We start from the raw sequence: 55,239 nt of genomic DNA, 5'->3' as shown, positions 1-55,239 counted from the left end.
GAATCATGTATGGCCACTTTGCGGGCGCTGGAGTGTCTGGTGGCGTTGGTCGACGAGGGCTCGGTGACCAAGGCCGCGGGTGTACTGCATATGTCGCAGCCGGCGCTGTCCCATCAGATCGCGTCGTTGGAGAGGGAGTTGGGTACCCCTGTGGTGGAGCGGCTGGCCCGGGGCATCCGGGTCCACACCGATCCGACGGTCGTCCTGCGCACCCTCAGCCCGCGAACCGCTGCCCAGCTGGCAGGAGCCGGTATGGGGGGTGACCATCGTGCCGGTGTCCGCGCTGGCGGGACGGCCCTCGGCCGTGGCACGCCGTCTGGAACCGAGGGTGCACCGCGACATTCTCGCCATCACGATGGTTCCCTCCGACGCTCTGGTGCGCAGGTTCGTCGCCGACCTGCGGCGGAGAGGGCTGCCCAAGGTGAACACCGAAGCGCGGGAGCGGCCCGGGGATGGCGCTGCGGAAGAGTGAGTTCCGCCGCCGGTCAACCGGTGAACAAGCTGATCCATGTGCCTGCCGACCGGGGACCGGAGCATAGCGGTCTGCCCTGCCGTCATAGCGGCAGTGCCTACAGTGCTGGGTGCAATTCCTGCGCCGCTGGAGATAAAGGCACTCAGTTGCTCGCGAAGCTGCGTCCGGTGCCAGAGGCTGGGGTGATGACAGAGTCTGTTCAGGAACCAGGGGAGTCGACGCCGTTCGGCGAAGAGCGCGATCCTGCCCGGGTGGTGGCGTTCAGCGACGCCGTGATCGCCATCGCCATCACGCTGCTCGTCCTGGAGATCCGCCCGCCGCACGACACCCGACACCTGCTGCACGGCCTTGCCGCGCTCTGGCCGTCCTATCTGGCCTACGGCGTCACCTTCATGCTGATCGGGCAGGTGTGGGCCAACCACCACATCATGTTCGATCACATCCGCAGCGCGGACCGGGTGGTGCTGTTCCTCAACACCATGCTGCTGATGGACGTCGCGTTCCTGCCCTTCGCCGCTTCCGTGCTGGCCGAAGCGTTCCGCGACGGACACGGGCAGCGCACCGCCGTCGTCCTGCACGGCATCGCGTTCGAACTCGCGGCCGTACTGTTCAACGTCATCTGGTGGTACGCCGGTCATGACCGGCGGCTCCTCACCACCACCATCGATGCGGCCGGTGTGACGGCCATCGGCCGGCGTTTCCAGCTCGCCCTGGTCTGGATCGGCCTTGGAACCCTGCTCGGTGGTCTGGTTCCCATACTCGGCGTGGCTGTGATCGCCGCCTTCATTCCCTATTACTGGCTGCCCATCGCGGGCGAGCTCGCCAGGGCGAAGCGTCGGAGTGCCCGCAGGGATCGGACGTGACCGCCTGAAGTGTCATCCGGCCACGCCGTCGCGGGTGATGCCGACTACGGCCTCCTGCAGCGGTCTGCCGGTGAAGGCGAGGTTCGCGATCAGCAGGGAGACCGTGAAGCCGATGCCGGCGAGGGGCGCCACTACCGGCGCCCGGCCTCGGTCGTGGCATCCAGCATGCTCGGCCATCGACATGGTCGGCAGCGTCGACCCGGCCGTCGATCACGTCAGGAGGCCAGAGGGTGCCGCCGTCACCATCGTCGAGTACGGCGACTACGAGTGCCCGTACCGCAGTGACGCCGGCCCCATCACCCGCGACCTGCTGCTCTCGCGGCCCGACGTGCGCTACGTCTGGCGACACCTGCCGCTGAGCGACATCCACCCTCACGCACGCCCGGCGGCGGAGGCAACGGAAGCAGCCGCGGCCCGAGAGCCTTCTGGCCCGTACGCACGCTGCTGCAGTGCCAGGACCGGCTCGAGCTGAGCGACCTGCTCGGCTACCTGGGTTGAGCCGGCCGCGCGGGGCGCCGGGCCGAGGCCCCGCGCGAGCACCGAGCCGGCGCCCGAGCGTCTCAGGCCGGTCGGCGACGAGAGTCCGCAGTGCCGAGCCGATACCCCGTGATGCGGCGCCGGACAGACAGGCGGGCACCGACCGCCTGAGCGCGCTCGGGGTGAGCGGCTGCGCTCGCTGATGGTCTTTGACGGGAGGAGGCTTGAAACCGGCCTGAAGCCAGTCAGGTCACCTGGGCGCGGCGCGACCCCGACCACGGCTCTAATCTAACTAGTTAGATTGCCTTGACAGGTTAGGTGGGGCGTGGTCGGCTATGGGTAACCAGTCAATCTCTTGAGAAGGGTTAGTGACATGGTCTTCGCCGTCCACCACCGCACGGCCACCGTCAACGGTCTCGAGGTCTTCTACCGGGAGGCCGGCGACCCCACGGCACCTGCCCTCGTCCTCCTCCACGGCTTCCCGACCAGCTCGCACATGTTCCGCCACCTGATCCCGGCGCTGGCCGACCGCTACCACGTGATCGCCCCCGACCACATCGGCTTCGGCCAGTCCGCGATGCCCGCCCTGCAGGACTTCCCGTACACCTTCGACGCCCTCACCGAGGTCACCTCCGCTCTGCTCCAGCAGCTGGGCGTCGAGCGCTTCGCGATGTACGTGCAGGACTACGGCGCCCCCATCGGCTGGCGTCTGGCCCTCCAGGACCCGGAGAGCGTCACCGCGATCATCACCCAGAACGGCAACGCCTACGAGGAGGGCTTCGTCAAGCCCTTCTGGGACGCCGTCTTCGCCTACACCGGCAACCCGGGTCCGGAGACCGAGGCACCCATGCGCGGCGCCCTGACCCTGGAGAGCACCCGCTGGCAGTACCTGAACGGCGTGGCGGACCCCAGCCTGGTCAGCCCCGACAACTGGATCCACGACCAGGCGCTGCTGGACCGCCCCGGCAACGCCGAGATCCAGCTCAAGCTCTTCCGGGACTACCCCACCAACGTGGACCTCTACCCGCAGGTCCACCAGTACTTCCGCGACTCCCGGGTCCCGCTGCTCGCGGTCTGGGGAGCCGGCGACGAGATCTTCGGCCCCGACGGCGCCGAGGCGTTCCGCCAGGACCTGCCCGACGCCGAGATCCACCTGCTCGAGTCCGGCCACTTCGCCCTGGAGAGCCACCTCCAGACCATCACCGGTCACATCCGCGACTTCCTCGCCCGCGTCCCCGCCTGACGCCGTGCGCATCGTTCAGAACTCCTGCGGCGACGGGGGAGTCCGGGCTCTCACCGGCAACAGCAAGATCGCCTGGACCTTTTTCTGCCAGCCCGAGGCCCACGCTTCCCGCTGTTCCTGCACCCCCTGACCGCCACCAACAACGACCTCACCGGGAGCGCCGGCGCCCCCGCACTCCGCACTCCGCACTCCGCACCGAAGGGAATCCGCCATGGGACTGTCCTGGCAACAAGGACCTCTCGCCGCAGGCTCGATCGGCCACTTCCTCACCCCCGAGCCGCTCCCCGAGCGTCTCCTGTTCGCCGAGCCGCTGCGCCGTCGCATGCGCGTGCAGTTCAACGACGCCTGGATCGCCGACAGTGAGAACGTGATCCTCTTTCACGAACCGGGCCGCTATCCCGTGGCCTATTTCCCCCGCGAAGACGTCGCCGAGCAGGCACTGGTCCCCAGCGGCAAGGTCACACGGCACAAGGACCTCGGCGACACCGCCTGGTACGCCGTGCACGCAGGAGAGCGCACCACCGAACGCGCCGCCTGGGAGTTCACCGCCCCGCCCGTGTATGCCGCCGAACTCCAGGGCCGTATCGCCTTCGCCTGGCGGGCGATGGACGCCTTCTACGAGGAGGACGAACGCATCCTGGGACACGCCGCGGACCCGTACCACCGCATCGACATCCGCAACACCTCGCGCACTCTGGAAGTCCGCCTCGACGACAGCGTGATCGCCCGCTCCGAGCACCCCATGGTGCTCTTCGAATCCGGATTCGCCCCGCGCTGGTACGTTCCGCGCGCCGACGTCGACGAGACCAAGCTGAGCCCGGTCGAAGGCCAGACCTTCTGCCCCTACAAGGGCCTGTGCGACTACTACGACATCGGCGACGCGAGTCGCGCCGCCTGGTCGTACCGCAACGCCTACCGGGAGGTCGACCGGATCAGCGACCTGGTGTCCTTCGAACCGGACCAGGTCGAGGTCTACCTCGACGGCACGCGCCTGCACCTCGAGCCCGGTCAGAACGTCGTCCCCCACGGCGTCGACCGCGGCCTGGATGCCTCCGAGGCCAAGGGCCGCTGACCGTCACGAGCGAGATGCTGCTGCACCGACGGGGGTACGGACCCGTACCGGCAGTCATGGCGCGGGGACGCCGCAGGGTGGCATCGGCACGCCGCCGACCAGTGTCCCGGGCCGGCTGGGATGCCGATGCTGTCCGTGACGAGATGTGATTCCGTCGCCGAGCACATCTACGGCGCAGCGGGGGTGCTGGTCGTCGACGTGATCGGTGGGGCGACGGCGACTGCGACGGCCCTGATGGCCGGCCGGGGCTCGTGTCAACAGGTTCGTGCTCAGCTTCATCTCAGGAAGCACGAGGGGAGAGGGCAGCCCTGTCTTCCTGCTCCTCACGCTCCCGCAACTGAGCGTCCGTTCGCGTTCCTTCGGCGCCGTCGCGCTCGGCGTTGCCCTGGACGCAACCTCGGTACCCACCGCTCCCGCTGACGCCGGCACCAGCATCTTCAGGACCACCGACGGCCATCTCCTCGGCCTCATCTTGCCGTGGGCGACCTGCTCGGCGACGTCGCGGCGGCGCTCGTCAGGAGCGTCGTGGGCCACCGGGAATCACGCCGCGACGAGTTCCTGCTCGCGGTCCGGCGTCCTGGCCTCGGGCCTCTTGTTCGGCAGCGAGAGCCGGAAGACCTTGCGCCACGCGGAGAACACCTGCTTGGGCAGCGGCCCGGTGACGTACTCCAGCTCGTACTTTTCGAACAGCGCGCGCACCTTCACCGCGACCTCGGCGTACCGGTTGCTCGGCAGGTCCGGGAACAGGTGGTGCTCGATCTGGTGCGAGAGGTTGCCGGTCATGAAGTGCATGGCCTTGCTGCCGCTGATGTTGGCCGAGCCCATCATCTGGCGCAGGTACCACTGGCCGCGTGTCTCGCCCTTGATCGACCGGCGCTCGAAGACCTGGACGCCTTCGGGGAAGTGCCCGCACATGATCACCGAGTGGGACCAGATGTTGCGGACCAGGTTCGCGGTGAACGTGGCGGCGAGCGTGGGGAGGAACGACGGGCCCGACAGCAGCGGATGGATCACGTAGTCCTTGAGCACCTGCTTGCGGATCTTGCGGCCCACGGCCCTGGCCCGCGCGCGGAACTCCGGGTTCTTGCGGCGGCGCTTGTGCAGGTTCTTGCCGAGCTCCAGGTCGTACGCTGCGATGCCGTACTCGAAGAAGCAGGCGTTGATGAAGTTCCACAGCGGCTGGCCGAGGTGGAACGGGTGCCACTTCTGGTCCTCGTCGACGCGCATGATGCCGTAGCCGAGGTCGTTGTCCTTGCCGATCACGTTGGTGTACGTGTGGTGCAGCTCGTTGTGCGAGTGCTTCCACTGATCGGACGGCGAGACGTGGTCCCACTCCCAGGTGGTGGAGTGGATCTTCGGGTCACGCATCCAGTCCCACTGGCCGTGCAGGACGTTGTGGCCGATCTCCATGTTGTCCATGATCTTCGCCACGGACAGCCCGGCGGTGCCGAGCACCCACGCGGGCGGGAAGATCGAGAACAGCAGCACGCCCCTGCTGACCAGCTCGAGCTTGCGCTGTGCCGAGATGACCCTGCGGATGTAGGCGGCGTCCTTCTCGCCACGGCCGGCGATCACCTCGTCGCGGATCGCGTCCAGTTCGCGGCCGAGATCCTCGATCTGCTTCGCGGTCAGGTGGGCGGTGGGGTCGATGGCGGTCAAGGTGCTCCTACCGTTCGATGTCGCAGGGGCCCGCCGCGGCGGACACACAGGTCTGGATGAGGACGCCCGGCTCGGCCTCGGTGATCTCGCCGGTGCGCAGGTCGCGGACGGCTCCCGCCTTGAGCGGCGTGACGCAGCCGAAGCAGATGCCCATGCGGCACCCGGAGGGCATGAGCACGCCGGCCTCCTCGCCGATGTCCAGCAACGGCGTGGCGCCGTTCGCTTCGACGGTCTTGCCGGTGGCGCTGAACGTGACCTCTCCGCCGTCGCCGGTGGCGATGACGCTGGGGCGGAAGCGTTCGGTGTGCAGGCGCTCAGGGACGCCGTGCGCGCTCCAGTGCTTTTCGGCGGCGTCGAGGAGGCCCGCGGGCCCGCAGGCCCAGGTCTCGCGCTCGGCCCAGTCGGGCACGAGTTCATCGAGACGGGCGATGTCGAGCATGCCGTCCGTGTCGGTGTGCACCTCGGTGAGCCGCAGCTTCTTGTCCGCGACCAGGTCGTGCAGTTCCTTGCGGAAGATCACGTCCTGCGGCTGCGGCGCGCAATGGACCATGACGACGTCGTCGAACTCGGTGTCGCGCAGCATGCCCATCACCGGCGTGATGCCGCTGCCGGCCGTCAGGTAGAGCACCTTGGCGGGCTTGGCCTGTGGCAGCACGAAGTCACCGGTCGCCTGGTCGAGCTGGATGAGCGTGCCCGGTTTCGCTCTGCGGACCAGGTGGTTGCTGACCTTGCCGTCCGGGATCGCCTTCACGGTGATCGTGACGCGGCCGTCCGGGCGGTTTGCCGGCGAGGTGACGGAGTAGGCACGCCACAGGCGCACCCCGTCGACGTCGACCCCGATCCGCACGTACTGACCGGCCGTGTGGCCGCGCCAGCCCCGTCCCGGCCTGATCACGATGGTCGCGGCGTCACCCGTCTCGGGGTGCACGGCCTCGATGCGCCCCCGCAGGTCGGCGCCCGCACGCAGCGGGCTGACCAGGTCGAGGTAGTCCGACGGCAGCAGCGGCGTCGTGACCATCTCCAGCAGTTTCCACGCCCTGCTGCGGAGGGCAGTACTCGTCATGGCCCCAGCTTGCTGTGCGCAAAGGCGTAAAGTCCTGACCGCAGGATGTGAATTTGGACGGTCCGATTGTTCGCAGGGAATAAAATCGTGAGCCATGCCATGCGAAGGGTCAGTGAACTGGCCCTTGACGAGACAACGGTCACCGCACTTCGGGCCGCGCTGAGGGCCACCGCCGACGAGGTCGTCCAGGCGATCATCGACGAGGTCCCTCCCTACGCCAACGCCCTGTCGGGTCACATGGGCGCCACCATCCGCCGAGCCGTCCGCACCGCCCTGGGACACTATCTCGACCTTGCGAGCGGCAACGCCACAGGCGGCGACGCCGGTGACGCGGCCTACGAGCTGGGCCGCGGTGAAGTGCGCGACGGCCGCTCGATGGACGCCCTGCTCAGCGCCTACCGCGTCGGTGCCCGCGTGGCCTGGCGATGCCTGGCAGCGGGTGCCGTACCCGCAGGTCTGCCCGCCGCCGAGGTCGCCAAGTTCGCCGAGCTGACCTTCGCCTACATCGACGAACTCTCCGCCGCGAGCGCCGCGGGCCACGCCGACGAACTGGCCGCCCGGGGCCGGGCCCACGAGCGCCACCTGGAACACCTGGCCCGCGACCTGCTCGCCGGCGCGAGCCCGGACGCGCTGCTGGCCTCCGCTCAACGGGCCGGCTGGCAGCCTCCCGTTTCGCTGACCGCGGTCCTGCTGCCCGCCGCCCAGGCCCGGCCCGCCTATCGCGTGCTCGACCCGAGCACCCTCGTCCTCGACGATCTGCCGGACGCCACCGGTGTGCTGCTGGTCCCCGACGCCGACCGATCACATCTCTTGCGGCAGCTGACCGACCGCACCGCCGTGGCCGGCCCGGCCCGGCCATGGACGCGTGCCTCCGCCTCGTACGCACGAGCCGTACGCGCGCGCTCCCTCTCCTCCGATATTCGCGATACGGAGGACCACCTGCCCGAGCTGGTGCTGAGCGCCGACACGGACGCGTTCGCAGACCTGCGCGCCCGAGCCCTCGCACCCCTGCGGACCTTGTCCGCCGCAAGCGCACGGCGCCTGGAGGAGACACTGCGGGAGTGGCTGCTGCACCAGGGGAGGCGGGAGGAGGTGGCGGCGGCGTTGTTCGTCCATCCCCAGACCGTCCGGTACCGGATGTCGCAGCTGCGGGAGCTGTTCCCGGATCTCTCCTCGCCACACCGGGTCCTTGAACTGACGCTGGCGCTCGGTCTTCGGGGCAGCTGACGCGTACTTGGCTTGGCGTTCACCGACTTCGGCTCGTCAGGGTGAACGCTCTTGGAGTGCCTGGTAGGACCGGTGTGGCGGCTGCGTCCATGGTGTGTGAGGTACGCGGATGAGGGGTCTGACCCCAGCGTGACACCGGTGCCGGGAGATGGGGCGGATGCAGGCGGCTGACCAGGTCGGTCAGGGCGTGGGCGAGGTAGGTGACGTCATAGGCGCGGCGTCCCTCACGATGAGGATCTCCGGGCCGCCCGGCCTGCATCAACTGCACGAAAATATCGCGCAGTTGGGCGCGCGGTAACGAGCGTTGCGTCGTCGGCGGATCTCAGGCGCACGGCATCCAGCGGTGCGACCCAGGAGGTGCGGCCGGACCCCGGCGCGGCCAGCGGGAGGCCGGCCAGCTGGCGCCGCAGGCGCGTCGGCTCCCGCCAACCGCCGTTCAAAGCCGCGTACAGCGTTCCGTGCCCGCGCCGGTGCTCGACCGCCGGCGGCCGCTCGACCAGGGCTTCGCTGCCCCATCCGCGCCCAGTACCGCGTCAGTGACCGAAGAGCGCAAACGCCGAGCTCAGTAGCTGTCGTAGGTGGGCTTGCCGTTTGGCCGGTAGACGCCGACGATGGTGCCGCTCTTCGTCGTCGAGACGCTCACGGGCTCCAGCGCGGTGGGGATCGCTCCGTCGGCGAACAGCCGTTTGCCGGTACCGATGATCACCGGGTGGATGGTCAGCCGGTACTCGTCGACGAGGCCGTGCCGCATGAGGGTCTGGGCGAGGTCGCCGCTGCCGACGACGTTGATGTTGCCGCCGTCGGACGCCTTCAGCGTGCGAACCGCATCGGCGATGTCGCCTTCAAGCAGCGTGGAGTTGCGCCAGTCGACGGACGCCAAGGTCCGAGACGCCACGTACTTGTGCATGCTGTTCATCCGGTCGGTGAACGGGTTGCCGGGATCGGCGGTCGGCCAGTACGCCGCGAAGATCTGGTAGGTCTTGCGGCCCAGCAGCATCGCGTCGGAGTCCTCGTACCAGCCGGCGATGGCCGTGCCGACCTCGTCGTCGGCCACCGGTTTCTGCCAGCCGCCGTGCTCGAAGCCGCTCTCAGCGTCTTCATCCGGACCGCCCGGCGCCTGCATGACGCCGTCCAGCGTGAGGAACGTGCAAACGATGATCTTGCGCATGGTGCGCTCCCTTCGTCGACGGGTAGACGGCACCACCGCCGCAAACTCATCGTCGGAGCTTTCGCGGCACGGCGCCAACGAGAAACGTCATGTGGATCGGCCCGGATGTGAGGTGTGCCGATGAGGGAGACGATCGGACACGTCAGCCGGGCAGCAGCGTGAGGACATCCGACGGACACGGTGTGGTGGACCACGCCGGGGCCCGCGGCAGCGGGGACTGAGAGTCCTTGAGCTGCTCGCTCTCCCAGTCCGCGCCGCCATACGTGCGGAAGCCCTGTTCGGGCCCGATGCTATGGCGCTCAGGCCGGCCCGGCTCGCATCGGCCGCCGCGTCACTGTTCGGCTGGGGGTTCCTTTGGGCCCCGGGCGCGGCCCGTCTCGGCGGCCTTCGTCAACAGCCGCACCACAGCGCCGAGCACCACGAGGTCGAGAAGCATCTGAACGCTTACAAGCAGACGAGCGGTGTCGGTTTCCGGCGTGATGTCGCCGAATCCCACAGTGGAGAACACAGTAATGGTGAAGTAGAGCGCTTTGGTGTGGTCAAGCGGCTCGCTGAAGGCGGACGGCGAGGCGATGGCCAGGTAGGTGCTCGCGAAGATGACGAGGAACAGTGGGATCACGCTGGCCAAGGCTTCAACCGCGCGCAGACCCGGCAGCTCGGACCTTGAGACCCTTCCGGCCTTGTGCAGCAGGAGCAACACGAACAGCAGCAGCCCGATGGTCAGGCGTGTGGCGGCGCTCCCTGTGAAGTGGCTGCCGATGGGAAGAACGTAGTAGACAGCCGTCAGCACGATCCATGTCAGGGCGATCGACACCGCGGCGAGCAGGATCGCCCGCCGTCGAGTATCACGCTCCAATTCGAGCACGCGCCGCGGGCTCACGGCGCCTGCTCTCGCGTTCCCCGGACCGGCATCGCCTACCGCCTGCGGTGAGCGGGCTCGCCGGCGACCGGGCGCAGCCAGTCGTACTCGCCGCCCCGGTGCGCAAGAGCGTCGATAAACACCGAGCGCGAGCCGCGCCAGTGATCGGTGGCATAGCGCGCCACGTCGTCCTCCGCTTTTCGTGCGGTCGTGTCATCCGGGCAGCGGATCACCAGACCGGCTCCGTGCTCACCGGCCTGATTAAGCAACTCCCGGACCCGCTCGGCCCCGGCCCCCACCCCCGTGTTGTGGGCGCGCACTGCTGCGGCTCCGGCCTTGGCACCTCTGAAGGCCGAGGTCAGGCCATGGAATCCGAGCATGACGGATACCGACATGTTCATCATGGCGGCCAGCACGCCGCTGGCTGTGACGAACCGGGATTGGACGAGCTGGAACGCGCCGCGCCCATTGCGGGTCACGATGAACGCTCCGGCCTGACCTTGGAGGGCCGTGCGTCGAAACGCCCGGCCCAGGTGCACGACCGAACGCTCGGCGGCGCCGCTGGTCGGAAGAAGCGCCAGGACGATCCATGCATCGTCCGCCCCCAAGGAGGCGGTCTTGCCAGGAGGCGGCGAGGCCGAGCCCGCCTCGGAAGCGCCGCGAGCCTGATCGTCCTGTTCGGAACCGCCGCCAGACCCACCCGAGGGCTCGGAGGGATACTTCACGGTGATCCTTTGCCGGGTTCGATATGCCTTGACTGCTCTGGGTGGCTCGCAAGCATATCCGGGGCCGCTCGGAATGGGCGTGACATGCGTGTCCAGGAACCCCGTGGTTCACCGGATGGGCCCGGCAGCAGCCCTGATGGCCCGCCGCCCCGTGGCGGTCATGAACGTTGGCCTTGCGCGTGCACGAAGGGAGTCCGGATTCTGGTCGCGGAACGGGAATGTGCCCCTGGACCTGGAAGGATCTTGAATTCCGGAGTCAGGAACCCAGGTCCAGGAGCGCTTTCCAGGTGAAGACCGCAACGTCGCGTCCGAGGCTGTCCGTAACCACCGACGGCAAGGGCGTGGTCGGGCACGCCGGCGCCCGGCTGCTGGTTGACCTGGCCAAGGCCACAGGCCTGACCGGCGCGTTCGGTGAAGCGCCCGCGCCGTCGCGTCGACGCGGCGGTGGGCACGATCCCGGTCGGGTCGCCGTGGACCTGACGGTGATGCTGGCCGATGGTGGCGAGTCGATCTCGGATCTGGCGCTGCTGAGGGATCAAAGCGAGCTGTTCGGGCCGGTCCCACGCAGCGATCGCGCGGTGGGCGGCGGGCCAGTCCGGGTCGAACTTGAGCTCCCGACGGCGGGCGTGTTCGGCCAACTCGGCTGGGACGTCGAACAGTTCGCTGCGGACGGTGGCGGGTTCGGCCTGGTGAGCTTGCCGTCCAGAGCGAGGAGTTGTAGCCAGGAGAGTAGGTCCGAGGCCAGGGCGAGCAGGGTGCACCAGGCCTGGTTGAGGGCGAACTTGAACGAGGGCAGCCGGGCGAGGGTCAAAGATTTCGATCTTCGAATGCCGGACTCGATGTGGGCGTGAGCCCTGTGCCGGTCATCGGGCCACTGCAGCTGGCGGCCCGCGGTATTGGTGGCGATGGCCTGGTAGCGGAAGCCGGTGGCGATCTCGGAGGGCTTGAGGTCGCGCGCGCACGTGGGGTGGACGGGCTCGCGGCGCACGGTCACCCGCAGGCCCGGCGGCCATTCGCCGAGGTCGAGCAGGTCGGTGATCTCGACCAGGGCGGCGTCTTCGCGCGGCTCGCCCTTCGCGTCGAGCGCGGGCGTCCACGTGCTCTTGGGGACCTTATCGGCTTCGGTCCCGATCACACGGCTGTCGTCGTCAGCGGTGACGGATCGGTCGAGCGATGGGATCTCAACTCGGGAGAACAGCTCCCGGGGCTCCAGGAGGAGCCCAACTCCGCCTGGGACACCAGGCCATCGTGTCCCCGGCCCGCCACAGTGTGGTGATCGCTCGTCCGAAAGGCCTCGAGCTCCTGCACTTTGAGGGCAGGTCAGGCCGGCACCAGAGCCGTTCGGTACCGCTGCACCAAGAGGAGTTCCTGGTGACGAGCGGGGGAGAGGTATTCGCCACTCACGACAGGCGTCGACTGGCCATTCGTGGCCTCGACGACGGCCGGTTCGTCAGAGAGGTGCCGTGCCCGCCCGGGGCTGGCGGCCAGTTCGATCAGCACGAACGGTTCGGTAGTGGCCATGGCCACTACCGATGCCGTCCTGGATTTGTTCACCGGCGTGCTGCAAATACGCCCCCGCTCCGTTCGCGTACCCTGCGTACCAGCTCGTCCGCGGCCTGTGGCCACTGCGCGTAGTGGAAGTCGAAGCCTGCCTGGGTCAGCCGGCCCGGGACGACGCGGCGTCTCTTCAGCAGCAGTTCGGTGTCGGAGCGCAGGGCGAGGGCGCCGAGCTCGGCCATCCACTTGGTCGCAGGCAGACCCACCGGCACACCCCATGTGGAGCGCAGGGTACGCATGAAGGCGCGCTGCGGCAGGGGGTGGGGGGCTGCCAGGTTCACCGGCCCTGCGATGTCCTCCCGGTCGATCAGGAACTCCACCGCGCGCACGAAGTCGTGTTCGTGGATCCACGACAGGTACTGCGCCCCACCGGCGATGGCCCGGCCCGCGCCGCCGGGCCGCCGAGATCCAGGCGGGCCAGTCCCAGCAAGACGGCGAAGATCCCGCCGGGGTCCGGGCTCATCACCATGGCCGAGCGCAGAGCGACCTTGCGCGTGGCCGGAGTTGCGGCCTGTTGCTGAGCCTGCTCCCAGGCCCTGGCGATCTCGACGCCGTACGCCCAGTAGCCGGGCACGCCCGGTTCGCTGCCGCCGATGACGCCGGTGGTCTCGTCGTTGGGGGCGTCGAAGCGGTGCGCGTACATCGTGGCGGTGCTCATCTGCAGTCAGATGCGGGGTGGTTGGGCAGCGCCCGCGATTGCGGCACCCACGACCCGGGTGTCCCGGCCTGCGGGGCGGCCCCCTGCGTTGCCGGCCGGGAGGCGTCGGGGTGCGCCCACCGCGGGGCGCCTCGCGATGGGGACTTCCGTGGGGGTGTGCGCGACGGAGCCGCCCGCTGAGCTTGGTGCGGGCTCGCGACACCTCTCGTCACACCTGTGACGGTACGATTCGCGCCAATCCCCACGCCCCAACTGCCCCCGTGATTCATCTACTTGAGCGTCCGGTACGGGGGCCACAGGCTCCTGCTGGGTGACCGGAATCCGCATGCCTCTGAAGAGTGGGGCTGACAGCAGGAATCCGGATGCCGTTATATGTCATGTCCCCGTCGATTCATCTGTGGCCGTCAACGTCCTGACGGGAAGCCACCCACTGGAGGACACGTGATCGGTCAGTTGAACCGCCGAGTTTCCGTTGGACTGCGTACGGCGCTGATGGGCACGCTCACCGCGTGCCTGGCGGTCGCCCTCGTCGGCGCCGGAGGCGGCGCGTCGGCCGCCGACACCAGCGGAACGGAAGCCCTTCCGTTCTCGGGCGCCACCACATCCGGCCTGCACAACACCTACGAGCCCAGCGCGTTCACCTACCTCGCGCAGGCACTCGACACGGGCACTTCGATGATTGAACTGGACGTCTGGGACGACTTCTTCACCCAGGAGTGGAAGGTCAGCCACGGCAGCCTGACGAGCAACAGCAACAACTGCGTCAACGCGTCGGTCCCCGCCGATCTCTACACCGGCGGCGCCAACAAGGACCTGGAGAGCTGCCTGGACGACGTACGGGTCTGGCTCGGCGCGCACCCGGGGCACGCCCCGCTGATCATCAAACTGGAGATGAAGGCCGGCTTCCAGGCCAGCCTGGGGATGAGCCCGGCCAAGCTCGACCAGTCGATCAGCTCCCACCTCGGCAACCTGGTCTTCAAGCCGAACGATCTGCTCAACAAGCCCGGCGGCGGCCAGTACGCCACCCTGGACGACGCGGCAGACGCCAACAACTGGCCGACCCGGCAGGCGCTCGCCGGCAAGGTGATCTTCGAGATCATCCCGGGCACCGTCGAGGAGAACAACCCGACCGACACCCTGTGGACGGACCGGGAGTACGCAGGCTATCTGCGGGACCTGCATACCCAGGGCAAGGCCGCGCAGGCGAACATCTTCCCGTCGGTCCACAGCGCCCAGGTCGGCGACCCGCGCACCCGCTACGCCGATACCTCGCTGCGTCCCTGGTTCGTGGTGTTCGACGGCGACGCGGCCACGTACCTCAACGGGACCATCGATACGAGCTGGTACGACACCCACCACTACCTGCTGATCATGACCGACGCGCAGAACGTGTTGCCCGCCCTGGACGACACCAACCCCTCGGACGCGGATGCCCGGGCCCGGATCGCCGCACTGGCCAAAGCGCACGCCACCGTCGCGTCCAACGACTGGCGCGCTCTGCCCGACGTCCAGTCGCTGGTCGCACCCCGCGGCTGACCCGACAGCGGGCACTCGGTATTGAACGACGGCGCGGTCAGCCGTCGGCGCCCGAGGGCCCGCCGAGCGTCCAGTGGCGGCTCGGGCCGGGCGGTGGGCCCTCCGCGCCGATCACGACGCCCGTGAAACGGCCGGGGAAGAAGGCGCGACCGGCGGCCGCGACGGCGTCGGGCGGCGTGCGGCGCAGGTTCTCCACCAGATCCCACAGCTGCGCCGGATCCGCGGGCGACAGCGCACCCGGGTGATGGGCCAGTGCGTCCGCCAGGCCCGCCTGTGTGGCCCACGTGGTGAGCGAGGCTCCGGTGAAGTGGGCGGCCGCCTGAGCCACTTCGGCGGGGGAGGGCGGGTCCGACGCCATCCGCGCCATCTCGTCGCCCAGGGCCTCCAGCAGGGCGTGGGCCTTGGAAGGCGCCGTGTCCGCCTCGATGAACAGACGGTGGCCCGGCGGTGGCGGAGGCGGGCCGCCCGCACCGGTGCCGGTCCCGTCACCGGGCAGGCTCTCCGGGCGGCACCGGACGGCGTACGTGTACCCGTGGCGTCGCCGCAGACGGGCGACGAGCCGGGATGCGGGGTGACCGCTGAAGACCAGGGACGCCAGGCGCAGCGCGGGGGTGAGCGGCTCGTCGCAGCGCGCGGCGCACAGGCGCACCTGAGCGGTGCCCTCCCGTACGGCAGGATGCAGCCCGACCGTGCCGGCGGGGGTGTCCTCGGTCGGCGTGTGCGGGAGGCCTTCGCCCGGGTCCCGTACGAGGTCCGGGTCCCGTACGAGGTCCGGATCCTGTACGAGGTCCGGATCCCGTACGAGGGCTCGTGCGGCGTCGGAGGACCATCCCGCGAAGGCCTCGCGCACCGCGTCCACGGCCTCGTCCGGGTCCAGGTCGCCCACCAGTACGAGCCGTGCGCGCGCCGGGACGAGCACCCGGGCGTGCAGTTCCCGTACCTGTCCGGGCGTGACCGCGGCGATCTGATCCGGGGCCGGTGGTTGGTGTGGGTCGCCGGCCCAGCGGGGAGCGTGCCGGCACAGCAGGGCGTGGGCGGCCAGGGCGGGACGCGCCCGGGCCACGGCCGTCTGACCGCGGAGCACGGTGCGTGCCGCCGCCACCTCGTGGTCGGGACGCTCCGCGCGGGACAGCGCGTCGGCGAGCGTGCGCAGCAGTTCGTCCAGGCCGTCCGCGAGCACGCCGCCGCGCAACGCCAGGCAGCCGGCGCCCACCAGTGGTACGACGTCGCCGCCGATCCGGCCGAGGGCGGTCTCGACACGGGTGCCGTCCGCCCCGGTGGTGCCGCGCAGCACACAGGCCGCGAGGACGGCGGCCCGTGCGGACAGCACGGGTCCGGTGACGGTTCCGACGGACCGGGACCCCGCGTGGCCGGGGGTGAGGGGCATCGTGAGGCGCATCTCGACGCGGGCCACGGTCGCCAGCCGGACGGCGGTCACCGACAGGCCGTCGGGGAGGCGGGCGGTGACGCTCGGCGGGAGGGTGGCCGCGCTCGGCGGGAGGGTGGCCGCGCGAAGACGTACGCGGTCCGAGCCGCGGTCGTCCGGACGCGTGGTCGTGCTGATCGTCCTGCCGGTTGTCATCCGAGGGCCTCACGGTGGGGGAGCGGGGTGCGGGGGTGTCGGCTTTCCGCGACCAGGGTGAGGACGGCGCGGTGCGCGTCGCACAGCCGTCGTGCGGCGCGTACCACGGCGGCCGGGGTGGTGGTGGCCAGCAGGCGGGGAACGCGTTCGTAGAGGGCCGCGTCCGCGTGGATCAGTTCGAAGGCGCCGAGGGAACGTACCCGGACGTGCGGCGCGTCGTGGTGCCGCAGCAGGCCGCTGATCCACCGGTTGGCGACGAGGAGGAGTTCGTCGGGGTCCGGTCCGTGCCCGGCCAGCGCGGCGAGTTCGGCGTCGAGGGCGCTCACGACCGCGTCCGTACCGATCGTCTCCGTATGGGTGACGGTGCAGGCAAGGGTGACCGGATGGCGTGCGGCGAACGGTCCGCCCACCAGTCCGCAGTCGGCGGTCACCGCCACCGCGGTGTTCTCGCGCGCCACCAGCCTCCCGCGCAGGCGCTGTTCCACCAGCGCCGCGAGGAGCACGTGCGCGAGGTAGCCGGTCAGGTCGGCGGCGGGGTCGGGCAGCCGGTAGCCGACGCAGACGGCGGGCAGCGGGGCGAGCGGGTCGGTGTGCCGTCCGTACCGGTCGGTGACCGGTTCCGGCTCGGGCGGGGCCTCCCCCGGCGGTACCGGGCGCGCCGGAAGGTCGCCGAACCGTCGCCCGATCAGCCGCCGTACGGTCTCCGGATCGAAGCCGCCGACGACGGTCAGGACGGCGTTGCCGGGGGTGTGGTGGCGGTCGAAGAAGTCCTGGCACTCCTGCGGGGTGACGTCCGCGAGCGCCGCCATGTCCCCGTACCCGTCGTGGGTGTGGGCGTAGGAGCGGTAGAGCAGCGGGGGCAGCAGGGACTTGGGGAACCCGCCGTACGGGCGGCCGGTGACGTTGCGCCGGATCTCCTCGGCGACGACGTCCCGCTCGGTGGCCAGCGCCGCCGCGTTCGGCCGGGGCCCCGCCATCCGGTCGTGTTCCGCGGCGAGTGCGCCGGCCAGCAGGCCGGCCGGGACGACCTGGTGGAAGTCGGTGGAGTCCTGGCCGGTGGCCGCGTTGGCGTATCCGCCGGCACGTCCCGGGACGCCGGCGGCGCCCGGGTCGTCGGAGGTGCCGGGGCGTCCGCGGAACATCAGGTGTTCGAGGAGGTGCACGAGCCCGGGACGGCCCGGGGGGTCGTCGCGGAACCCCACGCCGTAGCGCAGGCCGACGGCGCAGACGCCGGTGCCCTGTTCGGGCGCGAGCACCACCCGCAGGCCGTTGGGCAGGGTGAACCGCTGGAGCCGGCCGGTGGCGGAAGTACGCGCGGATCTCACGTGCGTCGTGTCAGACACCCGCGCCCGCCCGCAGGCCGAGCCGCTGGCCCCGGACCAGCTCCGCGTACATGCCGCAGCGGTCGAGGAGCTGGTCGTGGGGGCCCGCGTCGAGGCAGCGGCCCTCCTCCAGGACCACGATGTGCTGGGCCTGGCGGACGGTCGAGATGCGGTGTGCCACGACGACCACCGCGCGGTCCCGGGACAGGCGGTCGACCACCTCGCGCAGCCGGTTCTCGTTGATGCTGTCGAGCTGGGAGGTCGGTTCGTCCAGGAGTACGACCGGGGCGTCGGTGAGCAGGACGCGGGCGAGCGCGAGCCGTTGCCGCTGGCCTCCCGAGAGGTCGTCGCCGCGGCCCACGGTGGTGTCGAGCCCCTCGGGCAGCAGGGCGACCGCCTCGTCGAGCCCCACCGCGGCCAGCGCCTCCCGCAGGTCGTCCTCCGTGGCGGGGGTGGTACGGCCGAGCAGCAGATTCTCCTTGACGGTGCCTTCGAGGAGGGTGAACGCCTGGTCCAGATAGGTCATATGGCCGCGCAGTTCGCCCAGCGGCCAGTGGGTGGTGGCACGGCCGAGGACCCGGATGGTGCCGCTGTCGGGCACGAGGAAGCGCTCCACGAGGTTCAGCGCCGTCGTCTTCCCGGCCCCCGACGGGCCGACGAGTGCGGTGACCCCCTTCCGGGGCACGGTGAAGGACAGCCCGTCGGCGGCACGCCGGGACCCGTCATGGCTGAACGTGACGTCGTGGAACTCGATCGCGGGCCCGGCGGGGTGGACCGGGTCGGCGGGGGTCGCCGGAGTGGCGCCGGGCCGGCCGTCGGCACCCACGTACGGTGCGCGGAGCGGCTCGTGGAGCGCGCGCGGTCCCTCAGAGGTGTCCTCGGTCTGCTCGGCGAGGATGTCCTCGATGCGCGACTGCGCGGCGAATCCGAGCTGGAGGCGCGCGATGCCGCTGGCCACCAGGGTGAGCGGGGCGATGAGCTGGAGGAGGTACAGCAGGAACGCGGCGAACCCGGCGATGCTGAGCGAGCCGGAGGCGAGCCGGGCACCGCTGCCCAGCACCACTCCGATCAGGGCCAGTTGCTGGCCCAGCCCCATGATCGGTGTGACGAACGCCTGACGTCGGGCCGCGGCGACCGCGGAGCCGGCGGCCGTCACCGCGTCCGCGTCGATGGCACCCGTGACCTGGGCCTCCGCCCGGCTGGCCTTGACGGTGGCGAGGGCGCCGAGGGTGGAGGTGAATCGCTGTGCGAGTTCGCCGAGCGCTTCCTGCTGGGCGGCGGTGCTGCGCCGGATGCCCTTGATGAAGACGGCGATCGCCAGTCCGGCCACCGAGAAGGTGCCCAGCACGATGAGCAGGAGCACCCAGTCGAGCAGGCCCATGATGATCAGGGTGGCGGTGACCGTGAGCGCCGCCATCGGCAGCTGGGTGACGCCGATGTCGACCACCGACCGCAGTTGACCGGAGTCCGACGTGACCCGGGCGACCAGTTCGCCGGCACCGATCCTGCGGGCGCCGGACAGCGGCAGGCGCAGCGCGTGGGCCACCACCCGCTGCCGGACGGACAGCACCATGGTCTCGCCGGCCCGTGCCAGGCAGAACGAGGAGAGGGCCGACGCGATCGCACCGGCCAGCGCCAGCACTGTCATCAACATGACAGAGCGTGTCACGGAGTGCTGCTGGGAGAAGCCGCCGACGATGCGGCGGACCACAAGGGGAACGGTGAGTGTCGCGGCGGTCGCGACCAGGGCCAGGAGGACGGCCGGGACCGTGTTCCTGGTGTCCCGGGCCACCTGGCGCAGCACACGCAGCGGGGGACGCGGGGGTTTCACGGGCATGTGATGGGCCGACATGGCTGTTCCTCCGTCGGTTCGCCGGCTTCCGCGACGGGCAGTCGCGGGGGCACCGACTGTGATACCCGATCGAACCCAGGGCTTGTCAAGTTTTATGCCAAGCGTGTCTTCGTTCTTGACATTTGGAGGAGGGTCGGGGCTACGGTCCAGTCATGACACTCGACATCTTGGCGAGGACGGACCAGCACACCCGCCGTCGGATCGCCCCCGCCGACCTGTCCGACTTTCCCGCCGTACCAGGCCTCCTGGAACGCCTGGGAACGGGGACCTTCACCCAGGAGACGCTCAGCGCCTACCCCGGCCGCAACGACAACTGGGCGGGCACCACCACCCGGGGCCGCTCGGTCTTCGTCAAGCACATCGGCGGGGAGACCGCGGAGTCGCTGCGCCGCTTCCGCCGGGTGCTCCGCTTCGAACAGGCCGTCTCGGCAGCAACGGCCGACGGGGGACGGCCCGTTCCGCGTCCCCGCCTGATCGGCTCGGACGAGACGGCCCGACTCCTGGTCTTCGAACTCGTGGAGGGGGCGTCACCGGGCAGCGACCTGGCGGCCCGGGACGAGTTCGGCACCGACCTCGCCCGGCAGGCCGGCCGGATCATCGCCACGCTGCACACCCTGCGGCCCGCCGACCGGACCGGCATCGAGTCCGCCCCGCTGCCTCTGCCGGCCCTCGGCCACCTGCGGGCCCTGCCCTGGGCCCTGTACACCCGGGCCAGCGCCGGGGCCCTGGAGGCATGGCGGCTGCTGCAGGGCGACACGGCGCTGCACGAGGCGCTGCGCGAGCTGCGGGACGACGAGGCACACGCCCCCGCCACCCTCATCCACGGCGACCTGCGCCTGGACCAGTTCCTCACCACACCCGACGGGCGCGTGCTGCTGACCGACTGGGAGGAGTTCCGCCACGGTGACCCCGCCCGCGACCTCGGCAGCTTCGCCGGTGACTGGCTGCACCGGGCGGTGCTCAAGGTGCCCGCGGGCCTGCGCCACAACCCCGGAGCGGTCGTCTCGCACGACGAGGTCGTCGCCACCGGCATCGCCGAGTTGGCCCGGGTCACCCCGCTGATCGCCGCCTTCCACCGCGGCTACACGAAGACGCGACCGGACGCCGTCGAGCGGGACCCGGATCTGCTGGTCCGGGCCACCGCGTTCGCCGGCTGGCACCTGCTCGACCGGCTCCTCGCCTCGGCCGAGCGCAGCGCGCGTCTGGGCGCCACCGAGCGCGCGGCCGCCGGCATCGGCCGGACCGCCCTCCTCTCCCCGCGCGCCTTCGTGTCCGTACTCGGCTGGGAGGGAACCCAGGCATGAACACCACCCCCGACGCCCCGGCCCCGCTGGCGCCGTCGATCCTGCGCATCCTCGCGGAGACCACCGTCGCCGCCGACGCCACGAGCGCCCTGACCTTCGGACGGGAGGTGACCGCCGACGACCCGCGCGCCCTGCGCGCCGCGCTCGCCGCCGAGTTCTACCGGCGCCACCACATGGGCCGTAGCGACGACGTCGAGGCACTGGCCCCCAGGTCACTGCCGGACCCCGCGCTGGAGGCACGGCTGCTCGCCGCCATGCCGCACCGGCACATCACCCGCGACGTGGAACGACTCGGCGACGGCGACGACTCCGGCGTCCCCGTCCTCCTGGACGGCGTACGGGTGACGTTGGCTCAGGAGCGCCTGGGCACCGCCCGCCCCGGGGCCCCCGCCCCCGCACGCGTCCCCGTCCGCCTGGATGCCGCCCGCCCCGCTGTGTCACCCGGCTTCTTCCTCTGCGAGTCCACCGTGCCCGCCCGCGTCCGCCCCACCGGCATGCTCCGGGTCTATCTGCACGTCACCGCGCCCGAGGCGGCACCGCGGGTCTGGGCGGACGTACTGGGCCTGCTGGAGGGCGAACAGCTTCCGTACCGGGCCAAGATCGCCTCCTCCCGGACCGCCTACCCCCGCCAGGACGCCTGCGTCGTCTACCTGGGCCCGGAGAGCTGGGACGCGGCGGAACTCATCGCCGACGCCGCCCGTCGTCTTCCCGGACTCGGCGGCACGGTCTCGGCCTTCGTGAGGGAACTCGCCCCCGGCGTCGGCGCCGCCTGGGAACCCGACGACACCAGGCCCGGAATGCGCCGGGTCAGCTTCGGCGAGCACCGGGCCGGCGCGCTGGCCGCCGGACTCACCGAGCACGCCCTCGACCCCACCGCCCGCGGCCGCGAACAGGCCGTGCGCGACAGCCTGCTGCAAGCCGGCGTCGACCCCGCCGACCCCGCCCACAACGTCACCTCACTCCGCGAGGTGCTGCCCGCCCCGACGCCGGCCGCCGCGCCCCGACGGCCTCTGCACACGCGGCAGAGCCCGCCCACCGGCCAGCCGGAACCGCTCACGGCCGCCGGGCGCTGAACGACGATTGGATCCCTGCCATGGTCATGCCCTCGCGGGCCAAGCCCGCCGTGATGATTCCGCACCAGCCCGACTGCGTCGACGACGCACTGCCCTACGCCGAACTGGTGGCCCGACACCGCGCACGCCGCCTGTGGACGGGGCAGTCACTGCGCCTCGACTCCCTGCAGCTCTTCGCCCACCTGGCCGGGCGCGGTCTGCGCCTCCCGGTCGGCACCGGCGTGTCCCTGACTCCGCTGCGCACCCCGTACGACGCCGCCGTCCAGGCCCGCTCCCTGGCACTGATCACCGGCCGGCCCGTGGTCATGGGGTACGGCCCCGCCACCCCCGGCTTCGTGGCCTCGCTGCGCGGAGCGCCCTACCGCAGCCCGCGCACCGCGGCCGCCGAGTTCCTCACCGCGGCCCGCACCCTGCTCGACGGCGAAACAGCCGACGTGGCGGGCGAATACCACCACCTGCGCACCGCGCTGACGCCCACTCGCCCGCACCCGGTCGTCGAGGTCGGCGCGGGCGTGCTGCGCCCCGCCATGGCCAGATCGGCCGCCCCCGTGACCGACGTCGCCATCACCTGGCTCACTCCCGCGGACTACGTACGGGACACACTCGTCCCCGCGCTGCGGGACGGGGCCGGCGACCGACGCCCCCCACGGGTGGCCACAGTCGTCCACCTCGCCGTCGACCGCCCCGGCCGCGACCCCGCCTCCCTCGTGGCGGCCGTGGCCGCCGGACACCTGTCCGCGCCCCACTACCTCGACATGCTGCGCCGCGCGGGCGTGGCCATACGTGCCGAGGACGACCTCCGCGTCAAGGCCAAACAGCTGGTCGACGCCGGCGTGTTCGTCTACGGCAGCCCCGCGCACATCGCCCGTGAGCTGGCCCGGCACCGCGCGGCCGGCATCGACGAGGTGATCCTCAGCGCCGGAGGCGTCCACTTCACCCAAGGCGTCCAGGAGGCGCTGGCCGATCTGGAGGACGTGTTCACGGCCGTGGAGGAGCACCATGGCTGAGCAGCAGGCGCGGGCAACGACCGGAACGCGGGCGGAGACGGCCGACACCGGGCGGGAGCAGTCCGCCGGAGAGCCGGGGGCCCCGGAGTGGGCACCGTCCAGGCTGCTGCTGTTCGGCACGGGGGCGCTGAGTGTCGCCTTCCTGCCGTTCTGGCTGAACTGGCTGCGCGTCACCCGGCCCCGCACCGAGGTCCGCCTCGCCGTCACCCGCACCGCCGAACGGTTCGTCAGCAGAACCGCCCTCGGGGCGATCCTGGGCAGCGAGGTACTGCTGGACGTGTGGCCGGGCACCGGCGACCCCTCGGCGCCGCACGTGGACCACGTCGAACTCGCCCAGTGGGCGGACGCCGTGGCCGTGCATCCGGCGGGCCTGCACTTCATCGGCCGCTTCGCCCAGGGGCTGGCCGACACGCCCGTACTGATGGCACTCCACTGCACCCGCGCGGTCATCGGCATCGCCCCCGCGCTCCCCCCGGGCGCCGAGGCGGGCCCGGCCTACCGCGGCCACCTCAAGGCGCTTCAGCGGCACGACAACGTGGCCGTCGCATCGCCGCATCCCGGCCGCAGCGCTTCCACCGGCCGGGACGACGCCTCTGCCGCCGCACCGCTGCCCGCGCTGCTGGACCTGATCGCACGTCACCGGTCCGCTCCCCGGCGGACGGAGGGGAAGCCGCATGCCCGCGCGGTCTGACGTCGCCCCCGGCACCGGCATCCGGGTGGCACCGGACGAACGGCTGACCCGTGAACTGGGCACCCGGCACATCGGCACCGCCATCCTGGCGGTGCCCACCGGCGGTTATGTGTGGGCCCGCCGCCCGGGCCCGGCCCGCGACACCCCGCTGCCGCTGCCCGGCGCGCGCCGCGCCGCCGCGGTGCGCACGGCGTCCGCCGGTGCTCCCGTCGGTCTCGCCCTCGCCACGCCCGACCCCGGCCAGGCCGGGGTGCTGCGCTACCCCGCACCCGGGACCCGTTCCGCCGCCGCGGCCGTCCGCGATCCGGCGCCGCGCGCCCAGGCCGCCGTACAGGACGCCGTCCGGGGCCTCGGGGCGACTCTGCGGACGTTGCACACCCGGCCCGCGGCCGAGGAGGCGCCCGGCCTGCCCCCGGCACCGGCCCGGCTCCTGCGCTGGCTGCGCGCCGGGACCGGCCCCGGCGCGGCCCCGCGCCTGCACGCCGCGGCCCGCTCCCGCCTCGGCGAACGGCGGCTGCGGCTGATCGCCGACTGGAGCGGGGGCGCCGCCCACGGCCCGGGCCCACGCGTCCTGCTGCACGGCGGCCCGTCCCTGGGCGCGCTCGTCCTGCCGTCCGGGCCGGCCCGCGCGGTGCTGCTGACGGGTGAGGAACTCACGGGAGGCTCATGGGAGTTCGACGTCTCCTGGCAGCTGGCCGAGTTCGCGGAGATGGCCGCCGGACACCGCTGGGGGGTGTGCGGCACCGCCGACCACGTCGCCCTGGCCAGGGCCCTCCTGGACAGCTACGGCAGACAGCCCTCCCCGGCCGCCGTCCGCCGGGCGGTGGTCCTGCGCAGCCTCACCCACGCCCACGACTTCGCCGCATACGTGGCATGGCACGCGCAGCTGCTCACCTACCTGGACCTGGTCTCGGAGGCCATGGAGGCCGCGGAGGCCCCTGACGCCCTCGCCGGATGGGACGCCGCCCGGGTGTGCGCGCCCCACGGCCGGTGACGGGACCCACGACAGCCGACGGTGACGGCCGGGCCCGGCGGCCGGGTCTCTTCCGGGCCCGGCGGCCCGGCATCTCCGGGACGGCCACCGCGCGGCGGTACATCGGCGCGGTGGCCGGGTGTGCGGTGACCGTACGGCGGTACGTCGGCGCGGTGGCCGGGCGTGTGCCGATCCGCGGGCCGCGGTGACGCGACTCAGGACGCGCGGGCGCGCGGGCGCTGGCTCCTGATCACCTCGCCGCCGCTTGCGCGAGCGCCTTCCACGCGCGCGTGGCGAGACCGAGGCTGCCGGAACGGGTGGCCTCTTCGGCGATCCTGCGCAGCTGCGCCGCGGCGGACTCACCGGCACCGGCCGCCAGCTCCGCCTCGTGCAGCAGGATCTCGGTGCGGACACGGTCCTGGTGGGTCATCGTGCCGGACGCGGCGAGGGCCTCGCCGCACAGGCCGACCGCAGCCTCCATGTCGCCACGGCGGAACGCGATCAGCGCCTGCACGGCCCGCAGTTCGGAGAGGTATCCGGCTCCGTCCATCATGGCGAGCGCGGTCTCCGCCTCCCGGCACCAGCGTTCGGCGTCCTCCGTCACCGCGCCCTGTACCTCGACGTGCGCGGACACGGCCGCCAGGCGGAGCCGGGCCCACAGCAGCAGGTCGCCGCGCGCGTCCGAGAACCCCAGCGCCTCCTCCAGCAACGGCAGCGCCCGGTCGTGCGCGTCGCGGGCCGAGTGGACCGCCGCGGCCGTCCACAGCGCGCGGGCCCGCCGGGGCCCGGACATCTCCCCGGCCCGCTCCAGCAGCAGACCGGCGTGCTCCTCGGCCTCGCCGAGCCGCCCCGCCGCCACCTCGGCCGCAGTGAGGGTGAGCAGCGCCTCCGCCTGATCGGCACTCGCCGCGCCCTCGGCCACCGTCAGGGCCTCGCGCGCCCAGACGATCGCGCTCTCCGTCTTCCCGAGCACCCGGTCGCAGTCGGACAGCGCGGCCGAGGCCCGTACCCGAAGGTGGGTGATGCCCGACTCGCGAGCGACCCGGCGCAGCCGTTCCAGGACGTCCCGCTGCGCGTGGACGTCGCCGAGCCGCTCGTGGGCCCGGGCCAGGAACCACCACACCTGCCAGGCATGGTCCGCCGAGACGTCGGGCAGGGCGGCGCAGGTGGTGAGCAGCCGTACGGCCTCGGCGGGCGCGCCGTCGTCGAGCGCCGTGATCCCGGCGGCGAGGAACGCGGGCGCCCGGTCGCCGTCCGCAGCGCCGGCGGCCACCTGGAAGACATCGATCGCGACGTCCAGGCGCTCCGCCAGGTGCGTCGCCGCCTGAGGTGTCACCGCCCGGTCACCGGATTCCAGGCGGGAGACATAGCTCGCCGAGACCTTGGGACCCACCAGGTCCGCCTGTGACAGAGCGCGCTCGGCCCGGAGTCTGCGCAGAAGCCGGCCGAACTCCGGTTGGCCCAACAGTTCCATCCGCCGTCCATTCCGCGTCGTGTCAAGGAGGTGCGAGTAGCTTACGGCTCCTCCGCGTGCCGGCGCTTCGATCGTCGGCACGCCGACGGACCGCTGTCCATGACTGGTGAGAGCGCCCAGGCATCCCCGTCCATGACAAGTCTAGTCACGTCTCTTGACATCGGTTCCGCCGGGGCCGTAGAAATAGGTCATGCCCTCGCCGGTGACTGAACGGCGGGGTGCAGTCCCCGCTTCACTGTCGATGTCGATAAGGAGACATGTATGTCCACGCAGGGCCTGATGGGCGGTTTCGCCGCCTACACCGATGCCGAGGAGCTTGCCGCGGAGTCGGCCACTGAGGTCGCCGACCAGCAGTCGCCGATCACGCTCAGCATCGTCACCTTCAGCGTCGTCACGGCGACGTACGAGGCGGGCTGCTGACCCGCTCGCGCACGGGGAGGCGACACATGACCGCTGACGATCTCGTCGAGGGGTACCGGCTGTTCGTCGACGCCGAGGAACTGGCGGCCGGCGCGGCGGCGGAACTCCTGCCGACGACCACCATCTTCACCATCTCGATCCCGGAAACCGCGACGCCCACGATCACCAATTAGTTGGCGGTGTCGGCGGTTTCGCGCCGACGGTGCACGATTCCGTGACTCACGGTGTCATGAAAGATGACAAGAATGCGCGCGGGACCCCCCGGGACAACGCGCGAAGACCCCGAAAAAAGCCCTGAAAACCCTGAAGAAGGAGAAGCACATGTCCGCTCAGAACCTGATGGACGGTTTCGCCGCCTACACCGACGTCGAGGAGCTCGCCGCGCAGTCGGTCGACGTCGTCGAGGAGCAGTCGCCGATCACGCTCAGCCTCATCACCGGCGTGACGATCTCCCTCACCGCCGAACACACCTGCTGAACCCACCGCGGACGATGAGGAGCCCCAGATGAACGTGCACGAACTCATCGACGGGTACCGGACCTTCGTGGACGAGGAGGAGCTGGCGGCCTCGGCGGCACAGGAGCTGCCCCCGACGACGACCGTCTTCTCCGTCATCACCACCACCGCCACGACGACGCCGTCACCCGTCAGCTTCTGACCGACGGCTCGTGGCCACCGGGACCGGGACGTTTCGCGGGTACCGGACCGGATGTGAACTCTGAGGGGCAGGAAGGGCCGACCGGCCTCCTGCCCCTCGGACGCGTCCGGGAGCCGTTCCGGGCCTCGTGGGCATCAGGTCAGTCCCCGTGGGCATCGCGTCAAGGGAAGGGGCCGTGCGCCCGAGCGGCGACGGCCCCTGACGGCGTTTCGGATCGCGGTCAGCCGCCCGGCACGCCCGGCGACGACGGCGACGGCGATGACGGCGGCGGCGAGGCCAGTGCCGCGTGCCGCGCCGCCGCGTCGGTCACGCCGGGCACGTGCCCCTTCCCGGCGAGATCGCAGCCGGCCAGACAGATCGCGCGGCGTGCCTCGTCCCGGCGGCCCGTCAGCCTGAACACCTCCGCCTGGTCCAGCCGGGCCGTGGCCCGGGCGACCGGGGAGTCGGTCGCCGCCGCCGCGTCCACCGCTCGCTCCGCCAGTGCCAGCGCTTCCTCGTCGTGCCCCCGGACCGCCGCGATCCGCGCCGCCGCTCCCGCCGACCCGTCACCGTTCAGCGACCACGCCGTCCGGCGGTCACCGACCGCTTCGACGCGCGGGTCGCGCACGGGCATCCACTCCATGGCCTCCGTGTACCGGCCCGTGTCGGCCAGCAGGCGCAGGACCGCCCGGCGCGCCGCTTCCCGCACCAGGCCGAGGCCGAGCAGGTCCGCCGAGTCCGCCGCCGCTTCCAGCAGGTGGACGGCCTGCCGGGTCCGGCCGGCCAGCGACTCGACCCGAGCCGTCAGGACGGGCAGGAGTACGGAGCCGCCCGCGGGGTCGAGTTCCGCCACCGCGGCGCGGGCGAGGGCCAGGGCGCCCTGTGCCGGAACCCAGCGCTCCCGCATGCCGTACAACACCGCGAGCGGGCCGGTCAGCGCCAGGCGTGCGGCGGGCCGCCCGGCACCGTGTTCCTCCAGCAGGGCCCGGATGCGGAACGCGGCGGCACCCGCGGGTTCGGGGCCCTGCCACAGCGACACGCCCAGAACGCGCAGTGCGGCGACTCTCTCCGGCTCCGAACCGGCCCGCCGAGCCCACAGCAGCGCCGCGTCCGCCAAGGCCGTCGCTTCCGCGTACCGGGCGAGTCCCTGCCGCTCCCGGGCGGTGCGGACGCCGTCCTGCGCCCGCGCGAGCGCGTCGACGCCGGGCCGCGGCGCAGGTCGGGACGCCGGCGCGTCGTGCCGTAGCCGCCCACCGGGGCCGGACACCGGGGCGGGGCCGGACACCGCACGGCGCGGGACGGCACCCGCGGCCCAGAGCGCGAGTTCCAGCAGCTCCGGCCGGTGCGGCCCCGGCTCCGGCCGGTGCGGCCCGTCGAGCGAGCCCGGTGAATCCGGTCGCTCCGGCCGGTGCGGTGTCCGGCCCGGGGCCGTCGGCCGGTGCCCCGGCCCGGCACCCGCGGACGGTCCGGGTGACATCGTGTCCGTTCCCCCACCCGGTGCCGGGTGGGGGAGTATCGGCTCGCCGAGTTCCACGGCGGCCCCCTCTCTGCGCGTCGTCCGTCGCCGCGCCGTCGCGACACCGGCATCATCGGAGCGCGCCGTCCCCGCACACATGGGTAGCGCCGACCCAGATTCGAAGACGGGCGCCCACGGCGATCCGCCGGACACCGGGAGGTCACATCACACCGGGGGCCCGCCGCACCCGCCCGAGCCGCTCCCGGAAGGAACACGCACGGCGAGGCGGCTCACGTCCGCGACAGCAGCTCCCTCGCGCGGTCGACCAGGGCGCCGCGGTCCGGCAGTCCCGTCTTCAGCATCAGGCTCGCCACGTGTTTCTCGACCGTACGGGGCGAGATGTGCAGCCGTGCCGCCAGCGCCTTGTTGCTGGGCTTGTCCGGCATCATCTCCAGCACCTCGAACTCGCGCACGGTCACGCCGAGCCGACGCAGGGCGTCGGGGATCCGGTTGGTACCCGTGCGGCGCTGCCGGACCGGCTCACCGAGCCGCCGGAGCATCGTCCGGCAGGCACCGGCCACGGGGCCCACGTCCGCCTGGTGGAAGTACTCCTCGGCCTCGCGCAGCCAGTCCCGGGGCCGGCCCCATCCTTCGGCCGCCGCCGGTTCGGCGACCAGCCGCAGCCCCAGGCACCGGGCCATGCGAAAGGGCCCCGCCGCCACCTCGGCCCGGCGCATCGCCTCGCTCACGCCGGCCGCGTCCGCACGCCGCCCGGCGAGAACCGCCTCCGCCAGCGCGACGAACTGACGGTTCCACCGCATCCCGCCGGCGCCGGTGGCGGCCGCCTCCCGGAGGCGCTCCTCGTCGGCCCGCCCGGCGAGCACGTCGAGCAGTATGCCGAGACCATGATGTCCGTCGAGGTGGAACGGGCTCTGCCGGCGCCCCTGTTCCGCGGTGACGCGTGCCATGTCGAGCTCCGCCGTGGCGCGGTCCTCCTCCAGCAGCGCGCAGAAGGCGCGGCCCAGCCCGTGCACCAGCGACGCCTCCCCCGAGTCGTCACCGCCGTGACGGGCGAACTCCGCGATCGCGGCCTGCATCTCCTCACGCCGGCCGCGGTGCGCGGCGAGGACGACCCTGGCCATCAGCGCGTAGTGCGTCACCGTGACGAGCCGCAGTCCCCGGCTCTGGGTCAGACACGTCTGGAGCTCCTCCTCGGCCCGCTCGAAGTCGGCCGTCAGCACCCGGTGCAGCCCCAGGACGGCGGAGGCGTTCTGCGCGAGGGCGATCGCGCCTGCCCGAAGTACCTCCTGGTGGGCCCGGGTCAGCGGGCCGGCGTCGGCCTGAGCCAGCCAGGCGTTGCCGCCGAGGCCCACCAGCGCGTAGTTGCGCCAGGCCGTCAGCCCGTGCTCCACGGCGCAGTCCAGGGCCCGGCGGAAGCACGCGTCGGACTCGGTCAGGTCGTGCTCGCGGCCTGCGAATCCGAGGATGTACCAGGCCTGGCAGACGGCCGCGGGCAGGGGGATACGCTCCGCCCGCTGCGCCGCACTGCGGGCGAGTTCGGCGCTGCGGGCCATCCGGTCCGCGGCCGGGCTGAGCACGGCCAGATACGCTGCCACCGCGTCCAGCGAGGCCCGTTGCTCCTCGGTCGCCGCCCCGGGCAGGAGTTCCCGTGCCGCCGACACCTGGGCGTCGCCCTGGGCCCAGTGCCCGGCCACCTGCGCCGCCCACGCGAGACGGATGTGCCGGCCGATCTGCCGGGTGCGGTCGCCGGGTGCCTGCGCGGTGAGTTCCTCCGCCACAGCCAGTGCCTTCTCCAACCGGCCGTCGTCGGCGAGTGCCTGGAGCAGTGCCTCCAGTATCTCGGTGAGCAGACCGTGGTGCCTGACGCCGCCGGTGGGGTCGTCGAGCACCGACCGGGCGTGCTCCAGCACGGCGACGGCGGAGCCGGGCGCGCCCGCGACCGTGGCGCGGCGACCGCACTCCAGATACAGCCGGGCGGCAGCCGTGAACTCGCCGGCGTGCTCGCGCAGCCGTGCGGCCAACTGGCACCACTCGTCGGGGAGTTCCGGATACAGCTCCGCCGCCGTCTCGGCCGCCCGCAGCGCGGTACGGGCCAGTTCACCGGGGCTGAGTCTGCTGCGCAGCGCCTCCACGGCCAGCGGGTGCTGGAATGTGTACCAGCCCGGTATGCCCTCGTCCGGGGTGAGTAACTGCGCCTCCACCGCCGACTGCACGTCGTTGAGCAGGGTCTGGTCGTCGAGACCGAGGACGTGCTGGGCGAGCGTCAGCTGGAAGCGGCGGCCCAGCAGCGCCGCGACGGACAGCAGCCGGGAGCCGCCGGGGCCGAGCCGGTCGGCGCGGGCACTGATCAGCCGGACCAGCGTCGGTGGCACCGAGCCCGCGGTGACGCCCGTGAGCCGCCAGGCGTTCTGTGCGTACACCAGCTCGCCGGTGGCGATCATGCTGTGCAGGAGCTCCTCCACCATGAGCGGGTTTCCCGCGCTGTCGTGGAGAAGCCGGTCGGACACCTCGGCCGGTACGAGGCCGGGCTCGGCCTCCAGGCAGGACGTCACCAGCTCGTGCACCTCGGGCCGGCCGAGCCGGGTGAGGGGGAGCGTGATGCCGTCGTTGCGCCGGCTCACCTCCTCGGCCAGCAGATGGGCCCCCGGCGACTCGGTACGCACCGAGGCCACCACGGCGACCGGCTGGCCCGCCAGGTTCCCCGCCAGGTACTCCACCACGGCCAGGGTCTCCGGGTCGGCCTCATGCAGATCGTCCAGCGCCAGCACGCACCCGTTCTCCCGGCCGACCAGCGCGGTGAGCCGGAGGACCGCCTCGGCGATGACGACCATCGACGCGTCCCCGTACTGCCCGTCGGGGTCCGCCCAGTCGGGCACCAGACGCCCCAGCACCCTCTGATAGGGACCCAGTTGACGTGCCAGATCCGGGTCCAGGGTCCGTGCGACGGACATCAGCGCCTCGGTCAGTGGCCGGAAGGGCACCGGTGGCCCCGTGACGCTGCTGCGGCCGCGGAGCACGGGCATCTCGGCGTCCACGGCGCAGCCGAGGAACTCCCGCAGCAGCCGGGACTTCCCGATTCCGGGCTCACCCGTCAGGAAGGCCACCGTGCCGTGACCGCGGCGGGCATCCACGAGGACCGTACGCAAGGCCGCCAGTTCGGCGGGGCGTCCGACAAAGGCGGCAGCGCGGGTTCGCATGTGGTGAGTCTAACTTCGCATCCCCACAAGGAGATTGCTCCGAAGGGACGGAGTCCCCGACGGTTCGGCAGGCCCCGGCGCGCGGACGGGAGCGGGGCGCCGACGAGCCGGATGAGGAACACCCCGGCGCGAGACCGTGACGAGACCCGGCGGATGCCGTCACATACGAATCTGGGGGGCGAATACCCATGCCGGGCCGGAACGCGATGGGCATGCTCTGATCCGTGACCAACCGAACGGACCGGCGTGACGACCACGACCACCCGACCATGCCCGAGCGGCCAGAGGGAGACCACGAGGCGTTCCTCGCCCTCGCGCTCTCCCTGGCCCCGGACACCGACGCTCCGCCACCACCGGGCGACACGGGCACGGTCGGCGAACTGGCGCACCCCTTCCGGCCGTTCATGACCGCGGCGCGACAACGAGCCCTGCAGCGGCCGGAGTCCGAATCCGTCGACCTGGCCGCGGTCTGGCAGGACGTGGCGGACACCCTTGCCGAGCGGCTGGCCCGCCTTGCCGGACGCGTCCTGGCCGGCGAACTGGCCGCGGCCCGCACCAAGGGCACACTGCGAGGCACCACCGGACCGGAGCGCTACCGGTCCTTCCTCGGCGGCCTCGCCCGCCGCGACCGGCTGGCCGAACTCCTCAGCTGCTACCCGGTGCTGGCCGTCCTGCTCGCCCGGGAATGCCTCACCACCGTCGCCGCGCTCCAGGAACTCCTCGACCGATTCGCCGCCGACCGGCGGGGGCTGGCCGACGACATCCTGCCCACGGCCCGGACCGCCCGCCTGGTCGGCGTCGAGCCGGGCCGCGGGGACCGGCACGCCGGAGGGCGAACCGTCGTCGTGCTGCGGTTCGCCGACGGAGAGCGGCTCGTCTACAAGCCCCGGCCACTCGGTCTGCACCAGTGCTGGAACGCGCTGCTGGACTGGTTTCGAGAGGTCCTGCCCGAGTCGGCACCACGAGGCGTGAGGATTCTGCCCCGCGAGGACTACGGCTGGGCCGAGTTCATTCCCGCGACCCCCTGCGCCGACGGGGCCGAGGTGGAGGCCTTCTACCGTCGGCAGGGCGCGCTGCTGGCGCTCTGCTATGCCATCGACGCGGTCGATCTGCACTGCGAGAACCTCATCGCCTGCGCCGACCAGCCCGTCGTCGTCGACGTCGAGACACTCTTCCACCCGTCCTGGCGCCCGCGCACCGACCACGGAGACGATCCCGCGCTGGGCGCACTGAACGACTCCGTGGCCCGCACCGGGCTGCTGCCCTGGCTGATGGACACAGAGGCGGGCCACGTGGACATCTCCGCGTTCGGTGCGGGCCGGGGCGGCTCCGACTCGCTGCTGGTACCGGACTGGGCCGACCTCGGCACCGACACGATGCGGGTCGCGCGGCGCCGCGTGCCCTACACGGGCGCCGCGAACCGCCCGGTCCTCGACGGCCGACCGGTCGACCCACTGGACTTCGCGAAGCATCTGCACACCGGCTTCGCGGCCGGCTACCGCGCGGTGCTGCACCACGCCGACGAACTGACCGGCCCCGGCGGAGTGCTGGAGCGCTTCGCGGGAGCGCCGATGCGCGTCGTGGTGCGCCCCACCCACGTCTACGCCTCGATGCTCGAGGAGGCCACGGAACCGAAACGGCTCACCGGCCCGGACGACCGCGCCGCCGCCTTCGCGGGCCTCGACACCGAGACCGGACGCGCGCACCTGCGGGAACTGGCGGTGCACGAGCGGGCGGACCTCATCGCGGGGGACGTCCCGCTGTTCACCGGTACGACCGACGCGCGCACCCTGCGGACCGCACACGGCGCCTTGGTGCCCGTCACCCTCGAGGCGAGCGGCCTCGCCACCGCTCTCGACAAGATCCGCCGCATGAGCGAGACCGATCTGCGGCGCCAGAAGTGGCTGATCTCGGCGGCGCTGGCCACCAAGAACACACAGGGCGCGCCGCGCGCCGGAGCACCCTGGCCCCGCCCGGCGGCGGCCCAGCCCCTGGACCGCACCCGGCTGCTGGCCCTGGCCTGCCGGATCGGCGACGAGCTGATCGCCACGTCCCTGCGAAACGCCGACAGGACCAACTGGATCGGCCTGGAACTGCAGGACGGATCCCAGTGGACGGTGCAGCAGTCCGGAGCGGGCCTGGCCGAGGGCTACCCGGGACCCGCGCTGTTCCTGGCCCAGCTGGGCCGCCTCACCGGGATAGACCGGTACACCTCGGTGGCCGCGCACGCCGCCGCGGCCCTGCTGGGCCTGGTAGGAGGACTCGCGCGCCATCCCGGCCTGGCCCGCCAGGTCGGCCCCGGAGGCTTCTTCGGGCTCGGCGGAATCTGCTACGCACTGGCCCGCCTGGCGAACCTCCTGGAGGACACCCGGCTACGGGACTGCGTTCCTGCGGCCCTCACCGCCCTGGCCTCCTCACTCACCGAGAACGAGATCGAGAACGAGGCCGAGCCGGGCCTGGGGCTCGGCTCGGCCGGCGGACTCGCCGCACTGCGCGCCGTGCACGCCGAGACGGGGGAGCGGCGCGCCGCCGAACTCGCCGAGTCGATCGCCGGGCGACTTGCCCGCCGTGACGCCCCGGACGGCGGGGACGGCGGATTCCTGCACGGGGACGCCGGCATCCGCTGGGCCACCGGACGGGAGCCGGCACCGCGCCGCCCCCGAGATGAGACCGGGGACGAGCGCGGGGACCTGAGCTGGAGCACGGGGCTGGCGGGTGCCGCACTCGCCGCGGCCGGGCAACCCGGTGGTGAGCCCGTGGTACGGCGGTTCCTCACCGCCGCGACGGAACGGACGCCGCTGCGTGACCAGTCCCTGTGCCATGGCGAACTGGGTGTCATCGACACGCTCGTCGAACTGGAGCAGGCCGGGTACGAGGAGGCCCGCCGCCTGTGGAGGATGTCCGGCAGCTGGCTGCTCGGCGCTGTCGAACAGTACGGAGTCCGATGTGGCACGGCGGGCGAGGTGACGACCCCGGGCCTCCTGTACGGCACGTCCGGGATCGGCTACGGCCTGCTGCGGTTGGGGTTCCCCACAGAGGTCCCCTCGGTCCTCCTACTGAGGCCCGCCCCGACCGGAACCGACCGGCCGCAGACTCCCACTGACCCACTGACCCACTGACCCACTGATACCGACCCGACCCACACACAGAAACACCGAGAGGGGAACACAGGATGCAGGAGCAGGGACAGGACTTCGAGGAACTGGAGCCGGGGAACGAGTCCGGAACCGAGTCGCAGAGAGCCACCGATGGCAAGGACACGCGTGCACGCCGGGCGAAGATCCTGGCCGGCCTGACCGTGGGCACTCTGGTCATCACCGCGGTGGCCGTCGGCGACCCCACCCCGACCATGGCCAGCTGGGCCTGACCTCTCACTCGGCCCTCCTACCGGACGGGCGACGCGCCGGCCCGCGATCACGGCCCGCGTCGCCCGTCCGGTCCGTTCGACGCCTCCAGCATGACGTTTCCCCGTTGTCTCGCACCGGGCAATCGTCGTGCCGCGAGGTCGAGGAGTGCGAGTTGAGCCGGCTCAGCAGCAACCGTCCTCGTCGGCGCGGACGCAGAAGGCGCCGGTGCTGGCCTCCTGCGCGGTCAGCCAGTCGCGTCAGTAGGCGAGTCTGATGCTGATGTCGATCGTGCCGGCGTGCGGGACCTTCAGGATGTGCATGCGTCGGGTGCCGCCCAGGTAGGTGACCGAGGCGGCGGCGATGGTGGCCGGGTGGGGTGTACCCCAGCGGATGTGTACGACGCCCGGGCCGCGGTGCAGATCGATGCCGGTTGCGGTGGCGGATGCCGAGCCGCCCCAGGGCACGGTGGTGCCGTCGGAGAAGACGACCCGGTCGGACTCCTTGAGGATCAGCGGCATGGTCTCTGTCGCGGACGAGGTGGCCCGCACCGAGCGCTCCACCAGGCCGTTGCCGACCCTCACATCGGTGACGACCGTTCCGGTCGGGGTGGAGAAGCGGAAGGCGTACGGCTTGCCGCCGAAGAACTGGCCGGTCTGCGGGCCGTCGGAGTCCGGGTTCTGGCCGGGGAGCACGGTGGACCACACGCCGTAGTCGTTGTTGTTCAGGGACTGGATGAGTGTGCCCGCCGTCGGGTGCCAGAGGAAGGCAAGTCCGGTGCGCGCGAGTGTGGTTGGCCGGGCGCCGAGGTAGGCGCCGAGGTAGACGTTGGGGCGCCGGACGTAGAGGAAGTCCTGGCCGTGGTCCGTGCGGTGCTCGGTGAAGTTCTTCGAGGCGATGTACGGCACGGCCGCGAGGGCCGCGCTCTTCGCCTGCCTGGTCGGGTAGCGCTCGCCGTAGATCGAGTGGCTGAGGATCCGCGGGGAGGTGTCCTTCTTGACCAGGCCCCGCACGGGCGAGGCGTCCGCGGCCCAGGCGTTGCGGGCTGCGGCGAGGTCCTCGCGAGCGGACAGGAACGCTCCCAGTGCCGGCACCGCGGGGACGAACTGGGCGTTGAGCGCGGTGCGTTCGGGGTCGGGGCGGGTGTCGGCGTAGGCGAGGGTGCTGGTCCGGGTGGACGGTGCGATGTTGCTGAACCAGCCGGAGCCGTCGGGTTCGCGGAGCAGGTTGTAGCCGAGCCAGTCCGTGTACTTCCCGGCCATCGTCACCAGGCGGTTGTTGCCCGACTGGCGCCAGGCGTCGGCCAGTTCGGGCAGCATCACCTCGAAGTTGTAGTTCATGTCCACTCCGCCCTTCTCGTAGAAGAAGCCGGCCGGACTCTGCCCGTTGCCCTCCAGGCGGGCGAAGGCGCTGGTCAGTTGTGCGCTCAGGTCCGCGTCGGGGTTGGTTCTGAGTGCCAGCGACGATCCCGCGAGCCCTGCGGTGACTTGGTTCGCGTAGTGGATCGGGGTCTGCCACACGCCGTCGTTGGACGGGTTGAGAAGCCAGGTCATCGCGGAGTGCAGGGCCTGGGCGATCTGGGTGCGCCGGGCCGGCAGCAGGTTCGCCTGCTTGAGCAGGACGTGGGTCTTGCTGAGGTAGCCGAGCGCGAAGCCGGTGGCGGGCAGGGAGTGCTCGCCGGCGCTGTACTCCGACCACGAGCCGTCGGAGTGCTGGAGGCTCAGATAGTGGCCGAGTGACGCGTCCAGGCCCGCCAGCAGAGCCGCGTCGCCCGCATACGGGTTCCAGGAGCGGGCGTTGGTGAGGAACCAGGTCAGTGTGTAGACGTGTTCCTGCACTCGGGCGTTGTACGGCGCCGACGGTGTACGCCACCATCCGCCGCCCATGAAACCGAAAGTCGAGGAGTCGCTGCCGTCGATGTCGTTCACCATCGCGGCGAGGCTCACGAGATAGGGGGCGAAACGCTGTTCCTCGGGGGCGAAGTCACGGCGGTGAGGTGCGCCCGCGGGCAGGGGCGTCAGGTTCGGGAGGCTGCCCGTTGCCAGGGCGCGGGGTGCGGGCAGGGTGGCGGCGAGGCCTGCGGCCCCGGCGGCGGTCAGCAGGGCGCGGCGCGACAGGGAGGTTCCGTACTTCACGAGGCGGCTCCTGGGCGGTGAATGCGTCAGCGGTGAGTGAGGGAGGCGGTGAGTCGAGCGGCGGCGGTGATGGCCGCCGACGGTGTGTGACTGGACGGAGATGTCCGTCGACGATCGGCCACGCTCGCCTCATCCGGAGCCGCCGTCAAGGTGCTAATGCGAATTACTACAGGGATTTGTTGTCGCGGTCGCACCTCTTGACGGGCTCGTGCCGCGCGCTCTACGGTCCGTTCACCTGACAGGCAATGCGTATTAGCACCATCGGTGAGGGGCGATCACTCATGAGCCAGGCTCCAGGAAGGCTCACTCAGCGTGACATCGCCCGGCTTGCGGGCGTCAGTCAGACCACGGTCTCGCTGGTGCTCAACAACCGGGGGGACGCCGGCGCGCGGATCGCCCCCGAGACGCGGGACCGGGTCCTGCAGGTGATCCGGGAGACCGGGTACGCGGCGGACCCGCTGGCCCGCCGGATGCTCAAGCAGCTCAACCAGATCCTCGGCGTGTTCACCTACGAACCGGTCTTCCCCAGCACCAGCGCCGACTTCTACCACCCCTTCCTGCGCGGGATCGAGGAGAGCGCGGAGCGCAGCGGCTGCGATCTGCTGCTGTTCACCTCGGCACCGGTGCGCGACGGGCAGCGGCGGATCTTCCACGAGAACAACCGGCTGCGGGTCGCGGACGGCTGTGTCCTGCTGGGACGTGAGATTCCGTCGACCGAGCTCAGCAGGCTGGTGGCGGAGGACTATCCGTTCGTCTGCGTGGGCCGCCGCGACGACGCCGACGGCCGGCAGGTGCCGTACGTGGGTGCCGACTACGTGAACGCGACGGCCCAACTCGTCGATCGGGCCCGCGCGTTGGGCCACCGGCGCTTCGCCTTCGTGGGTCCCGGCACGGGGGCGGAGTCCTCCGCGGACCGCCTCGCGGGCTTCCGCCGGGCGGCCGGGGCCGAGGCGCCGTTTCTCTCCGTCGACACACCGGACCCGGCCGAGCGGCTGGCCAGGCTCCTGGAGGCAGGCGTCACCGCGGTGTTCGCGGAGGTGGCGGCCGAGGCGGTGGCTCTTGCGCAGGCCGCCGCGGCACAAGGGCTCTCAGTGCCGGGCGACTTGTCGATGGTCACCCTGGGCGACCCGACCATCCCCGTCCACTCCTCCCTGGACTTCACCGGATTCCACATCCCCCGGCCGCAGATGGGGCAGCAGGCGGTGGAGCTGCTCGTCGACGTACTGCACGGACAGACGTCCGCCACTCAGCGGCTGCTCGACTGCCGGCTGACACGGGGGGAGACCCTCGGGCCGCCGGCCTCGTGACGCCTCGGCCCGTTGCACGACGCCTCTTTGAGTAACGCCCTTCGAACACGGCCCCTTTGAACACAGCCCCCTTGAGCAACGCCCCTTTGAGCAACGCCCCTTTCAGCAAGGAGACCCATGCACGCGGACGTCCTCGTGGTCGGTGGCGGCACCGGCGGTGTCGCGGCAGCGCTCGGTGCGCTGCGTGCCGGCCGGAGTGTGATCCTCACGGAGGAGTACGACTGGCTGGGTGGTCAGCTCACCAGCCAGGCCGTGCCGCCGGATGAGCACACCTGGATCGAGCAGTTCGGCGCCACCGCCTCCTACCGGGCGCTGCGCGACGGTATCCGCGACTACTACCGGCGCCACTACCCCCTGACAACGCAGGCCCGCACCCGCCGTGAGCTCAACCCCGGCGCGGGCTGGGTGAGTCGGCTGTGCCACGAACCGCGCGTGGGTGTCGCCGTCATCGACGCGATGCTCGCCCCGTACCGCGGCAGCGGCCTGCTCACCGTCCTGCAGCCTTGTCGCCCCGTGGCCGCGGCCACGGACGGCGACCGCGTGACCGCCGTGACCCTCGCCCACCGTGACAGCGGCGAGCAGCTCACCGCCACCGCCGCCTACGTCCTCGACGCGACCGAGACCGGCGAACTGCTGCCGCTCACCGGCACCGAGTACGTCACCGGCTTCGAGGCGCAGAGCGACACCGGCGAGCCCTCCGCCCCGGAGACCGCGCAGCCGCTGAACATGCAGGCCGTCTCCTACTGCTTCGCCCTCGACCACGTCGACGGCGACCACACCATCGACTGCCCCGCCTCCTACGACTTCTGGCGCTCCTACCGGCCCTCCTTCTGGGGCGCCCCGCTGCTGTCCTGGTCCGCCCCGCACCCGCGCACCCTGGAAGTCGTCGAACGCGGCTTCACCCCCAACCCCGGCGACGACCCCGCCGACGTCGTCGCCGACCAGCGGGTCAGCGGCGGCGACATGAATCTGTGGACCTTCCGGCGCATCGCCGCCCGCGGCAACTTCGTCCCCGGCGCGTACCCAAGCGACATCACCCTCGTCAACTGGCCGATGATCGACTACTGGGAGGGCCCGGTCATCGACGTGCCCGATGCCCAGGATCATCTCGCCGCCGCGAAGGAGCTGTCGTACTCACTCCTGTACTGGATGCAGACCGAGGCCCCGCGTGCCGACGGCGGCACCGGCTTTCCCGGGCTGCGGCTGCGCGGCGACATCACCGGGGGAGCGGACGGCCTCGCACAGGCGCCCTACATCCGCGAATCCCGCCGTATCCGCGCCGAGTACACGATCGTCGAGCAGGATCTCTCCCTCGATGCGCGCGGCGGCAAGGGGGCCGTGAACTACCCGGACTCGGTCGGCATCGGCATGTACCGCCTCGATCTGCACCCCTCCACCGGCGGCGACACCTACATCGACGTCCCCTCCAGCCCGTTCGAGATACCACTCGGCGCGCTGATACCGACCCGGATGGAGAACCTGCTTCCCGCCGGCAAGAACCTCGGCACCACCCACATCACCAACGGCTGTTACCGACTGCACCCCGTGGAGTGGAACATCGGCGAGGTCGCCGGACTGCTCGCGGCCCACTGCGTCGAGCACAACCTCACCCCCCGCGGCGTACGCAACACCCCTGACCGGCTCGAGACGTTCCAGCATCTGCTTCGCGCCCACGGCGTCGAACTGCGCTGGCCCGACATCAGTGGCTACTGACCAGGAGAGACACCCGCATGCACACCCAACGACAGCATGGCTCAAGGAAGTTCGCCGCCCTGGCCGCCACCGGACTTCTCGCCCTGACCGCCTGCGGTGGCGGTGACGGCGGTAGTTCCGACGGCGGGCCCGTGAACCTGCGGATGACGGTCTGGTCGGGCGCTCCGGAGCATCTGAAGCTGCTCAACGGCATCGCCGACGCGTACCGCAAGACCCACCCCGAGGTGAAGTCCATCAAGTTCGACGTCCTCCCGGTGGAGAACTACACCGAGACCCTCACCACCCAGATGGCGGGCGGCAAGGCCCCCGACCTGGCGTGGATATTCGAGAACTCCGCCCTGGACTTCGTGTCCTCGGGCGCCCTGAAGGAGGTCAAGGACGACCCCGACGTACTGCCCGCCGCGAAGAAGATCTGGCAGCAGGACGGCAAGCTCTACGCCTACCCCTTCTCCACCTCGCCCTTCGGTGTCTTCGTCAACCTGGACATGCTGAAGAAGGCCGGCCAGCCGAGCCCCGCCGAGCTGATCAAGCAGGGCAGGTGGACCTGGGACGAGGTCGACAAGATGGGCGCCGCCGTCCACTCCAAGACCGGCAAGACGGGCATGGTGATCCGCGACTTCGACTACAAGGCCTGGGACAACCTCGCGACCTACTGGGACGGTTGGGGCGCCCAGGCATGGTCCGCCGACGGCAGGACCTGCGGTTTCGACAAGCCGCAGATGGTCGAGGCGATGACCGGCCTGCACAAGGCGATCTTCGACGACGGGGCCATGCTCGCCCCGGGCACGACCGCCGACTTCTTCGCCGGCGAGTCCGCCATGACCGTCACACAGATGAGCCGGGCCTCCCTTCTCACGGACAAGTTCACGTGGGACTTCGTCCCGCTGCCCGAAGGGCCCAAGGGGAAGTACGCCGTGATCGGCCAGGCCGGCATCGCGGTGCTCGCCAAGAGCAAGCACGCCGACGCCGCGGCCGGCTTCCAGGCGTTCATGACCAACAAGGAGAACTCCGCGAAGCTCGGCGCGTACTTCCCGCAGGCCCGCAGCTCCCAGCTGAACGCCGCGACGCTCGCCAAGAGCAACGCCAAGCTCAGCGAGAAGCAGCTGGCCGACGTCGTCATCGACGGCATCAAGAACGGCAAGGTCAAGCCCGTCCACATCGGCCAGGCCGAGATCTACGCGGCCGTACGCTCCGGTCTCGATGCGCTGTGGAAGCCGGACGCCGACGTACAGAAGGTCCTGACGGGGGTCTGCAACTCCATCAAGCCGCAGCTGGAGCAGTGACGGTGCCATGAAGACCCTCGACCGACCCCGCACCACGGCCGCCGCCGGTCCGCCGGGCGACCGCCATCGCGCCGGGAAGCCCTTCTGGACCTCCCGGCGCCGGGACCAGCTGGCCGGCTACCTGTTCATCGCCCCGCAACTGGTCGGCACCGTCGTCTTCGTGCTGATCCCGCTCGGCCTGGTCGTCTGGTACAGCTTCCATGAGTGGAACGTGCTGGCCGGCACCTTCCACTCGGTCGGCACGGACAACTACCGCAAGCTGCTCGACGATTCGAAGCTGCCGGGCGTGCTGCGGGCCACCGCCTACTTCTCCGTCGGCCTGGTCGTCCTCAACCTCTCTCTCGCGCTGGCCCTGGCCGTACTCCTCAACCAGAAGCTGCGCGGCAGCGTCGTCTTCCGCACCCTGTTCTTCTCACCGGTCGTCGTCTCGCTGGTCGCCTGGACCATCGTGTGGGGCTTTCTGCTGCAGAAGAACGGCGGCATCAACGCCGGCCTCGACCTGATCGGCGTCCAGGGGCCCAACTGGCTGCGCAGTGAAGGCACGTCGATGCTGTCGGCCATCGTCGTGCAGTGCTTCAAGAACGTCGGCCTGAACATGGTGCTGTTCCTGGCCGCACTCCAGGGGGTGCCGCGCGAGCTGTACGAGGCGGCGACCGTGGACGGTGCCGGACGGTGGCGGCAGTTCTGGCGGATCACGGTGCCCCTGATCAGTCCCACCATCCTGCTCACCTCCATCATCACGGTCGTCGGCTCGCTCCAGGTCTTCGCGCAGATCGCCGTCCTCACCCAGGGCGGCCCGTCCGGCTCCACCACCGTGCTCGTCTACTACCTCTACCAACAGGCGTTCAACTTCCACCACTTCGGCTACGGGGCGACGCTCTCGGTCCTGCTGTTCCTGATCGTGCTCGTGCTGACCGTCATCCAGTGGCAGATGCGCAGGAAGTGGGTGTTCCATGAGTCATAAGCTGTCCACCCGCGCCAAACTGCTGCTCTACGGCATCCTGATCGTGCTGTGCGTGCCGTTCGTCTTCCCCACCTGGTGGATGGCGACGTCCTCGCTGAAGCCGGCCGGTGACATCTTCGCCTTCCCGCCGAAGCTGTTCCCGGACAACCCCCACCTCGACGCGTATCGCAAGGTGTTCGAGCTCCAGCCGTTCGGCCAGCAGTACTTCAACAGCATGTACATCGCGATCGTGGTGACCCTGGGGACGCTCGCGGTCTCGTCGCTGGCCGGATACGGCTTCGCCCGCATCCGCTTCCCCGGGCAGAACATCCTGTTCCTCGTGGTCCTCACCGGTCTGCTGATCCCCAGCGAGGTCACCATCGTCCCGCTGTTCCAGATGTTCCACGACTGGGGGATGATCGACACCCACTGGCCGCTGATCCTGGTGCCGGTCCTCGGCGCTCCGAGCGTCCTGGCGACCTTCATCATGCGGCAGTTCTTCATCGCGCTGCCGCATGAACTGGAGGAGGCCGCGCGGATGGACGGCCTGGGCCGCTTCGCCATCTACTGGCGCATCGCCCTGCCACTGGCCCGCCCCGCGCTGTCCGCGGTCGCCATCTTCACCTTCCTGCACAGCTGGAACCTCTATCTGGAACCGGTCGTCTACCTCTCCACACCGGACATGTTCACCCTCCCGCAGGCCCTCACGCAGTACGTCGACGCCTACGGAGGGCCCATGTGGAACGTCCAACTGGCCGCCGCTTCCCTGACCGCGCTGCCGGTGGTCGCGGTGTTCGTCTTCGCCCAGCGGCAGTTCGTGGAGGGACTCGCGCACACGGGACTGAAATGACCGTCCCTCGCTTACTGATTCCCCATGTGGTTGCCAACGCCTCGCTCGGCCCAATGTGCCGTTCCTCCACCTCGCTGGCGCGCAGGCGCAGCTCAGGAGCGGGTTGAGGGGCGCGGTGGCAGGCGGCGCGGAGAGTGATCGCTGATGCGGCGCCTCTTGACCTGCGTGGATGGCGGGAACGGAGCTGGCCTGTTGGCCCGTGGCTGGTCCGGATCTTGGAATGACGGGCCGCCGACCGGCGACCCGGTGATCTGCCTCCAGAAGACGCCCGCCACGAGAGCAGGTCCGCAGAGGTACGGGAACGCAGGGCCGACCCTGCGGCGGTCGCTGTTGGAGGTCTTGAGCTGGCCTTGCCGCGGGACCGAGATGGAACGGTAGCAGAATCATTCGGTGACCGATATATTGTGAAGGCATGGTCACCCGCATGAGTCCGCATCCCTCCAGGAAGCGCTGGTCCGCCGTGTTCACCGCTGAGCGGGCCCGGCCGGAGGGGATACGTTCGCGGCCGAACGCCTGGTGGCTGGCGGTGGGCACCGTCTGCTTCGGCGCCTTCATGGGGCAGCTGGACGCCAGCATCGTCACGCTGACCTATGGCAGCCTGCGCACCGAGTTCCACACCTCGCTGGCAGCTGTGGAATGGGTGTCGCTGGCGTATCTGCTGGCGTTGGTGGCGCTGCTGGTGCCGGCCGGGCGGGTGTCCGACGCACACGGGCGCAAACTGCTGTATCTGTACGGGTTCGCCGTGTTCACCCTGGCCTCCGCCGCGTGCGGGCTCGCCCCGTCCCTGGGGGCTCTGGTCCTGTTCCGGGTGGTGCAGGCGGCCGGGGCGGCGATGATGCAGGCCAACAGCGTGGCACTGGTGACCACCAGTGCTCCGCGTGAGCGGATGCGCAGGGCGCTCGGAGTGCAGGCCGCCGCGCAGGCGCTCGGGCTGGCGCTGGGCCCGACGGTGGGCGGGGCGCTGGTGTCGATGCTGGGCTGGCGCTGGGTGTTCTGGGTGAACGTTCCGGTGGGCGTTCTCGCGCTGGTGGGCGGGCACTATCTGTTGCCGCGCACGCGGGCCCGCACGACAGCGGCGCGGTTCGACTGGAGCGGACTCGGGCTGCTCACCATGGCGACCACGGGTGCCCTGATGGGCGTGTCTGCGGCTTCCGGGCTGGCGGTGCCCGGCTGGGGCGTGGCCGTGCTGTTCGCGGTGGCGGCCGTGGCGGGTCGGGGGTTCGTGCGGCGGCAGCAGTGTGCTGCTGCACCGCTGCTGGACCTGAACCTGTTGCGCGTTCCGGCGGTGGCGTTCGGGCTGGTCGGGGCGCTGAGTGGATATCTGGTGCTGTTCGGGCCGCTGGTCCTGGTACCGGTCGTGCTGACCGCGCGGGGCTCCTCGGAGCTGACCGCGGGGCTCGTGCTCACGGCGTTGCCCGCCGGGTTCGCGCTGGCGGCGACCGGCGGCGACCGCCTGTTGCCGCGCGGGCTTGCGGACCGCGGGCGATGCCTGGCTGGGGCCGGCGTCTTCACTCTGGCCGTGGCCGGGCTGCTGGTCGTACCCCTGACGATCGCCGGGCTGGTGCCGGTGCTGGCACTGGCCGGGCTGGGCCTGGGCACCTTCACTCCGGCCAACAACGCCATGGTCATGGGGACGATCCCGGCCCGGTCCTCCGGCACGGGGGGCGGGCTTGTCAACATGACCCGGGGTCTGGGCACGGCGCTGGGCGTCGCCCTGGTCACGCTTGCCCTGCACCTGGTGGGCGGTGGCATACAGGCAGGGGCCCGGTGGGCGGCGGCCGTTCTCGTGGTGGCCTCGGCCGTGGCGGTCGGGGCGGCATGGTTGAGCCCGGGCCGTGATCCGAAGGCGCCGAAACGAATGCCGTGACGATCGGCGTGGAAGGGCCGCAGTGATGATCCGGAGCTCGGCCGAGTGGGTGCGGGATGCCTGGCTGACCGGCTTGGACGCGGCGGTCGTGGTACCGGCGGTGACGAGTCGGTTGTGTTTCAGGCCCGCTGGCCGGCCGCCGTGGCCGGGCTGTGGTTGGTACTGGCGCCGCGTCAGGGCTGGCCGGCGGTCAGGGTGTGCCGCCGCGGCGTGGGGTAGGCCGCGCGGCCGGTGAGCAGTCGCTGGATGAGGAAGCCGGCCGTGAGGGTGGCGGCCCCGGCGGCGGCGTCGGCGACGAAGTGGTTGGCGGTGGCCAGCACGACCGTGAAGGTCACGACGGGGTAGCAGACGCCCAGCACGCGTACCCAGGTGCGACGTGCCAGAAAGGCCAGGGTCAAGCCGGCCCAGGTGGACCACACGATGTGCACCGAGGGCATGGCGGCGTACTGGTTGGACAGTGACGCAACGTCGCCGGAGGCCCAGGAGCCCCAGGTGTGGTGGACGACCTCCGTGTCGATGAACCCCTGCCCGGCCAGGAAGCGGGGTGGTGCCGTGGCACAGAAGGCGAAGCCGATCAGGGCCAGCAGGGTGGCCGTGTAGAGAGCCGTGCGCACGGAACGGTAGCGGCCGGGGCGCCGGACGTAGAGCCACACCAGTACGCCGACGGTGACGATGAAGTGCAGGGTGGCGTAGTAGTAGTTCATCCCCACGATCAGCCAGCCGACGTGGTCCGCGGCGTGGTTGACGGTGAGTTCGATGTTGAGGTGCAGTTCCTGCTCTGCGTGCCAGATGGCGTCCGCGCGGTGCAGGGCGGCGGTGCGATGGGCGGGCACGGCGTTGCGGGTGAGGGTGTAGGCCCAGTACAGCAGTCCGGTGCAGACCAGCTCCGTCCACAGACGGGGCCGGTCCAGAGGGCGCAGCCTCGCGGGCAGCAGCGGATCCGGACGCCACCCGGCACGGGCCTCGCCGATGGTGGCCTGTGTGGCATCAGGAGCCGCGGTCACACTCGCTCCCGGCCGGATGCGTCGTCCGCGATCGACGTCAGCGCGTTCTCCTGATCGTCGCCCGGCGGGTACGGGGCGTCGTCGCCGCTGCTGGGGCGGCGGCTGGTGATCAGGTAGACGAGCGCGCCGGTGAACAGGATCAGGGAGACATAGTCGTTCAGGCGCAGGCCCAGGAAGTGGTTGGCGTGGTCGATGCGCAGCGCCTCGATCCAGGCCCGGCCGGTGGTGTAGGCGAGGACGTAGCACGCGAACAGGCGGCCGCGGCGCCACTTCGTGTGATGGCGGCGGTCGAGCCAGAGCAGGAGTGCCATGACGCCGACGTCCCACAGTGACTCGTACAGGAATGTGGGGTGGTACAGGGCGACGGTGGGGGAGTCGGTGGGGCGGTTGGCCGGGTCGATGTACAGCGCCCAGGGCAGGTGGGTGGGGCGGCCGTACAGCTCCTGGTTGAAGTAGTTGCCCCAGCGGCCGATCGCCTGGGCCACCACCAGCCCGGGCGCGGCGGCGTCGGCGAAGTCGGCCAGTGCGATGCCGCGTCGGCGGCAGCCCAGCCAGGCGCCGACCGCGCCGAGGGCCACCGCGCCGGGGATGCCCAGGCCGCCGTCCCAGATGTACAGGGCGTGCAGGGGCTGCTTGCCGGCGGCGAAGTACAGCTCGGGGTCGGTGAGCACGTGGTAGAGGCGCCCGCCGAGGATGCCGAACGGGACCGCCCAGATGGCGATGTCGGCGATGTCCTCACGCCGCCCGCCCCCCGCATCCCAGCGGCGGCCGGTCAGCCATACGGCGGTGAAGATGCCGGCCAGGATGCACAGCGCGTAGGCGCGGATCGGCAGCGGCCCGAGGTGCCACACGCCCTGGGAGGGGCTGGGAAGGTACGCCAGGTTCAAGGCTCGACCGTTTCTTGCACGCGCGGAACCCGGCCGTGGGCCGGGGCGGATTCACCGACAATACATCGGACACCGAACCTTTTGTGAGGGCACCCGGCAGAGTCGACCAGGTGTCCGGGCCGCGGACGGCGGGACCGTTTCCGTGTACGGCCCGACTACCCTGGCCCCATGTCTGCGCAGCCCCGCTCCGATGTCCCCCTGCCGCGGCCCACCGGCGAGGCGCCGGACGCTCGTCTGCTCACCGAGGCTGTCACCCGGCTGCGCCGCGTGCTGCGCTCATCGATCCGGACCGACTACCCCTGGGAGACCCTGCCCATGGCGCAGGTCGAGCTGCTGCAGGTACTCGGCGAGCACTCCCCGGCCCGCATCAGCGACCTTGCCACCCGCCGACGTCTGGCCCAGAGCACGGTCAGCGGACTGATCGGTCAGATGATGACCGCTGGGCTGGTCGCACGTGATGTTGACCCCGCCGACCGCCGAGCCTCCGTCGTCACCCTCACCGACGCCGGCCGCGAGAAGCTGGCCGCGTGGACCATCGCCCACGAACGCCGCATCGACGTGGCCCTCGCGGCTCTCGACGACGACTCCCGGGCTGCCATCACGCATGCGCTGCCGGCTCTGTTCCAGCTGGCCGAACAGCTCGGCGAGTCGGCCGAAGGCGAGGCTGAACAGTGATCGCCCGGAGCCGTGTCCGCACGTGAGCGTCCCTGGTCCGCGGCTCTTCCGGCTCGTGGTCACCCGCGCTTTCGGAAGGCGAGTGCGTCCGGGGTGTGGCTGAGCCACCACTGGCAGACGTTCCAGTGATTGTCCGTGCCGCCGGCGTCGTCGAACGTCACGACGGCGACGACCGGACCGCTGCATGTCGGGCTCGACGCCGAGTGCATGCTGCACTTCCTGCCGTTGTCCGGCGGAATCTCGTCGATCGCCGTGATGACGGACCTCATGCGGGAAGCGTACGCGACGGTTCGTGCACGGTCCCGGCCAACCACGTCCAACTCGTCTTCGAGTAAGGCGAGTTGAAGCATGATCGGCCTGTTGGTCCTTGGCCCACCCCAGGAACGCCGCGGCTAACCGCTGGTTGGCGAAGCCGTCGCCGACCAGGGTGTGCAGGAGGCCGTTGCTCCGCAGGACGAGCCGTCCGAGTGTCCAGTTCACCGTCTCGGGCGTCGGTGGCTCCAGTCCGTGGACGAGTCGCGCGATCGCGCGCTTGCCGACTGCCTCCGTCGTGTACGTGAGGATGAAGGTGGCCTGGTTACCGCGCAGGTGCGCGTCTCCGGCCGTTCGTCCGCCGGCTCGCGGGTCAGCCGGGCGAGGACGGCTCGACCGCCTGTGTACCCCGCAGCCGGCCCGCGGTCGGTAACGGATGCATGCGCTCGCCCGGTGTTCGTTCAGCTGTCCCCGTCGGCTGCGGTGAGGGAGGCGAGGGCGGCGTCGAGGCGGTGGGTGGCTTCGTCGGCGACGGGGCGCAGGGCGTCGAGTCCGGTGAGGGCCACCATCGTGCCCGGGTCGAGGGCCTGTACGGCGGTGCGGTCGCCGTCGCGGCGGACGACGACGTTGCAGGGCAGCAGCAGGCCGATGGAGCGATCGGTGTCCAGGGCGCGCCGGGCGAGGGGCGGGTTGCAGGCGCCGAGGATGACGTAGTCCTCCATGGCGTGGTCGAGCCTGGCCTTGAGGGTGGCGGTGACGTCGATCTCGGTGAGGATGCCGAAGCCCTGCTCGGCGAGGGCCTCGCGGACGCGGCTGACCGTGGTGGCGAAGTCGGTGTCGAGGTGCACGGTGCGGTCGTAGCGCATGGCAGTGGTCCTTCCGGTCGCCTCGCACGACGCGGACCGGTTGTCCGGGCGTGCGCGAGGTACTCGTGCGGTGTTTCCCGGGGTTTTCCCTAGCCTTGGAAATACCCCCCGGGGTACTCGTGTTACGGTCGTAAGCATACCCCCAGGGGTAATTCTTTCATGGGAAGGGAGTACTTCGTGTTCTTCGTCGACACGATCGAGGTGGCCGGGCTCGGCAACCGCAGTTACCTGGCGGGCGGCGAGCGGACGGCGGTGGCGATCGACCCGCCCCGTGACGTGGACCAGGTGATCGCGGCGGCGGCCCGGCGCGGGGTGCGGATCTCGCACGTCGTCGAGACGCACGTCCACAACGACTACGTCACCGGCGGCCTGGAGCTCGCCCGGCTCACGGGCGCCTGCTACCTCGTTCCCGCCGGCGCCCACGTCTCATTCGACCGCGTGCCGGTGCACGACGGCGATCGCGCGGAGATCGACACCGCAGGGCTGACCCTGCGCGCGCTGGCGACGCCCGGCCACACCCCGCACCACACCTCCTATGCGCTGGAGGAGAACGGCGCGGCGGTCGCGGTGTTCACCGGCGGCTCGCTGCTGATCGGCACGGTGGGCCGCCCGGACCTGGTCGAACCGCGGCTGACGGAGCAGCTGGCCCGGGCGCAGCACGCCTCCGCGCACCGCCTGGCCGCCGAGCTGCCCGACGACACGGCCGTGCTGCCCACGCACGGATTCGGCAGCTTCTGCTCGTCCTCCCAGGCGGAGGGCAGCGACACGACCATCGGCAAGGAGAAGGAGTCCAACGAGGCCCTCACCCGGGACGTGGACACCTTCGTCGCCGACCTGCTGGCCGGCCTGGACGACATCCCCGCCTACTACACGCACATGGGCCCTGCCAACACGGCCGGACCCGCGCCCGTCGATCTGACCCCGCCCGCCGTCGCCGACGCCGAGGAGATCGCCGCCCGCCTGGCGGCGGGGGAGTGGGTGGTGGACCTGCGCAATCGCATCGCGTTCGCCGAAGGTCATGTCTCCGGCTCGTTCAACTTCGAGGCGGAAGGGCAGCTCGCCACCTATCTCGCCTGGCTGATCCCGTGGGGCAAGCCGGTCACGCTGCTCGCCGCGTCACCCGAGCAGCTCGCCACCGCCCAGCGCGAGCTGGTCCGCGTGGGCATCGACCGCCCCGCCGCCGCGGCCACCGGCCAACCCGGCGACTGGGTCCGGGAGGGGGAGGCCCAGGCGTCCTTCGCGCGCGCCACGTTCGTCGATCTCGCCGGCCGGCACTCGGCGGAGGGTGTCGTCGTCCTCGACGTCCGGCGCGGCTCGGAGCGGTCGGCCGGATACCTCGAGGGCTCGGTCCACATCCCGGTCCACGCGCTGCACCGCCGCCTCGGGGAGGTCCCCGACGGTGAGGTGTGGGTGCACTGCGCGGGCGGCATGCGGGCCGCCATCGCCGCCTCGCTGCTGGACGCCGCAGGCCGGGATGTCGTCGCCGTGGACGACTCGTTCGATGAGGCCGAGAAGGCGGGACTCACCGTCCGGACCCCCTGACGGCATCGGATGCCGCAGACGTCCCACCGATCTTCCGTACCGACCAGGAAACAGGAGCGAGAAATCCGTATGAGCATCTTCCGACGAGACCGGGGCGGTCCGGGCCGCGTGACCGTGCAGGAGGCGGCCGCGCGCACCGGCGACGGCAATGCCGCCGCCGGCGGCGGTGACGCCGTGCTGCTGGATGTGCGCGAGCCGTACGAGTGGCAGGCGGGGCACGCGCCGCGCGCCGTGCATCTGCCGCTGTCCGCGCTGGCCGCCGGGGCGGGGCTGCCCGCCCGGGCGCAGGCGCGGCCCCTGGTCGTGATCTGCCGTTCCGGCAACCGCTCCCGGCGGGCCGCGGAACTGCTGGTCACCCGCGGCGCGCAGGCCGTGGACGTGATCGGTGGGATGCGGGACTGGGCCGAGGCGGGTCTGCCGGTGGTGGACGCACGCGGTGGGAACGGCACGGTCGCGTGAGCGCAGTCATACTCGCCCTGGCCGCCGGCGCGGTGATAGGCCTGGCGCTGGGCGCGCTCGGGGGCGGTGGCAGTGTGCTGGCCGTCCCCGCCCTGATCTATCTGCTCGGCTTCAGTCCGGTCGGGGCGACGACCGCGAGTCTGGTCATCGTCACGCTCACCTCGGTCACCGCGCTGGTCGCGCACGCCCGCGACGGGAACGTGCGCTGGCGTACGGGGCTGCTGTTCGCTGCGGCCGGGATCGGCCCGGCGATGCTGGGCGGCGCGCTCTCCGCCCGTATCCCGGCGGCCGTGCTGACGGCGGCCTTCGCCGTGGTCGCGGGAGTGGCCGCGTTGCGCATGCTGCGTTCCCGGGCGGCTGCGGAGGGTGCCGTGAGGGTGCGGCCGGTGCGGGTGGCGGCCGCCGGTGCCGGGCTCGGCGCGGTCACCGGAGTCCTCGGCGTGGGCGGTGGCTTCCTCGCCGTACCGGCGCTGGTGAGCGTGCTGGGGATGAGAATTCGGAACGCGGTGGGTACCAGCCTGCTGGTCATCACCGTCAACTCACTGGCCGCGCTCGCGACGCGTGCCGGTACGGTCGAGGGGCTGGACTGGGCGGTCGTCGGGCCGTTCGTCGGGGCCGCGATCCTCGGCGCCTGGGACGGCAAGCGGTTGGCCAGGAAGATCTCGGGACACGCGCTTCAGCGGATCTTCGCGGTGGTGCTGCTGGCCGTGGCGGCCTTCATGCTGATCGACGCGGTGCTGTGACGGCCGCCGCGGCGAGTCCTCAGGCCAGCGACAGGAACAGCCGTTCCAGCCGGGTGCGCACCGCGTCCGTGTCGTCACCGTTCTTGCGGCCGGAATCGATGTCGGTCAGGCACTGCTGCAGGCCCGTCGCGATGATCGCGAAACCGGCACGGTCGAGCGCGCGGGAGGCTGCGGCGAGCTGCGTGACGACGTCCTCGCAGTCGCGTCCCTCCTCGATCATCCGGATCACACCGGAGATCTGACCCTGCGCGCGGCGCAGCCGGTTCAGCACGGCCCTCAGTTCCGCACCCGCAAGTTCAAGTTCCACGATCACTCCTCGAAAAAATACCCCTAGGGGTACTGTACGTCCCGTTTCGGGACGGCGTCGACCATTAAGGATCACATCTGCCATGAGCAACTCCCCGGCCCCTGTCGCCTTCGGCATCGACCAGGCCCGCACCCGGCTGCACGAGTTCACCGTCATCGATGTGCGCACGCCCGCCGAGTACGCCTCCGGCCACCTGCCCGGCGCGCTGAACATCCCCCTCGACCACGTCCGGCGGGCCCTGCCGGAGATACGGCACGCCGCCGGACGCGGTGACGTCCTGGTCGTGTGCGCCTCCGGAGCCCGCTCCGAGAACGCCTGCAAGCTCCTGGCCGAACAGGGCGTCACCACGGCCACGCTCGCCGGCGGCACCGGAGCCTGGGCCGCCGAGGGGCACGACCTGCACACACCGGCCGCCTGCGACACCAGGGCAGGCTGGAGCATGGAGCGCCAGGTCCGCTTCACCGCCGGCAGCCTGGTCCTGCTCGGCCTGCTCCTCGGCCTGCTCGTGCATCCGGCACTCCTGCTGCTCTCGGCCGGCGTCGCGGGCGGCCTGGTCTTCTCCGCTCTCACGAACACCTGCGGCATGGCGGCCGTGCTCGGCAAGCTGCCCCACAACCGCCCCCGCGCGGCCGATCTCGACGCCGCTCTGGCCGCTCTGCGCGGCCGCTGAACCCGCGTTCCAGGGCGCTCATGGAGACTCCATGGGCGCCCTGGATGTCAGTTCGCTCCCGTCGGGCCCGCGGCGGTCTTCCGGCTCACCTCGTCCATGTCGACGGCCCGGATCTTGCCGATGAGCTCCTCCAGGGCCTGCGGCGGCAGCGCGCCCGGTTGCGAGTACAGGACGGTCCGGTCGCGGACGGCCATGAGAGTGGGGATGGAGGAGATCTGGAAGGCGCCCGCCAGTTCGGGCTGTGCCTCGGTGTCGACCTTGCCGAAGACGATGTCCGGGTGGCGCTGGGCCGCCTTCTCGTAGACGGGGCCGAACATCCGGCACGGCCCGCACCAGGCCGCCCAGAAGTCGATCAGTACGATCTCCGAACCGGTGACGGTCTCCTCGAAGTTGTCCTTGGTCAGTTCCACGGTCGGCATGGCTTCCGCGCTCCTCTCGGATACCCGGCGGGGTATTCAGGTACACGGTTCAACCGATGCCGGGCCGGGTTTGTTCCACACAGACGGGTGGCCGCGGGAACCAGCGCAGAAGTCCAGCGAGCGGCCGGACGCGGTGCAGTCGGCGTAGACGAGCCGTTTCGGACCGTAGGGGCCCCTCCAGCACCTCGTCGTCCCGGATGAGCCCGCCCCGGATGCGCTCCAGCAGTGCCGATGCGGCCGGTGCCAGGGACGTGCTCATGGCTCCAGCTCGATCTCGATCTCGGGCGGCTGATGGAGGGTGTTGTGTACCGTGCAGCGCGAGGCCACGGCCAGCAGGGCCGCCCGGCGTCGCTCGGGCAGCCCCGGTGGCGGGATGACCACGACGCGCAGGGAGGCGACCCGGGCGGGGCGGTCGGTGGCCATGGTGAATTCCGTACGGACGCGCAGGCCGGTCTGGGGCAGGCCGTGCCGGTGGAGATAGCGGCCCGCGTAGAAGGCGACGCACGTGGCCAGGGACGCGGCGAACAGCTCGGTGGGGGTGGGCGCGGTGTCCGTGCCGCCGGCCTCGAAGGGCTGGTCGACCTGGAGATGGTGCCCGCGGATGTCCACGGTGTAGGCATCCCGATCGACGTGGGCGACCTCGAAACTGTGCACGTCCATGGACGGTGGCCGGTTCGTGCTCAGGGTGTGTGGTGTGCTGCCGGTCATGGCCGGGCCCTTCTCGCCGGTGTCGACTGCTGACGGATCCCAGTCGACCGCGCACCCTGCGACGAATCGAGAGGCCGACAGGGTGCGCCCCGGGCCGTTCGGCCCTCGTGGGAGCTGGCGTGGTGATATACGCTGCCGGGTATTTTCCCAGGGGGTTCGCGGCGGTTGAGGGGCCGCATGGCCGACGGAGCGGGGCGAAGACATACCCGGGTGGGTACTCGGATGGGGACTTGCGGCCCATGCCCCGCCCTCACCTCCCCGCACGACAGTGGGGTCATGGGTAAACACATCGTGATTCTCGGCGGCGGAACCGCCGGTACCATGACGGCCAACCGCCTGCGCCGCACGTACGACGCGGGCGAGTACCGGATCACGGTCGTCGACCAGCACGACGACCACCTCTATCAGCCGGGGTTGCTGTTCGTGCCGTTCGGGCTCGCCCAGCCGCACCACCTCGTCCGGTCCCGTCCCCGGCAGCTGAACGCCGCCGTCGACTACAAGCAGGCGCGGATCGAGCGGGTCGACCTCGACGCGCGGACGGTGCATCTCGCCGGCGGCATCCGGCTGGGCTACGACGTGCTCGTGGTCGCCACCGGGGCGACGCTGCTGCCGGAGGAGACCGAGGGGCTGACTGGCCCCGGCTGGGGCGAGAACGTCTTCACCTTCTACGACCTGCGCGGCGCGACCGCCCTGCACGACGCGATGGAGCGGTTCGACGGCGGCCGTATCGTCATCGACGTGGCGGACCTGCCGGTCAAGTGCCCCGTGGCGCCGCTGGAGTTCGCCTTCCTCGCCGACTGGTACTTCCAGCGGCGCGGCATCCGCGACCGGGTCGAGCTGACCTACGCCACCCCGCTGGACGCGGCCTTCACCAAGCCGATCGCGGCGAAGGCGCTGGGCGGTCTGCTGGCGGACAAGGGCATCGAGCTGGTCACCGAGTTCACGCTCGGCGAGGTCGACGGCGAAGGTGGCCGGCTGGTGTCGTACGACGGGCGCGAGGTGCCCTTCGACCTGGCGGCGGTCGTGCCGCTGCACGGCGGAGCCGAATACGTCGAGCGCTCCCCGGGCCTCGGCGACGAGCTCGGCTTCGTCCCCGTCGACCCCCACACTCTTCAACATCCCGACTTCTCCGAGGTGTTCGCGATCGGGGACGCGGCGGGCCTGCCCGCCTCCAAGGCCGGTTCGGTGGCCCACTTCGAGGGCGAGGTGCTGGTGCACAACATCGGCCGCTTCCTCGCCGGGCAGCCGCTCGAAGCCACTTTCGACGGGCATGCCAACTGCTTCGTCGAGACGGGTTTCCACAAGGCGCTGCTGATCGACTTCAACTACGACACCGAGCCGCTGCCCGGCCACTTCCCGGGCCCGGTGGGCCTGCCGCTGATGAAGGAGTCGCACGCCGCCCATCTCGGCAAGCTCGCCTTCGAGTGGCTGTACTGGCACAGCCTGCTGCCCGGCCGGGAGATGCCCGGCATCGGCTCGGCGATGCCCACGCGCGGCAAGCAGCACGTCCACGCCTGAACGAAGGAGAGCAGTCATGCCCACAGTCACCTACGGCGAGAGTGCCGTGCCCGTCGACGACGAGGGCTTCTTCACCGACCCGGCCCGGTGGACCGAGCCGATGGCCGAGCAGATCGCCCGCGAGAGCGGCATCGAGGCGCTGACCGACCGGCACTGGAC

The 55,239-nt window shown here is 71.3% G+C and carries 53 protein-coding genes and 3 pseudogenes; 33 read left to right on the top strand and 23 right to left on the bottom strand.

Annotated elements, in window-relative coordinates:
- Nucleotides 1-9 precede the first annotated feature (9 nt).
- The 3 genes and pseudogenes from ACIRPX_RS18000 to ACIRPX_RS17990 all read left to right on the top strand — a co-directional run.
- Nucleotides 10-120, top strand: a pseudogene (locus tag ACIRPX_RS18000) (LysR family transcriptional regulator); the annotation flags it as partial.
- A gap of 139 nt (nt 121-259) precedes the next feature.
- Nucleotides 260-472: a hypothetical protein gene (locus ACIRPX_RS17995; protein ID WP_404195407.1), complete on the top strand. Its 213-nt coding sequence runs from the start codon at nt 260-262 to the stop codon at nt 470-472.
- 20 nt (nt 473-492) lie between these two features.
- Nucleotides 493-1,335 carry a TMEM175 family protein gene (locus tag ACIRPX_RS17990; protein ID WP_404195404.1) on the top strand — a complete coding sequence of 281 codons (843 nt, stop codon included), beginning with the start codon at nt 493-495 and terminating at the stop codon, nt 1,333-1,335.
- A 12-nt stretch (nt 1,336-1,347) separates the two neighbouring features.
- On the opposite strand, the gene ACIRPX_RS17985 is transcribed toward ACIRPX_RS17990, so the two are convergent.
- Nucleotides 1,348-1,518, bottom strand: coding sequence for a Na+/H+ antiporter NhaA (locus ACIRPX_RS17985; RefSeq protein ID WP_404195012.1), 171 nt, complete (start codon nt 1,516-1,518; stop codon nt 1,348-1,350).
- Between ACIRPX_RS17985 and ACIRPX_RS17980 the strand changes: the two genes are divergently transcribed.
- The 3 genes from ACIRPX_RS17980 (at nt 1,517) to ACIRPX_RS17970 (ending at nt 4,127) form a co-directional block, all read left to right on the top strand.
- Nucleotides 1,517-1,807, top strand: coding sequence for a DsbA family protein (locus ACIRPX_RS17980; RefSeq protein ID WP_404195009.1), 291 nt, complete (start codon nt 1,517-1,519; stop codon nt 1,805-1,807). The two genes, ACIRPX_RS17985 and ACIRPX_RS17980, sit on opposite strands and share 2 nt — an antisense overlap.
- 378 nt (nt 1,808-2,185) lie before the next feature.
- Nucleotides 2,186-3,055 (top strand): alpha/beta fold hydrolase, encoded by an 870-nt coding sequence (locus ACIRPX_RS17975; protein WP_404195007.1) that lies wholly within the window; start codon nt 2,186-2,188, stop codon nt 3,053-3,055.
- Nucleotides 3,056-3,266: 211 nt separating this feature from the next.
- Nucleotides 3,267-4,127 (top strand): DUF427 domain-containing protein, encoded by an 861-nt coding sequence (locus tag ACIRPX_RS17970; RefSeq protein ID WP_404195004.1) that lies wholly within the window; start codon nt 3,267-3,269, stop codon nt 4,125-4,127.
- 540 nt (nt 4,128-4,667) lie between these two features.
- Here ACIRPX_RS17970 and ACIRPX_RS17965 read toward each other — a convergent pair.
- Together ACIRPX_RS17965 and ACIRPX_RS17960 are read right to left on the bottom strand one after the other, a co-directional pair.
- Nucleotides 4,668-5,786: a fatty acid desaturase family protein gene (locus ACIRPX_RS17965; RefSeq protein ID WP_404195002.1), complete on the bottom strand. Its 1,119-nt coding sequence runs from the start codon at nt 5,784-5,786 to the stop codon at nt 4,668-4,670.
- Between the two features lie 7 nt (nt 5,787-5,793).
- Nucleotides 5,794-6,849 (bottom strand): ferredoxin reductase, encoded by a 1,056-nt coding sequence (locus ACIRPX_RS17960; protein WP_404194999.1) that lies wholly within the window; start codon nt 6,847-6,849, stop codon nt 5,794-5,796.
- 87 nt (nt 6,850-6,936) lie between these two features.
- Between ACIRPX_RS17960 and ACIRPX_RS17955 the strand changes: the two genes are divergently transcribed.
- Nucleotides 6,937-8,076 (top strand): PucR family transcriptional regulator, encoded by a 1,140-nt coding sequence (locus ACIRPX_RS17955; protein WP_404194997.1) that lies wholly within the window; start codon nt 6,937-6,939, stop codon nt 8,074-8,076.
- 562 nt (nt 8,077-8,638) lie between these two features.
- Here the strand turns inward: ACIRPX_RS17955 and ACIRPX_RS17950 are convergent.
- The 3 genes from ACIRPX_RS17950 to ACIRPX_RS17940 form a co-directional block, all read right to left on the bottom strand.
- Nucleotides 8,639-9,244 carry a dihydrofolate reductase family protein gene (locus ACIRPX_RS17950; RefSeq protein ID WP_404194995.1) on the bottom strand — a complete coding sequence of 202 codons (606 nt, stop codon included), beginning with the start codon at nt 9,242-9,244 and terminating at the stop codon, nt 8,639-8,641.
- Nucleotides 9,245-9,575: 331 nt separating this feature from the next.
- Complete coding sequence (locus tag ACIRPX_RS17945; RefSeq protein ID WP_404194993.1) at nt 9,576-10,109, bottom strand: potassium channel family protein; 534 nt, start codon at nt 10,107-10,109, stop codon at nt 9,576-9,578.
- Nucleotides 10,110-10,159: 50 nt separating this feature from the next.
- Entirely contained in the window at nt 10,160-10,828 is a 669-nt protein-coding gene (locus ACIRPX_RS17940; RefSeq protein ID WP_404194991.1) for a hypothetical protein, read from the bottom strand.
- Nucleotides 10,829-11,115: 287 nt separating this feature from the next.
- On the opposite strand from ACIRPX_RS17940, the pseudogene ACIRPX_RS17935 reads away from it, so the two are divergent.
- A pseudogene (locus ACIRPX_RS17935) lies at nt 11,116-11,388 on the top strand (IS1380 family transposase); the annotation flags it as partial.
- Here ACIRPX_RS17935 and ACIRPX_RS17930 read toward each other — a convergent pair.
- The 3 genes and pseudogenes from ACIRPX_RS17930 to ACIRPX_RS17920 form a co-directional block, all read right to left on the bottom strand.
- Nucleotides 11,364-11,963 carry a hypothetical protein gene (locus ACIRPX_RS17930; RefSeq protein WP_404195417.1) on the bottom strand — a complete coding sequence of 200 codons (600 nt, stop codon included), beginning with the start codon at nt 11,961-11,963 and terminating at the stop codon, nt 11,364-11,366. The pseudogene ACIRPX_RS17935 and the gene ACIRPX_RS17930 sit on opposite strands and share 25 nt — an antisense overlap.
- Nucleotides 11,964-12,148: 185 nt before the next feature.
- A complete protein-coding gene (locus tag ACIRPX_RS17925) occupies nt 12,149-12,349 on the bottom strand; it encodes a hypothetical protein (RefSeq protein ID WP_404194989.1) in 201 nt (66 codons plus the stop codon).
- Between the two features lie 29 nt (nt 12,350-12,378).
- Nucleotides 12,379-13,100 (bottom strand): annotated as a pseudogene (locus ACIRPX_RS17920) (DUF1731 domain-containing protein); the annotation flags it as partial.
- Between the two features lie 384 nt (nt 13,101-13,484).
- Between ACIRPX_RS17920 and ACIRPX_RS17915 the strand changes: the two are divergent.
- Nucleotides 13,485-14,579: a phosphatidylinositol-specific phospholipase C domain-containing protein gene (locus tag ACIRPX_RS17915; RefSeq protein WP_404194987.1), complete on the top strand. Its 1,095-nt coding sequence runs from the start codon at nt 13,485-13,487 to the stop codon at nt 14,577-14,579.
- A 37-nt stretch (nt 14,580-14,616) separates the two neighbouring features.
- Here the strand turns inward: ACIRPX_RS17915 and ACIRPX_RS17910 are convergent, their stop codons facing one another.
- The 3 genes from ACIRPX_RS17910 to ACIRPX_RS17900 are packed head-to-tail and all read right to left on the bottom strand — an operon-like array spanning nt 14,617 to nt 19,335.
- Entirely contained in the window at nt 14,617-16,161 is a 1,545-nt protein-coding gene (locus ACIRPX_RS17910) for a M16 family metallopeptidase (RefSeq protein WP_404194985.1), read from the bottom strand.
- Nucleotides 16,158-17,486, bottom strand: a complete 1,329-nt coding sequence (locus ACIRPX_RS17905) for a M16 family metallopeptidase (RefSeq protein ID WP_404194982.1) — start codon at nt 17,484-17,486, stop codon at nt 16,158-16,160. The genes ACIRPX_RS17910 and ACIRPX_RS17905 overlap by 4 nt, the downstream gene beginning before the upstream one ends.
- Before the next feature lie 10 nt (nt 17,487-17,496).
- Entirely contained in the window at nt 17,497-19,335 is a 1,839-nt protein-coding gene (locus tag ACIRPX_RS17900) for an ABC transporter ATP-binding protein (RefSeq protein WP_404194979.1), read from the bottom strand.
- A gap of 152 nt (nt 19,336-19,487) precedes the next feature.
- Between ACIRPX_RS17900 and lxmK the strand changes: the two genes are divergently transcribed.
- From lxmK to ACIRPX_RS17875, 5 genes are read left to right on the top strand one after another with little or no spacing between them, the layout of a single operon-like run.
- Complete coding sequence (gene lxmK, locus ACIRPX_RS17895) at nt 19,488-20,639, top strand: class V lanthionine synthetase subunit LxmK (protein WP_404194977.1); 1,152 nt, start codon at nt 19,488-19,490, stop codon at nt 20,637-20,639.
- A complete protein-coding gene (locus tag ACIRPX_RS17890) occupies nt 20,636-21,712 on the top strand; it encodes a T3SS effector HopA1 family protein (protein WP_404194975.1) in 1,077 nt (358 codons plus the stop codon). Before lxmK ends, ACIRPX_RS17890 begins: the two co-directional genes overlap by 4 nt.
- Before the next feature lie 20 nt (nt 21,713-21,732).
- Nucleotides 21,733-22,719 carry an LLM class flavin-dependent oxidoreductase gene (locus ACIRPX_RS17885; protein ID WP_404194972.1) on the top strand — a complete coding sequence of 329 codons (987 nt, stop codon included), beginning with the start codon at nt 21,733-21,735 and terminating at the stop codon, nt 22,717-22,719.
- The gene (locus ACIRPX_RS17880; RefSeq protein ID WP_404194969.1) at nt 22,712-23,410 is read left to right on the top strand and encodes a flavoprotein; all 699 of its coding nucleotides are present in this window, start codon (nt 22,712-22,714) and stop codon (nt 23,408-23,410) included. Before ACIRPX_RS17885 ends, ACIRPX_RS17880 begins: the two co-directional genes overlap by 8 nt.
- A complete protein-coding gene (locus ACIRPX_RS17875; RefSeq protein ID WP_404194967.1) occupies nt 23,394-24,404 on the top strand; it encodes a hypothetical protein in 1,011 nt (336 codons plus the stop codon). The genes ACIRPX_RS17880 and ACIRPX_RS17875 overlap by 17 nt, the downstream gene beginning before the upstream one ends.
- Nucleotides 24,405-24,633: 229 nt before the next feature.
- Here the strand turns inward: ACIRPX_RS17875 and ACIRPX_RS17870 are convergent, their stop codons facing one another.
- A complete protein-coding gene (locus ACIRPX_RS17870) occupies nt 24,634-25,857 on the bottom strand; it encodes a helix-turn-helix domain-containing protein (RefSeq protein WP_404194964.1) in 1,224 nt (407 codons plus the stop codon).
- A gap of 261 nt (nt 25,858-26,118) precedes the next feature.
- Here ACIRPX_RS17870 and ACIRPX_RS17865 point away from each other — a divergent pair, with 261 nt between their 5' ends.
- From ACIRPX_RS17865 to ACIRPX_RS17850, 4 genes are all read left to right on the top strand, one after another.
- Nucleotides 26,119-26,277: an LxmA leader domain family RiPP gene (locus tag ACIRPX_RS17865; protein WP_404194960.1), complete on the top strand. Its 159-nt coding sequence runs from the start codon at nt 26,119-26,121 to the stop codon at nt 26,275-26,277.
- 26 nt (nt 26,278-26,303) lie between these two features.
- The gene (locus tag ACIRPX_RS17860; RefSeq protein WP_404194958.1) at nt 26,304-26,450 is read left to right on the top strand and encodes an LxmA leader domain family RiPP; all 147 of its coding nucleotides are present in this window, start codon (nt 26,304-26,306) and stop codon (nt 26,448-26,450) included.
- Between the two features lie 148 nt (nt 26,451-26,598).
- Nucleotides 26,599-26,754, top strand: coding sequence for an LxmA leader domain family RiPP (locus ACIRPX_RS17855; protein WP_404194955.1), 156 nt, complete (start codon nt 26,599-26,601; stop codon nt 26,752-26,754).
- A 28-nt stretch (nt 26,755-26,782) separates the two neighbouring features.
- Entirely contained in the window at nt 26,783-26,935 is a 153-nt protein-coding gene (locus ACIRPX_RS17850; RefSeq protein ID WP_404194953.1) for an LxmA leader domain family RiPP, read from the top strand.
- Between the two features lie 220 nt (nt 26,936-27,155).
- Here ACIRPX_RS17850 and ACIRPX_RS17845 read toward each other — a convergent pair whose 3' ends face one another.
- Together ACIRPX_RS17845 and ACIRPX_RS17840 are read right to left on the bottom strand one after the other, a co-directional pair.
- Nucleotides 27,156-28,391, bottom strand: coding sequence for a hypothetical protein (locus ACIRPX_RS17845; RefSeq protein WP_404194951.1), 1,236 nt, complete (start codon nt 28,389-28,391; stop codon nt 27,156-27,158).
- 269 nt (nt 28,392-28,660) lie between these two features.
- Nucleotides 28,661-31,588: a helix-turn-helix transcriptional regulator gene (locus ACIRPX_RS17840; protein WP_404194948.1), complete on the bottom strand. Its 2,928-nt coding sequence runs from the start codon at nt 31,586-31,588 to the stop codon at nt 28,661-28,663.
- 224 nt (nt 31,589-31,812) lie between these two features.
- Between ACIRPX_RS17840 and ACIRPX_RS17835 the strand changes: the two genes are divergently transcribed.
- On the top strand, nt 31,813-34,707 hold the full coding sequence (locus tag ACIRPX_RS17835; protein ID WP_404194945.1) for a type 2 lanthipeptide synthetase LanM family protein: 2,895 nt from the start codon (nt 31,813-31,815) through the stop codon (nt 34,705-34,707).
- 53 nt (nt 34,708-34,760) lie between these two features.
- Entirely contained in the window at nt 34,761-34,955 is a 195-nt protein-coding gene (locus tag ACIRPX_RS17830) for a hypothetical protein (protein WP_404194942.1), read from the top strand.
- 237 nt (nt 34,956-35,192) lie between these two features.
- Here ACIRPX_RS17830 and ACIRPX_RS17825 read toward each other — a convergent pair whose 3' ends face one another.
- Nucleotides 35,193-37,067, bottom strand: coding sequence for a hypothetical protein (locus ACIRPX_RS17825; protein WP_404194939.1), 1,875 nt, complete (start codon nt 37,065-37,067; stop codon nt 35,193-35,195).
- 281 nt (nt 37,068-37,348) lie between these two features.
- On the opposite strand from ACIRPX_RS17825, the gene ACIRPX_RS17820 reads away from it, so the two are divergent.
- The 6 genes from ACIRPX_RS17820 (at nt 37,349) to ACIRPX_RS17795 (ending at nt 45,030) form a co-directional block, all read left to right on the top strand.
- Nucleotides 37,349-38,374: a LacI family DNA-binding transcriptional regulator gene (locus ACIRPX_RS17820; protein WP_404194936.1), complete on the top strand. Its 1,026-nt coding sequence runs from the start codon at nt 37,349-37,351 to the stop codon at nt 38,372-38,374.
- A 117-nt stretch (nt 38,375-38,491) separates the two neighbouring features.
- Entirely contained in the window at nt 38,492-40,087 is a 1,596-nt protein-coding gene (locus ACIRPX_RS17815; protein WP_404194933.1) for an FAD-dependent oxidoreductase, read from the top strand.
- Nucleotides 40,088-40,104: 17 nt separating this feature from the next.
- A complete protein-coding gene (locus tag ACIRPX_RS17810; protein WP_404194930.1) occupies nt 40,105-41,370 on the top strand; it encodes an ABC transporter substrate-binding protein in 1,266 nt (421 codons plus the stop codon).
- A 7-nt stretch (nt 41,371-41,377) separates the two neighbouring features.
- Nucleotides 41,378-42,334 (top strand): carbohydrate ABC transporter permease, encoded by a 957-nt coding sequence (locus ACIRPX_RS17805; protein WP_404194928.1) that lies wholly within the window; start codon nt 41,378-41,380, stop codon nt 42,332-42,334.
- A complete protein-coding gene (locus ACIRPX_RS17800; protein ID WP_404194924.1) occupies nt 42,324-43,163 on the top strand; it encodes a carbohydrate ABC transporter permease in 840 nt (279 codons plus the stop codon). Before ACIRPX_RS17805 ends, ACIRPX_RS17800 begins: the two co-directional genes overlap by 11 nt.
- Nucleotides 43,164-43,587: 424 nt before the next feature.
- Complete coding sequence (locus ACIRPX_RS17795; RefSeq protein WP_404194922.1) at nt 43,588-45,030, top strand: MFS transporter; 1,443 nt, start codon at nt 43,588-43,590, stop codon at nt 45,028-45,030.
- Nucleotides 45,031-45,203: 173 nt separating this feature from the next.
- Here the strand turns inward: ACIRPX_RS17795 and ACIRPX_RS17790 are convergent, their stop codons facing one another.
- The gene (locus ACIRPX_RS17790; RefSeq protein ID WP_404194919.1) at nt 45,204-46,034 is read right to left on the bottom strand and encodes a phosphatase PAP2 family protein; all 831 of its coding nucleotides are present in this window, start codon (nt 46,032-46,034) and stop codon (nt 45,204-45,206) included.
- Entirely contained in the window at nt 46,031-46,921 is an 891-nt protein-coding gene (lgt, locus tag ACIRPX_RS17785; protein WP_404194916.1) for a prolipoprotein diacylglyceryl transferase, read from the bottom strand. The genes ACIRPX_RS17790 and lgt overlap by 4 nt, the downstream gene beginning before the upstream one ends.
- A gap of 168 nt (nt 46,922-47,089) precedes the next feature.
- Here lgt and ACIRPX_RS17780 point away from each other — a divergent pair, with 168 nt between their 5' ends.
- The gene (locus ACIRPX_RS17780) at nt 47,090-47,596 is read left to right on the top strand and encodes a MarR family winged helix-turn-helix transcriptional regulator (RefSeq protein ID WP_404194913.1); all 507 of its coding nucleotides are present in this window, start codon (nt 47,090-47,092) and stop codon (nt 47,594-47,596) included.
- 59 nt (nt 47,597-47,655) lie between these two features.
- Here ACIRPX_RS17780 and ACIRPX_RS17775 read toward each other — a convergent pair whose 3' ends face one another.
- Both ACIRPX_RS17775 and ACIRPX_RS17770 read right to left on the bottom strand, forming a co-directional pair.
- Nucleotides 47,656-47,865: a hypothetical protein gene (locus tag ACIRPX_RS17775; RefSeq protein WP_404194910.1), complete on the bottom strand. Its 210-nt coding sequence runs from the start codon at nt 47,863-47,865 to the stop codon at nt 47,656-47,658.
- A 444-nt stretch (nt 47,866-48,309) separates the two neighbouring features.
- Nucleotides 48,310-48,714: a DUF302 domain-containing protein gene (locus ACIRPX_RS17770; RefSeq protein WP_404194907.1), complete on the bottom strand. Its 405-nt coding sequence runs from the start codon at nt 48,712-48,714 to the stop codon at nt 48,310-48,312.
- A 177-nt stretch (nt 48,715-48,891) separates the two neighbouring features.
- On the opposite strand from ACIRPX_RS17770, the gene ACIRPX_RS17765 reads away from it, so the two are divergent.
- From ACIRPX_RS17765 to ACIRPX_RS17755, 3 genes are all read left to right on the top strand, one after another.
- Entirely contained in the window at nt 48,892-50,256 is a 1,365-nt protein-coding gene (locus tag ACIRPX_RS17765) for a rhodanese-like domain-containing protein (protein WP_404195402.1), read from the top strand.
- Nucleotides 50,257-50,325: 69 nt separating this feature from the next.
- Nucleotides 50,326-50,715 carry a rhodanese-like domain-containing protein gene (locus ACIRPX_RS17760; protein ID WP_404194904.1) on the top strand — a complete coding sequence of 130 codons (390 nt, stop codon included), beginning with the start codon at nt 50,326-50,328 and terminating at the stop codon, nt 50,713-50,715.
- Nucleotides 50,712-51,458: a sulfite exporter TauE/SafE family protein gene (locus tag ACIRPX_RS17755; RefSeq protein WP_404194902.1), complete on the top strand. Its 747-nt coding sequence runs from the start codon at nt 50,712-50,714 to the stop codon at nt 51,456-51,458. Before ACIRPX_RS17760 ends, ACIRPX_RS17755 begins: the two co-directional genes overlap by 4 nt.
- A 19-nt stretch (nt 51,459-51,477) precedes the next feature.
- Here ACIRPX_RS17755 and ACIRPX_RS17750 read toward each other — a convergent pair whose 3' ends face one another.
- Entirely contained in the window at nt 51,478-51,765 is a 288-nt protein-coding gene (locus ACIRPX_RS17750) for a metal-sensitive transcriptional regulator (protein ID WP_404194899.1), read from the bottom strand.
- A gap of 82 nt (nt 51,766-51,847) precedes the next feature.
- On the opposite strand from ACIRPX_RS17750, the gene ACIRPX_RS17745 reads away from it, so the two are divergent.
- Complete coding sequence (locus ACIRPX_RS17745; protein WP_404194897.1) at nt 51,848-52,435, top strand: rhodanese-like domain-containing protein; 588 nt, start codon at nt 51,848-51,850, stop codon at nt 52,433-52,435.
- Between the two features lie 47 nt (nt 52,436-52,482).
- On the opposite strand, the gene trxA is transcribed toward ACIRPX_RS17745, so the two are convergent.
- Both trxA and ACIRPX_RS17735 read right to left on the bottom strand, forming a co-directional pair.
- Nucleotides 52,483-52,854, bottom strand: coding sequence for a thioredoxin (trxA, locus tag ACIRPX_RS17740; RefSeq protein ID WP_404194895.1), 372 nt, complete (start codon nt 52,852-52,854; stop codon nt 52,483-52,485).
- 255 nt (nt 52,855-53,109) lie between these two features.
- Entirely contained in the window at nt 53,110-53,562 is a 453-nt protein-coding gene (locus ACIRPX_RS17735; protein ID WP_404194893.1) for an OsmC family protein, read from the bottom strand.
- A gap of 276 nt (nt 53,563-53,838) precedes the next feature.
- On the opposite strand from ACIRPX_RS17735, the gene ACIRPX_RS17730 reads away from it, so the two are divergent.
- A complete protein-coding gene (locus ACIRPX_RS17730) occupies nt 53,839-55,080 on the top strand; it encodes an NAD(P)/FAD-dependent oxidoreductase (RefSeq protein WP_404194891.1) in 1,242 nt (413 codons plus the stop codon).
- Between the two features lie 16 nt (nt 55,081-55,096).
- Nucleotides 55,097-55,239: TusE/DsrC/DsvC family sulfur relay protein (locus ACIRPX_RS17725; RefSeq protein ID WP_404195399.1), on the top strand; the 143-nt coding region annotated here is incomplete at its 3' end.

It is taken from the genome of Streptomyces sp. NPDC101225 (assembly GCF_044767585.1).
Lineage (GTDB): Bacteria > Actinomycetota > Actinomycetes > Streptomycetales > Streptomycetaceae > Streptomyces.
The sequence above is the reverse complement of the archived record's forward strand: the minus strand, read 5'-3'. Positions and strand labels throughout refer to the sequence as shown.

What these genes read in the sequence shown, in the direction of transcription:
- ACIRPX_RS17870 (WP_404194964.1), bottom strand. Translation starts at nt 25,857, where the DNA reads ATGGAACTGTTGGGCCAACCGGAGTTCGGCCGGCTTCTGCGCAGACTC.
- ACIRPX_RS17770 (WP_404194907.1), bottom strand. Translation starts at nt 48,714, where the DNA reads ATGCGCTACGACCGCACCGTGCACCTCGACACCGACTTCGCCACCACG.
- ACIRPX_RS17850 (WP_404194953.1), top strand. Translation starts at nt 26,783, where the DNA reads ATGAACGTGCACGAACTCATCGACGGGTACCGGACCTTCGTGGACGAG.
- ACIRPX_RS17855 (WP_404194955.1), top strand. Translation starts at nt 26,599, where the DNA reads ATGTCCGCTCAGAACCTGATGGACGGTTTCGCCGCCTACACCGACGTC.
- ACIRPX_RS17845 (WP_404194951.1), bottom strand. Translation starts at nt 28,391, where the DNA reads ATGTCACCCGGACCGTCCGCGGGTGCCGGGCCGGGGCACCGGCCGACG.
- ACIRPX_RS17795 (WP_404194922.1), top strand. Translation starts at nt 43,588, where the DNA reads ATGAGTCCGCATCCCTCCAGGAAGCGCTGGTCCGCCGTGTTCACCGCT.
- ACIRPX_RS17775 (WP_404194910.1), bottom strand. Translation starts at nt 47,865, where the DNA reads ATGAGGTCCGTCATCACGGCGATCGACGAGATTCCGCCGGACAACGGC.
- ACIRPX_RS17980 (WP_404195009.1), top strand. Translation starts at nt 1,517, where the DNA reads ATGGTCGGCAGCGTCGACCCGGCCGTCGATCACGTCAGGAGGCCAGAG.
- ACIRPX_RS17865 (WP_404194960.1), top strand. Translation starts at nt 26,119, where the DNA reads ATGTCCACGCAGGGCCTGATGGGCGGTTTCGCCGCCTACACCGATGCC.
- ACIRPX_RS17815 (WP_404194933.1), top strand. Translation starts at nt 38,492, where the DNA reads ATGCACGCGGACGTCCTCGTGGTCGGTGGCGGCACCGGCGGTGTCGCG.
- ACIRPX_RS17805 (WP_404194928.1), top strand. Translation starts at nt 41,378, where the DNA reads ATGAAGACCCTCGACCGACCCCGCACCACGGCCGCCGCCGGTCCGCCG.
- ACIRPX_RS17885 (WP_404194972.1), top strand. Translation starts at nt 21,733, where the DNA reads ATGGTCATGCCCTCGCGGGCCAAGCCCGCCGTGATGATTCCGCACCAG.
- ACIRPX_RS17800 (WP_404194924.1), top strand. Translation starts at nt 42,324, where the DNA reads ATGAGTCATAAGCTGTCCACCCGCGCCAAACTGCTGCTCTACGGCATC.
- ACIRPX_RS17745 (WP_404194897.1), top strand. Translation starts at nt 51,848, where the DNA reads ATGAGCAACTCCCCGGCCCCTGTCGCCTTCGGCATCGACCAGGCCCGC.
- ACIRPX_RS17780 (WP_404194913.1), top strand. Translation starts at nt 47,090, where the DNA reads ATGTCTGCGCAGCCCCGCTCCGATGTCCCCCTGCCGCGGCCCACCGGC.
- ACIRPX_RS17985 (WP_404195012.1), bottom strand. Translation starts at nt 1,518, where the DNA reads ATGTCGATGGCCGAGCATGCTGGATGCCACGACCGAGGCCGGGCGCCG.
- trxA (WP_404194895.1), bottom strand. Translation starts at nt 52,854, where the DNA reads ATGCCGACCGTGGAACTGACCAAGGACAACTTCGAGGAGACCGTCACC.
- ACIRPX_RS17950 (WP_404194995.1), bottom strand. Translation starts at nt 9,244, where the DNA reads ATGCGCAAGATCATCGTTTGCACGTTCCTCACGCTGGACGGCGTCATG.
- ACIRPX_RS17830 (WP_404194942.1), top strand. Translation starts at nt 34,761, where the DNA reads ATGCAGGAGCAGGGACAGGACTTCGAGGAACTGGAGCCGGGGAACGAG.
- ACIRPX_RS17735 (WP_404194893.1), bottom strand. Translation starts at nt 53,562, where the DNA reads ATGACCGGCAGCACACCACACACCCTGAGCACGAACCGGCCACCGTCC.
- ACIRPX_RS17975 (WP_404195007.1), top strand. Translation starts at nt 2,186, where the DNA reads ATGGTCTTCGCCGTCCACCACCGCACGGCCACCGTCAACGGTCTCGAG.
- ACIRPX_RS17810 (WP_404194930.1), top strand. Translation starts at nt 40,105, where the DNA reads ATGCACACCCAACGACAGCATGGCTCAAGGAAGTTCGCCGCCCTGGCC.
- ACIRPX_RS17730 (WP_404194891.1), top strand. Translation starts at nt 53,839, where the DNA reads ATGGGTAAACACATCGTGATTCTCGGCGGCGGAACCGCCGGTACCATG.
- ACIRPX_RS17840 (WP_404194948.1), bottom strand. Translation starts at nt 31,588, where the DNA reads ATGCGAACCCGCGCTGCCGCCTTTGTCGGACGCCCCGCCGAACTGGCG.
- ACIRPX_RS17910 (WP_404194985.1), bottom strand. Translation starts at nt 16,161, where the DNA reads ATGACAACCGGCAGGACGATCAGCACGACCACGCGTCCGGACGACCGC.
- ACIRPX_RS17925 (WP_404194989.1), bottom strand. Translation starts at nt 12,349, where the DNA reads ATGGCCACTACCGAACCGTTCGTGCTGATCGAACTGGCCGCCAGCCCC.
- ACIRPX_RS17880 (WP_404194969.1), top strand. Translation starts at nt 22,712, where the DNA reads ATGGCTGAGCAGCAGGCGCGGGCAACGACCGGAACGCGGGCGGAGACG.
- ACIRPX_RS17820 (WP_404194936.1), top strand. Translation starts at nt 37,349, where the DNA reads ATGAGCCAGGCTCCAGGAAGGCTCACTCAGCGTGACATCGCCCGGCTT.
- ACIRPX_RS17970 (WP_404195004.1), top strand. Translation starts at nt 3,267, where the DNA reads ATGGGACTGTCCTGGCAACAAGGACCTCTCGCCGCAGGCTCGATCGGC.
- ACIRPX_RS17860 (WP_404194958.1), top strand. Translation starts at nt 26,304, where the DNA reads ATGACCGCTGACGATCTCGTCGAGGGGTACCGGCTGTTCGTCGACGCC.
- ACIRPX_RS17900 (WP_404194979.1), bottom strand. Translation starts at nt 19,335, where the DNA reads ATGTCGGCCCATCACATGCCCGTGAAACCCCCGCGTCCCCCGCTGCGT.
- ACIRPX_RS17960 (WP_404194999.1), bottom strand. Translation starts at nt 6,849, where the DNA reads ATGACGAGTACTGCCCTCCGCAGCAGGGCGTGGAAACTGCTGGAGATG.
- ACIRPX_RS17760 (WP_404194904.1), top strand. Translation starts at nt 50,326, where the DNA reads ATGAGCATCTTCCGACGAGACCGGGGCGGTCCGGGCCGCGTGACCGTG.
- lxmK (WP_404194977.1), top strand. Translation starts at nt 19,488, where the DNA reads ATGACACTCGACATCTTGGCGAGGACGGACCAGCACACCCGCCGTCGG.
- ACIRPX_RS17875 (WP_404194967.1), top strand. Translation starts at nt 23,394, where the DNA reads ATGCCCGCGCGGTCTGACGTCGCCCCCGGCACCGGCATCCGGGTGGCA.
- ACIRPX_RS17890 (WP_404194975.1), top strand. Translation starts at nt 20,636, where the DNA reads ATGAACACCACCCCCGACGCCCCGGCCCCGCTGGCGCCGTCGATCCTG.